The following is a 56,260-nucleotide window of genomic DNA, read 5'->3' as shown; positions in this document are numbered from 1 at the left end:
ACGTAGCGAGCGCACTACCAGCAAGCGTCGGGGTTCACAAAGCCGTGAACCCCGTACTCCCTTTTAATTTACCATTCGCAGGCGGTCCGCTCCGGCGCCGCTCAGCCCACGCCTGCACTCCGAATTTCAAATGAAAGGATCCCCGCTTCATGTCCAATGCTTTGTTCCGCACACTCGCCTTGTCCAGCCTGTTAGTCCTCGCCAGCTGCACTACTGCAACGCCAACCGTATCTACGCCTGTCACCTCCAAGGCCATCGAAGCCTTCGTCGACATCTGCCTGAAGACCGCCCCCTCATTCGCCGGCTCTGCTGAAGCGGCCAAGCGGTTCGGCATTGACGACCTCCAGGACATGGGCTTCACGCGCATCGGCTTCACCGCGGACAAAAACCTCTCCGTGCAACTTTCCGAAAAGGAATGCGTCGTTACCACCCCGAAGCAACTCGACGACAGCCTGACCCGCCAACTACTGAGTGCCGCGCAGACTTACTCGCAAACGCCGGTAGCAGATCGTGTGCCATCGAAGGTGCGTATCCAGGACAACAACTTTATTCTTCACCATGATCGAAACGGCGGTGAAGCGTATGTGCTATTGCGGAACAAGTAATTAGCACCCTTACCCCGCGTACGAAAAAAGCCCGCAAAGTGGGCTTTTTTGTGTCCCTCCTTAGGCAAATTTCAACGACCGCTTTTGGCCCAGACTGTGTAAAAACGCTGAGCCAAAATCGAAGTGCCCGCGTCTACGTGAAATCTGAAGTTTATCGGTGGGGCAGCGATGTGGATTTCGCGTAGAAACGCATTTTTTAGCCCGACTTTTGGCCTTTGGTGCGCTTGAAAAAGTTTTTACACAGTCTGGGTCAGAAGCAGTCATTCCATGCGCTGTTATTGTTCTTCTGCAAGGTTAACTAACCTGCCGCTAAATTCTCCGTGATCCAGCCCCTCGATTTTTACGCCGTCGATTTCCAGCCTTACCAAGTCCTGGGATTCAACTCTTTCAAAAAAGCTGATGTCTGAATCATCGCCGCTAGCAGAAACCCTGTATGAGCCAAGGCTCAACCTTTTAACGGTAATGCCCCCCGTAGGCGCTATACGTGAGCTCAGGCCGTTTTTCTGAAGCTAACGTTCAAGCGTACCGGCGAAGTTTGCTGTGGAGAGCAGGGTTAACAATGTGGCTATCACGATGGGTTGCATATCTATTTGACCCATAGCGGGTTTGCGATTGCTGTAACGCGGTATAAACCATTCTCTTTAGTAATCTGAAACATCTCAAACAGACGTCGCTTACTGCTATAGTCCTGTAATGAAATGCTTATCCAATTCTCACCATCGAATCGCCATGAAATTTTTGTCCTCAAGTATCGATTAATCGCCTCCACATACTTAATATATTCCGACTTGGTATTAATCCAGTTAATATTGATCCACTCTGAGCTTTTTGCCGTAACCTTACTCTGAACATTTTTATTTAGCGCTGTTAGCGGATCACTTGCCGAGTCATTTACCACTCTATCTCGGACTCCCGGATTTACTGCTGTAAGGCCGGACTTGCTACTTTGAGTGTAGGTTCGCGGGGTCGTACCGCCTGTAACAGATGGATCGTTTTTACTAACTTTCCCCTTCCAATACCCAATTTCTTGGTCGAACTTTACGACTACATCACGGTAGCCGGCTAAAACGCAGGTTTTAAGCTTGTCGGTGAGCTGAAATTCTCGGTGCTTATCCGACACGCCAACAGCCAACCGCAATGCTGCGAGATTTTGTCCTTCCGTACTTGTATCTACCATGTCTACTTTGGCATTCGTGGTGCCTGCTGAAAAGCAGCCATCCACCGCGATTTTTTTTAGCGTATATCCGTTGCAGAGAGCCAGCAAAGCGATAGCCCCACCCAACATTTTCATGTCGATATCGGTAGATCCGTCCTGCCCGCAGTGAATGCCTATATAAACCCCGAGTGTTTTCGGATTTAACCCATCTAATTCCGGAGACTTTAAAAACTGGTCTAATTCAAACTCCATCCCGCACAAGATAGACAGCTCCCTCGCCAGCTCCTCCGCAGATTTGTTACCCTCGATATATATAATATGGTTTTGAAATTCCCCGTTATTCTCGCCATACTTTTTTGCCATGTATTCTAAGTTGGCGTTCATTTCCCCTGCCTTGTTTTCCAAAGTAAATGTGAACGCCAAGTTCTTTGTGTATCCTTTCATAGTTCTTCCTTGATTAATGTGAGAGTGAATATCCCTTCACAGTAGAACAAGCCAACCGAAGTGCAAGATCATTGCAAAGCGTAAGCAGCCATAACAGTTGGTGAGTGCTCACGCCTGATTATCTAGATGTGCCCTCTGAACGATTAGCGCTCCACGAGCTATGTGTGGTTATCAGTTAGGCTGCAATTGATCATGCGCGGCTTCACATGCCAAACCGGCTATTCGGGCCTGGTCGTAGGCTTTAGCGAGTTCTCCCGCTCGACGGTCTGCGCGCTGGAACAGTTCGGAGAGCATTGCGGCGCGGACGGCTGACGCGCCTCTCTCGGCAGCTCCGGTATCACAGGACACGTTGCCGACAGTGGCGGCCAGTTTTGTTGCGGCGCTGCGCACGCCGTCAGAAGCAACATCAGCAATAGCGCCATTAGCGGCCGCAGCCGCGCTTTTTGCTTGCGCATCTTTTCCCAGCTGGTTGGAGTTATGTTGCCAGTGCTGTTCCGTGGCCCTGGCCTTGGCGGTCTCGGCCGCCAAGCCTTTGGCCTGGAACTCGACCTGATCGGCATTGGCCGCTTTCCACTTGTTGTTCGTGACCGTTACGCCGTGGGTGTAGGGACCAAATAGGGCAGCGAGCACCACCCCGACAGCGAGCAAATAAGGGAGTGCCTTTAGGCCTAACCCACTCACCAGCGCGCCCATGCTTCCTCCCAGTTCGGTAAGTCGATGGTTTGCCCGGCCAGATGATGGGTGCAGTCGCCCAGGTTTGCGCTGTACTACGTGCTACCAAAACGCGCCTGGCTAGCTCAGGAGCGTTATCGGTGCAGATCTTGGAAAATGCTCGGTCTATCGCGACCAGCAGAGGTGGGCTGACTCGCCAACAACTAGAAAGCGTTTTTACACAGTCTGGGCCGACAGCTCCCGTTCGTGAGATACAGGCTGCTTGGCACCAGCCCTATGGATGCGGCCAGCGATCAGCCGCATCATTCGGTTACCTGCACTCAGTCACTTCCTTGACCTTCACTATCACCTCGCTGGCCTTACAGCTCAGCTGCGGCGCGATCTCCGCGGTGTCGCCCATAAAGCAATCGGTGGAGGCACCCAGGAAGGTTTTGATCACACCTTGAGCGTGCTGTTGGGAGCCTGGGCAGCTGGCCGTATAACTTACGTCCAGGCACTCGACCACCACGGGTTTTATGCTGGGTTTGAGGCCGACCACATAGTACTTTCCGTCTCCGCCGGGGCAGGTACGGGCCGTGAGTTTGGTTTTGTCGCGTAGCTCTGCCAGGTACAGTTTTTTACGCTGTGCGAGTTGCCGTTCCTCTGTCTCTTTTTCACTCTTTTTCTTCGCTGCTTCTGCGCTGGCAGCTCGTTTGCGCTCGATTTCATCCATGCTGCGCTTGACGTTTTTTTCGTGTTCGAGGCGCTCGGCGGTGGCTTGCTGGGTTGCTTGCTCTGCAGCGCTGACACTGTCCTCTTGCGCCACTACGGTGGGTTCAGCCGTTGCCGTGCGCGCTGGCTTGTTGCTTGCGGATTTGCCCGTGCTGGCGGATTTTTTGGCGGCCTGGGCAGCTTCTTGCGCAGCCTGAGCCTGGCGTTTACTGCGGTCGCTGGACGGGTCGGCATCCTGCGCGCTGATAAAGCTGGCGTAGTCGGCGTTGCGTTGTTGTTTGGCCTGTTCAATTTCGTATGTGCTGCCACGGGAAGCCGCGTCCACGCGGGCGGCGTCGTGAGAAACGCGGTTGGCCAGATTGCCCAGATCACTGGCGAGCATGGCCTGGGCATTGGCACGCCCCTCGGCCATCTCGGCGTTTAATTCCGACTGAATACCGTTGATACGGTCACGGGCGACGGCCAGGGTCCCGGGGCATTCTGCAAGCTGCTCGGCGTAGCGCATAAAGTCGGCTTCGCGGGCCTGGACAGGGGCAGTATGTTCATCGGTTTCGCCGACCAGCCCGACGAAGTCTGGTTTGCCCGGCTCTTTAAGCAGGCCTTTACCGTAGAAGGCTGACGAGATGCAGCTGAGGTTGTCGGGGTTCATCATGCCGCGGTCGCGGTCAAACAGGTAATAGCGGAACACCACACCTTCGAAGGTGGCACCATTGCTCCAGCGCATGGTGCCGGTCCCTTCAAAGTAACTGCCGATCAGTTGGCTCTCTTTAAACAGCACTTGCTCCCCAGGAACATAGCTGTAGAGCGTGGGTTCATTTCCGAACTCGCCTTTGAACACCCGGCCGTCTTTAAATACCACCCGGCCTTTGCCCTTGAAGCCGCCGTCATAGCCCCCTTTGTAGGCGAACGCCCCGGGCGGCGTATAAGTGGCATTGTTGTTCCATTCGGTGGTGTAACTGACGGTGTCCTTTATCAACTGACCATTGCTGAACTCCCCGCTGAGTTGGCCGTTGCGCAGCTGCGGGGGATCGAGGGTGTCGGTGTAGCCCTGATGGGCGCGGGAGTACTCATAGAAAATGGTGCCGCGGCCCTGGAATTTTTCGCCGCTATAGCCGCCCTCATAACGACCGCCATCTGGATAGTAAAACGTGCCCGTGCTGGTTGCCGGGTCTTTGCTCACCCAACCCGTTGGTGCCGCAATGCTGGCGCACGAAGCGAGGAGGAGGGGCGTTACTGCAACAGCTAGGCGGGGAGACCAGATGGGCATGGGCATACATCCCTGTACGAGCGCTATCGAGAGAAAGGCATAGTGCCAGTAAGCACAGCTCCACGCTAACCCTCACGCCCGTTACAATGCCGCCAGCGCCGCTTCCTCAAGTTGGCCACGCCCGGAGTCCGCTTCTCGATGTTCACCCTTGTTCAGCTGGATACACCGCCGCCCGAGTCCCTGAAAAGTCAGGTGCTGCAGATGGTGGTGGACTATTTCAGCGATATCAGTCCGGTGCCGCTGACGCCGAGCAATCCGCTGTTTCAGTTGTATCAGTACGTGATCGGCTTTGAGGTGCATCTGTATCTGCAAGGGATGGAGGCCGGGCTGCAAAGCAGTGCGCGGTTGATTCTCGCCCTGGATGATGAAGACCCTTCACAGGTGCTGGGTTTCGCGCTGTATCTACCGAGCCAGGATGATGAGCAGGCCGGCACCTTGGCTTATCTCGCCGTGCAGTCCAGTCACCGTCGCCGCGGTATCGCCAGGGCGCTGGTGCAGCAGATGCTGGCGCGTCGTCCGCATGCCGAGCTGGCCTGTGCGGCGAGCCAGGTGCCGACCTTCGAGGCCCTGGGCTTTCAGGTGCTGACGGCGCAGGGGCCGCATGTGGTGCTGGGCACCCGGGCTCAGCGTTCGGGCGGCATGGTGGCGGTGCAGGATCTGGCGCCAATCTACCAGTCCAAGGAAGTGCGGCAGATTCACGCCTACCTGGTGCAGCAACACGGCAAGAAGGCCATGGGCGAGGCCGAAAGCAAGCGCGACCGCCTGCTCGATCAGATGGGCCTTCAGGCTCAGACGCTGGTGAAAGAGCGGTTCCCGACGATTCACTAAGCCTTTTTGCGGCTGCGCTGAAAACCTGCGGCGTTACTCGGCGGAGTCCGCCACGGCCATAAACGCCGCAATCAGTCGCGACTCCGCGCGCCGTTCCAGGCAGCCGATCATGTGCCGGTTGGTCAGCCCATCGCCCACCAGCGGCACGGCCACCACCCGTGGGTCGTGGCTCAGTTCCACTGACGAGACAATGCCTATCCCCAGATCCGCCGCCACCGCTTCGGTAACGGCTTCGCGGCTATCCAGTTCCAGCAACACCCGTGGCTGCACGCCGGCCAGTTCGCAGGCCTGGTTGAAGGTGCGGCGGGTGATGGAACTGGGCTCGCGCAGCACCATGATCTGCTGATCCAACTGCTTGAGGTCGATGCGCCTGCCGGCCAACGGATGCCCAGCCGGCACCAGCGCGCAGATCTGCGATGGCGTCATCGCTTGCAGGTGCAAGCCCTTGCGCGGTTCCACCTCGGTCATCACCGCCACATCGGCATGTTCGGAGAGCAGCGCGGCGAGGGTTTCCTGGGCATTGCCCAAACGCAGATTGACCACCACGCCGGGGTATTTGGCGCGCAGGCTGGCGATCATCGGCATCACCCGGTGCGGGCCATCGGCGGCCACTTCGAGGCGCCCGGTGAGCAGTTGGCGGTTGGCTTCCAGCAGCACCTGGGCTTCTTCCACCAGGCCGAACATGGCGCGGGTGATGGCGGCCAGGCGAATACCTTCTTCGGTCAGTTCCACGCGCCGCGCGGTGCGTCGCAACAGGGTGATCTGGTAGTGCTCTTCGAGCATTTTCACGTGCCCGGTCACGGCTGGCTGGCTGATAAACAGGCGGGCGGCGGCGCGGGTAAAGCTGCCTTCGCGGGCCACGGCATCGAAGGCGCGGAGCTGGAATAGGTTCATGTATATCGGCCTGACTTATACCTGAGATAACAACAAACAATTTGATTGATGCATGCCCGAATTGCAACCTGTGCCTCGCTCCTTCAGCCACCGTTGCGAGACCTTTTTCATGAGCCCAGCTGCGCCGATTCTGCTGACCCCAGGCCCCTTGACCACCTCCCTCCGTACCCGTCAGGCGATGCTGATGGACTGGGGTTCCTGGGACCGCGACTTCAACCAAATGACCGCCAGCGTGCGCGAGCAATTGCTGGCGATCATTGCTGGCGAAGCCAGCCACCACTGTGTGCCGTTGCAGGGCAGCGGCACCTTCGCCGTGGAGGCCGCCATCGGCACCCTGGTGCCGCGTAACGGCAAGGTGCTGGTGTTGATCAACGGTGCCTACGGCCAGCGCCTGGCGAAAATCTGCAGCGTGCTGGGCCGCGCCTACAGCACCTTCGAAACCGCTGAAGACCAGCCGACCACCGCCGAGGATGTCGAGCGCCTGCTCAGCGCAGACCCGGCCGTCACCCATGTGGCATTGATTCATTGCGAAACCAGCACCGGCATCCTCAACCCGCTGAGCGCCATTGCCCAGGTGGTGGCCAGGCACGGTAAGCGCCTGATCATCGACGCCATGAGTTCGTTCGGTGCCTTGCCCATCGATGCCCGCGAAGTGCCCTTCGATGCATTGATCGCCGCCTCCGGCAAATGCCTGGAGGGCGTGCCCGGTATGGGTTTTGTGTTTGCCAGCAAGCAGGCCCTGGCGCAAGCCGAGGGCAACAGCCCGTCGCTGGCCATGGACCTGTATGACCAGTACCAGTACATGGCCAAGACCGGGCAATGGCGCTTTACCCCGCCTACCCATGTGGTCGCCGCCCTGCACGAGGCCTTGCTGCAATACGCCGAGGAGGGCGGTTTGCCGGCCCGTCAGCAGCGCTATCAGGACAACTGCCAGGCGCTGCTCGGCGGTATGCAAGCGCTGGGGTTGCGCAGTTTTATTCCGGCTGAGATCCAGGCACCGATCATCGTCACCTTCCACGCGCCGGATAGCCCGCGCTACGAATTCAAAGCCTTCTACGAGCGGGTCAAGGCCAAGGGTTTCATTCTGTACCCGGGCAAGTTGACCCAGGTCGAAACCTTCCGCGTCGGCTGCATTGGCTGCGTTGACAGCCCGGGCATGCAAGCCGCGGTAGATGCCATCGGTCAGGCGCTGCGCGAGATGCAGGCGCTGTAAATTCTTCCCCTATCTGGACGCTTCCCATGAACTACAACACCCCCCACAAAACCCAGGCCGTGATCCTTGACTGGGCCGGCACCGTGGTCGATTTCGGCTCGTTTGCGCCAACGCAGATTTTTGTTGAAGCCTTTGCCGAATTCGATGTGCAGGTTTCCATCGAAGAAGCCCGTGGCCCGATGGGCATGGGCAAGTGGGACCATATCCGCACCCTGTGCGATATCCCGGCCATCAGCGAACGCTACAAAAAAGCCTTTGGCCGGGTACCCAGCGACGATGACGTGACTGCCATCTACGAGCGCTTTATGCCGCTGCAGATCGAGAAAATCGCCGTGCATTCGGCGCTGATTCCCGGCGCGCTGGACACCATTACCGGGCTGCGCAAACAGGGGCTGAAAATCGGCTCCTGCTCGGGGTATCCGGCCGTGGTCATGGCCAAGGTGGTGGAGCTGGCCAAGCAGAACGGCTATATCGCCGACCATGTGGTGGCCACCGATCAAGTGCCCAATGGCCGGCCTTATCCGGCGCAGGCGCTGGCCAACGTGATCGCCCTGGGGATCAGCGATGTGGCCAGTTGCGTAAAGGTCGACGACACCGTGCCGGGTATTCTCGAAGGCCGCAGTGCGGGGATGTGGACCGTGGCGTTGGTGTGTTCGGGCAATGCCTTGGGGCTGACCTATGAGCAGTATCAGGCGCTCGCCCCTGAAACGCTGGCGGCGGAGCGCAAGCGCATTCAGGCGTTGTTTGCCGGCTCGCGGCCGCACTACCTGATCGACACCATCAACGACCTGCCGCAAGTGATCGCCGATATCGACCACCGCCTGGCAGCGGGGGAGATGCCGCAGGGCAGTTAAGCCGTTTGCAGGCCCGCCCCATCGCGGCTAAAGCCGCGATGCTGTTGATCTTGATGTTTTCAGGCGCGGCCAATCGAGGCTAAAGCCTCTTCCACAGTGCGACGATTATTCCCTGTGGGAGGGGCTTTAGCCGCGATGCTGTTGATCTTGGGCGATATCGAAGAACGACGAAATCAACCGACTGCTACGCCGCTCCGCTAGGCAATACAGGTAGGTTTCGGTATGCACCGGGTCGCCCTCGATCCGAATCGCCCGCAGCCGTGGGTCGGCGATAAATTCGGCTTCGGATACCGCGCCAATCCCTATGCCTCGCACCACCGCTTCGCGCAGCGCTTCCCGACTGCCAATCTCCATGGCCTTGCGCGGTGTTACGCCGGCCTCGGCCAGTGCCCGCTCCAGGGCCAGGCGGGTGGTGGAGCCGGTTTCCCGCTGCAGTAACGGCTGATCTTCCAGCTCTTGCAAGCGCACGCTTTCGCGCCCGGCGAAGGGGTGGTTGTGGTTGGTAAACAGGATGATGGCGTGGCGGGCGTAGTGCACAGCGCAAAGGCTGGGGTCGTCATGCAGGCCAGCTAGCACGGCGATATCGGTGGCGTATTGCTCCAGGTCGGCGAGCACCTGCGCCGAGTTGCCTACCCGAATCGACACATCGATGCGCGGGTAGCGCTGGCGGTAGTGGTCGACCATCTCGATCACATGAAACGGACCCACCGCGCCAAGTTTGAGCTGGCCGCTGTCCAGGCGTCCGGAATCGTGCAGCAGGTTGTTGGCTTCCAGTTCCAACAGCGCCATGCGCTGGGCAATCGGCAGCAGTTGCTGGCCCACATCGGACAGCTCGATGCGTCGGCCTTTGCGGTGAAACAGCTCGACGTTGTACTGACGCTCAAGGTTTTGCACCTGGGTGGTCAGGGTCGGTTGGCTCAAGCCCAGGGCGCGGGCCCCGGCACTGAAGCTGCCATGGCGAGCCACCGCTAGAAAGGCGCGAATTCTGGCCGTCGACATCCATAGACCTCATCAATAGTTACTCGATAAAACCCATATTGAATTGATCGTATGACTGTCACGTGACGTTTCTAAATTGTGCCTACTCCAACCACAACTGCTGGAAACGCCATGACTTCTATCGCCTCGCTGTTCCGTATCGCCGGTTTCGCGTTGTTGCCATTGCTGTGCCTGGGCAATGCTCAGGCCGCCGATAAACTGCGCATCGGTCTGATCCCTTCCGAAGATTCCCAGGCCATGATCGAGAGCAGCAAACAAGTGCTCGACGGCCTGCAGAAACAACTGGGCATGCCGGTCGAGCCGTTTGTGGCCACCGACTACAACGGCATTATCGAAGCCCTGCGCGCCGGCAAGCTGGATGTCGCCTACCTCGGGCCGTTCTCTTATGTACTGGCCGCCTCGGTCGCCGATGTCGAAGCCTTCGCCGTCGCGGTCACCCAGAAGACCCACCAGAGCTCGTACAAAAGCCTGATCCTGGCGCGTAAGGACAGCGGCATCAAAGACCTCGCCGACCTGCAGGGCCACACCTTCGCCTTCGTCGATCCAAGCTCGGCTTCCGGTCACTTGTTCCCCAAAGCCGGTCTGGAAAAAGCCGGTTACGACCCACAGAAACTGTTTTCGCGGGTGATCTTCTCCGGCTCCCATGACGCCAGCATTCTGGCCGTTGCCAATGGCAAGGTCGACGCCGCCGCGGTGGCCGACCGCATTCTGGCTGGTGCCGTGGCCAAGGACATCGTCAAGCAGGACGACTTCCAGGTGATCTGGACGTCGCAGCCGATCCCCGAGTCGCCGATGGTCTGGCGCAAGGCGCTGGACCCTGAGCTGAAGAAGAAAATCGCCGCTGCTCTGGCCGGTATGAAAGACCTGCCATGGGGCGACCAGGGCCAGCTCGACGGCTTCCAGAAAACCGATGACGCCGCCTACAACGTAGTGCGCGAAACCGCCAAGGTGCTGAACCTTGATCTGAAGGGCATGAAATGATCAGCGTCCGTCAGCTGACCAAACAGTACGGCAGCAATGCCGTGCTGCGCGGCATCGACCTGGACATCGCGGCAGGTGAATTTGTGGTGATTCTCGGCCAGTCCGGTGCCGGTAAATCCACCCTGCTGCGTTGCATGAACCGCCTGGTGCAGGCCGATGCCGGCACGCTGACGGTAGCCGGTATGGACGCCATCGCCTGCCGCGACACCCGCGCCCTGCGTCAGCAGGTGGCGATGATCTTCCAGCACCACAACGTGGTGCCGCGCCTGTCGGTGCTGAAGAACGTGCTGACCGGTCGCCTCGGCGCGGTCAGCACCCTGGCCTCGGTGCTGCAGCTGTTTCGCCGTGAAGATATCGACCTGGCCATGGACTGTTTGCGCCGCGTCGAGCTGGCGCACAAAGCCCAGCAGCGCACCGACTCGTTGTCCGGCGGGCAGATGCAGCGCGTAGGCATCGCCCGTGCGCTGGCCCAGCGGCCGCAAGTGATTCTGGCCGACGAACCGGTGGCCAGCCTCGACCCGAAAACCTCGCGCCTGGTGCTGCAATACCTGCGCGATGCCACCCGCGAGCTGGGCATCACCGTGGTCTGCAACCTGCACCAGGTGGACTACGCCCGCGAGTTCGGCGACCGCATTGTCGGCCTGGCCCATGGCCGTATGGTTTACGACGGCGGCCCGGACGGGCTCAGCGAAGACGTGCTGCAACGCATCTATCCGGGCCAGGAGCCTGAGGCACAGGGCGAGCAGGCCACTGCCGGCTTGCAGGTGCGTTATGCCAACTAACAGGAGTGACGCCATGCAGGCGCGTAAATACCTCTGGACCGTCGACACCCCGCAAGGCGCACGCGGTTGGCTGGGCAGTGCCGCGCTGCTGCTGGCGGTGATCATGGTGCTGCACTGGAGCGCTGCCGGCGCGCAGTTGAGCCTGGGTGAACTGGCCGCCGGCCTGCCGCAGATCGGCGACTTTCTCAGCCGCACCATGCCGCCGGATCTGAGCATTCTGCCGCGCCTGTGGCAGCCGGCGTTGGAGACCCTGCAGATCGCCCTGTGGGGCACCTTGCTCGGGGTGATTCTGGCGGTGCCGCTGTCGTTCCTGGCCGCGCGCAACCTGAGCCGCAACCCGCTGCTCTACCACGGTACCCGGCAGTTTCTGAATATCACCCGCAGCATCAATGAACTGATTCTGGCGCTGATCTTTGTTTCCGCCGTTGGCCTGGGCCCATTTCCTGGCGTGCTGGCTTTGGCGATCCATGGCTTGGGTATGCTCGGCAAGTTTTTCGCCGAAAGCATCGAAGAGATCGACCAGGGCCCCATCGAGGCGCTGCAAGCCACCGGTGCGCGGCCGCTGCAAGTGATTGTCTTCGGCGTGCTGCCGCAAGTGATCACCGCCTGGATTGCCGTGGTGCTGTACCGCTTCGAGGTGAACCTGCGTTCGGCCACGGTGCTCGGCATGGTCGGTGCCGGTGGCTTGGGCTTTGAGCTGGTGAGCAGCCTCAAGCTGTTCAAGTACCCCGAGACCGCTACCTGCATCATCGTCATCACCGTGATGGTGGTCGCCGCCGACACTATCTCCAGCCGCCTGCGCAATGCCATTCAACGCGGCAGCAGCCACTAAGCGTTTACCTACTTTTTCGCCCGGCGCAGGCCGGGCCGGGCGGTGCTCGCCCGTGTGTCAGGAGTTGCCATGATTTCCCGCTTTTATAACCCGGTGGATACCCGTTTTGGTTGGGGCAGCCTTGACCAGCTGAGCAGCCTGACCGAGCAACAACGGGTAGCCCTGGTGATCTTTCCCGAAGCCCGCGCCCTGGGTTTGCTGGAGCGTATTCAGGCCCTGCTCGGCGAACGTCTGGTGCATGTGATCGAAGACGTGCAGCCCAACCCCGACGTGGCGCATCTGCGCGATACCTACGAGCGTTTCTGGCAGCAGGCCGGCGACTGCGACACGGTGATCGCGGTCGGCGGCGGCAGTGCCATCGACACCGCCAAGGCGCTGATCGTCGGCACCGAGCGCGGCAGCTTTGACGACCTGCTGGCCTTGCTGGCTACCGGCAAACCCTTTGTCCCGGCGCGCTGCAAACGCCTGATCGCCGCGCCGACCACCGCCGGCACCGGCAGTGAGGTCACGCCCTGGGCGACCATCTGGGACACCGGACACCAGAAAAAATACTCGCTGCACCTGGACTGCACCTGGCCCAGCGTGGCGCTGATCGACCCCGAATTGATGGTCTCGGTGCCCAAGGGCGTGACCCTGTCCACCGGCTTGGACGCGTTGTCCCACGCGCTTGAAGCGATCTGGAACCACAACGCCAATCCGATTTCCGACACCTTCGCCGTGTCGGCCATCGAAGACATCCTGGAGTGCCTGCCCAAGCTGCAACACCACCTCGACAGCCGCGAACTGCGTAGCCGCATGGCGCTGGCGGCGTTAAAGGCCGGTATGGCGTTTTCCAACACCAAAACCGCGCTGGCCCACTCCATCTCCTACGAAATGACCCTGCGCCACGGCTTGCCCCACGGCATTGCCTGCTCTTTCACCTTGCCCATGGTGCTGGGCCTGGCCTGGGGCCAGGACGCCGAACGCGACCGCACCTTGCAGCGCATTTTCGGCAGCGACCTGAGCCAGGCCCAGGCATGGCTGCGCAGCTTCCTGCACAGCCTGTCGGTAAAGACCGAATTCGCCGACTACGGCGTCAGTGCCGAGCAAGCGCAAACCCTGCTCGAAGACGCCATCAAAGGCGCGCGCGGGCAGAACTTTATCGGCTCGGCCGCCGTGTTGCGCTAACCCCCTTTTGCGTTCCCGTTACAGGAGTTTTGCCATGCACTACCAATCGCCTCGTCAGCTTAAAGCCGCCATCCTCGACTGGGCCGGCACCGTGGTCGACTTCGGCTCGTTTGCGCCGACGCAGATCTTTGTCGAAGCCTTTGCCGAGTTCGATGTGCAGGTGTCCCTGGAAGAAGCCCGCGGCCCCATGGGCATGGGCAAGTGGGACCATATCCGCACCCTGTGCGATATCCCGGCGATCAGCGAGCGCTTCAAAAAAGCCTTTGGCCGGCTGCCCAGCGACGCTGACGTCACCGCCATCTACAAGCGCTTTATGCCCTTGCAGATCGAAAAAATCGCCGTGCATTCGGCGTTGATTCCCGGCGCTCTGGAGGCCATCGGTGCCTTGCGCGAACAGGGGCTGAAAATCGGTTCGTGCTCCGGCTACCCGGCTGTGGTGATGGCCAAGGTGGTGGAACTGGCCAAGCACAATGGCTACGTCGCCGACCATGTGGTGGCCACCGATGAAGTACCCAATGGCCGCCCCCATCCGGCGCAGGCCCTGGCCAACGTGATTGCCCTGGGCATCGATGATGTGGCCGCTTGCGTAAAAGTGGACGACACCTGGCCGGGGATTCTCGAAGGGCGCAGTGCGGGCATGTGGACCGTGGCGCTGACCTGCTCGGGCAATGCCTTGGGGCTGACGTACGAGCAGTACCAGGCACTGACGCCGGCGCAGCTGACGACAGAGCGCCAGCGGATTGGTGAGCTGTTTGCCCCCAGCCGCCCGCATTACCTGATCGACACCATTGCCGAGTTGCCGGGCGTGGTGGCAGACATCAACCGCCGGTTGGCGGCGGGGGAAGTGCCGCAGGGAAGCTAAGCCGTTTTACGGCCCGACCAGCCCAGGCTAAAGCGGGGTGCCGGCCGGCCTTCCCACAGGAGGACTGCTTAACTTGTGGGCTCGCCTCGATGCTTTTCCGTCAGTCGCAGCGGTGCTGGCGATCAGGGCGATGTTTACCGTCATTGGGCTAGCTCGTTTTCAGGTTTTTCCTGGAGGCCGGGCTGGGTGCTGCGCACCACCGGCCAGAACAGTTCTTCCTGCCAACTCACCGGGTTGAGGTCTTCGATGCCATAAGCATCGGGACGGCGACGGGTGATCTTGGCGGTGCCAAACAGCACGTCCCAGAAGAACAGCAGGTTGCCGAAGTTGCCTTTGTAGTGGGTCACACCATCGGTGGCATTCAGGCCATGGTGGGCGGAATGGGTGGAGGGCGTGGAGATGGTCCGCTCCAGTAGCCACATCAGCGGCCGCAGCGCTTTGATCCGGTACAGCTTGGCATCCCAGAGCACGCTGCTGTGGGCACCGAAAATCACCAGCATCTTGACGATCAGATAGGGGTAGTAGATCTGCGCCAGGCCCATGTAAATGAGGATGCCGGCGAACCACAGGCCCGGCATCAGCAGGTAATAGAAGCTGTTGTTGCGGTAGACGATGCGGATGCTCATGTACGGCGCCGAGTGGTGCGCGCGGTGCAGGGCATAGAGGAACGGCACCTTGTGGGTGAGGCGGTGCCACCAGTATTGGGTCATGTCATCGAACAGCAGGAACAGGCCCAGGCCGGCCCACCACGGCAGGTTCACCAGGCTGTCTTTGAACTGCGGGGCGGTGTGGTCGAGCAGGGCGTGGGTGAGGAACATCACCAGTGGAAAGGTCACCCCCAGCAACAGGCTGGAACCGATGATTTCAATCATCACATCGCGGCGGCCGCCGGCGGGTTGGCGGAAACAGGCGCAGGCAAGCTCCAGCAGAATAAAGCCGAAGAAAATCGCAGCGACGATGGCGACAGGGTTATTGGCGATCATTGTTATATCCATGGCAATCTCTCGTCAGGCCGATAAGGCCAGCCCTGCTATGAGAAACCATGACTGCCACCAACGACATGCGCGAACCGGACAGAAACCTGGGAGAACTGGCCAATCCACGCAGCCAGGCAAGCCAGTTGTTTCACCGCGGGCCCCTGGGCCATGTGCTGCAGCGCTATATCAGCAGCCACGCCCGGCAGGGCAACGCCGACTACAGCGCGCTGGCACTGGAGCAACTCTGGGACCAGGCGGCCGAGCATGACCCGGCCATCGGCCTGCACCTGTTCGCCACCTTTACCCCGCAGGACTGGCATGTGATCGCCCTGATCGGCCAGTACTGCGAGAACGTGCAGAGCGCCATGGAAAACTGGGCGCGCTATGCCGGGCTGGCGTCGGATATGGATGCCGTGCGCCTGATCGCCGATGAGCAGGGCGTTGGCGTCGAGTTGAATATCGATGCCCCGGCCAACCTGGTGCGCTACCTCACCGAACACTACTTCGTCATGGCCCTGACCGTATGCAGCCAGGGCTCGGGGCAGACCGTCATCCCGGCCCGGGTGCAGCTGGCCTATCCGCGCCCGGGTTACCACAGCCAATACGCCGAGCGGTTTGGCGGTAATGTCAGCTTCGATTGCGAACGCACCCGCCTGTACTTCGACAGCGCCAGTCTGCAGGTGCCCATGCGCAACCGCCACGCCGGCATGCTGGCCCTGCTGAAACAGGAGCTGGACCGCTGCATCGCCCGCCAGCAACGCCTGGCCGGGTGGTCGGCGAAAGTGGCGCAAAGCATTCGCCATAGCCTGGCCAGCGGCCAGACACCGACCCTCGATAGCCAGGCCGACCTGCTGCACCAAAGCCCGCGCACCCTGCGTCGGCGTCTGGACGACGAAGGCCTGAGCTTTCGCCAACTGCTCGATCTGGTGCGCGCCGATATCGAGCAGTACCTGGAACTGCAAGGCGAAAGCCGCGCCGATATCGCCGCGCAATTGGGCTACAGCGACCTTACGGCGTATCTGCATGCGCGTAAGCGTTGGCGGCCGTAGCAGGGCTGGAAATATCGAGCCTGAAGCCTCCTCCACAAACAGGCGCCTCAGCCGCGATAGTTCTCCATCAGGCGCAGCAACGCCTCGATATCGTCATCCGCGGTGCGCCACGACGACACGCTGATGCGCAGCGCCGGTCGGCCTTGCCAGATCGTTCCGCCAAACCAGGCTTGTCCGCTTGCCTGTAGCGCCTCGCGTACGGCCAGGGTGTGGGCGTCGTTATCGCCGCGAAACAGCACCTGATTGAGCACCACCCGGTTCAGCACGTCATAGCCCGCGGTGCGCAAGCCTTCGGCCACGCGCTGCGCCTGCCGGCAATGGCGCTCCACCTGCTGAGCTACACCTTGTTTGCCCAGGCTGCGCAATGCCGCCCAGACCGGAATACCACGGGGCCGGCGGGAAAATTCCAGGGTCAGGTTTTTCTGCGCATCGGCGCTGGCACTGGAGTAGGCAGCGTCGCTATTCATCGCTGCAGCCAGGGCATCGGCGTCGCGGCAGATGGCCATGGCGCAGTCGTAGGGAGTGTTCAGCCATTTGTGTGCATCGGTGGTCCAGCTATCGGCCTGTTCGATGCCGGCGGTCAGCGATGCCAAGGCCGAAGCGCGGGCCCACAAGCCGAATGCGCCATCCACATGCACCCAGGCACCGGCTGCGCGGGCCTTGGGGATCAGTTCGGCAAACGGATCGAATTCGCCGGTATTCACCTCGCCGGCTTGCAGACAGAGGATGCTGTGATCGTCCAGGGGCGGCAGCTGTGCAGGGTCCACCTGGCCCTGGGCATTGACCGGCGCATAGATGATTTTGCCCGTGCCGAAGCCCAGCACGCGCAGGGCTTTTTTCACCGTGATATGCGCCAGTTCGGAGACCACCACCTTGATCTCGGGTGCGCCGATCAGGCCGTCGCGGTCGAAGTCCCAAGCTTGCCGGGCCAGCAGCGCACGGCGGGCGGCAGCCAGACAACTAAGGGTGCAGGCAGTGGCGCTGGTGCCAAACCCGACGGCGCTGTCGCGCGGCAGATCCAGCGCCTCCAGCACCCAGCGCGCGGCGGTGGCTTCCACGGTGGCGGCCACCGGCGAGTTATCGAAGCTGGAAGCGCATTGGTCCCAGGCCAGCATCAGGCGCTCGGCAGCCGCTGCAACGGGCAAGGAGGCACCAATAACAAAACCGAAATAGCGCGGCCCGTTGGACACCACGGTGGCCGCCGAGCCACGTTCGTCCAGCAGCTGCAGAGTTTGCTCGGCCGCCAAGCCCTGCGCTGGCAGTGGTTCAGCAAACGCCGCCAGCCCAGCCAGCGCCTCGGCATCGGGAAACACCCGGCGCGTGGCCACACCCGCGGTGTAATGGCGGGCGCGGGCGTCGGCCGCGGCAAGCAGTTCGAGTTCGTTCATACAGGCTCCAGAGGCGCGCGCGGCGGGTCCGCGGCATGGCGAAATTATTAGCCGCAAACCATCAGGGCTTAGCCGTACAGCCGGGCACAACAACAGCACAGCAGTGCCGCCGGAAAACACACTGTTTGCAGCACAGTTCGCCGGACATAGGCGCTGGGGCTCAATTGCGCGTGCCGCCAGATTCTGGATTCCCGCCTGTGCGGGAATCACCGCGTTGGAACTGCAAACCTCCGTCCTCCCAGCGCAGGCTGGGACCCGGAATGGCTCAGGAAACGGCGTCCAATAGCCGAGCTGCGGTGCATTCCCACCTGGCCAAATCCGGCAGCGGTTTGCCCACCACCTTCGCCGCCTCATCCCAGCGCCGCAACCGCAGCGCATCGGCAAACAACGGGTCACGCTCAAACGCGACCGCCTGCTCGGCGTTCATCGGCCCGCCTTGCCATACCAAGGTCTGCCGACTGGCCGGGCTCAGGGCTTCGAAGTAGCCCGGTTCGCGGGCGCACAGGTAGCGTTTGGCGTCGACATGGCTGGCCACCAGGTCACACAGGCGCTGGGGAAAACCCAGGCTGCGCAGCCAGTGCGCGCCGACCTGTTCATGGCCTTGGCGGCCGTTTTCGGCCATGCGGGTGTGCGTTTGCAGCGGTTGGCAGAAGTGCCCGACGTCGTGCAGAAAAGCCGCCAGTACCAGTTCGTCATCGGCACCTTCCTGTTCGGCCAACTTGGCGGCCTGGGCCATATGTTCGAGTTGGCTGATGGCCTCGCCGATGTAGTCCGCCTCGGCCTGTTGCTGGCACAGGGCGAACAGCTCACGGACGCTGGTTGCGCGGTTTATGCCGTTGGCCATGGACCTTCTCCCAGTAGGGCGGCGACGGTGCGTTCGCCCAGGCCCAGGCCGACGCTCATGCCCAGCCCGGTGTGCATCAGCACCGCGGTCACGCCATCGGCGGCGCGGGTGACGCTGAACGGGCCTGGGCCGCGGGCACCGTATACGCCTTGCCAGCGTTCGATCACCTCGACCGGCATGCCCAGGGTGTGTTCAGCCAGCTCGAGCAGGATGCGGTCGGTGCTTTCGGCGTTGAAGGGCGAGGCATCGCTGCCGTAGTCGTGGGAGTCGCCAATGATCAACTCGCCATAGGGCGTGGGGCTGATCAGCAGGTGAATGCCCAGGGCTTCCAGTTCCGGCTGTTCGCGGCGCACCTGCCGGCGAATGGCGTCGGCTTCCGGCAGGTCGGCAAAGGCACCGTAGTGGGTGCAGCTCAGGCCAGTGAGCAGTGAGTGTTGCAGGGCCAGCGGCTGGCTTGGCCGGGCGCGCAGCATTTGCAGGCGGCACACCTGCGGTTGCAGGCGGCTGATCGGCTCGGCCAGCAGGGTCTGGTAGTCATGGCCGGAGCACACCAGGATATGCCGTGCGCTAAAACGCCCGGCGCTGGTCTGGGCGCTGCCCGATTGCACATCGCGCACCAGGGTGCAGAAGTGAAACTCCACGGCATGCTCGCGCACCAGGTAGTCGATGATCTGCGGCAGCGCTTCACGGGAATACAGCTGTTGATCGTCCAGGCCATGCAAGGCCGCCCGGTGGTGGCTGAAGCGCCCGCCGTACAGGGCGTTCAGCGCATCGCCGCGCAGCAGTTCGGTGCGGTAGCCGAGCTCTTCGCCACGGCCGTTGACGAAGGCCTCCAGCAACGCTTCTTCGGCCTCGGTGCGGGCGAACAACAGCGAGCCCTGCTGGTGCAGGCTGAGGCCAGCGCGCTGGCCCAGATCGGCCCACAGCCCACGGGCCTGACGCGCCAGATTGAGCATCACCCCCGGCGCCTGACCGCCAACCAGCGCCTGGCCGAAATTGCGGATAGATGCCCCCAGCGGGGTGTGGCTGCGTTCGAATACCTTGACCTTGAGGCCGCGTTTGGCGCCAGCCCAGGCGTGGGCGAGGCCGAGAATACCGGCACCGACGATCAGCAGGTCGCAATCGTGCTCAGACATAAAAAACTCCGCAAACGGGTAAGGAGAAAAAAAGCCCGGCCAGGGCAAGGTGGCCGGGCGGTAACGCGGTGCTTATTGCGGCAGGGGTTCGGATTTGCCGTCGTAGCGCTTACGCCACTCGGCAAGAATCTGCTCGCGGTTTTCCGAGGCCCAGTTGAAGTCGTTTTTGATCAGACGCTGTTCGTAGTCAGCCGGCAGTTCCTGGAAGCGCTCGGCAATGCCGGGCTGGGCCAGGACGGCGAAGTTGACTTTGTACAGGTCCATGGCTTCTCGGCTGGCGGAGAAGTCGGCGAGCTTCTTGGCAGCGTCCAGGTGCGCGGTGCCTTTGATGATGCCGGTGGCTTCGATTTCCCAGCCCAGGCCTTCCTTGGGCAACACGATATCCAGCGGTGCGCCTTTGCGTTTCAGCTGTACGGCCGGGTATTCGAAGGAGATGCCGATCGGAAATTCACCGGCGGCAGCGAGCTTGCACGGCTTGGAGCCGGAATGGGTGTACTGGCCGATATTGGCGTGCAGTTTGTCCATAAAGGCCCAGCCCTGCGCCTGGCCGAAGGTTTGCAGCCAGGCGCTGACGTCCAGGTAGCCGGTGCCGGAGGAAGCCGGGTTAGGCATGACGATCTTGTCTTTGTACACCGGGTTGGTCAGGTCTTCCCATTTGGTCGGCTTGGGCAGACCGAGCTTCTCGGCTTCCACGGTGTTGAAGCAGATGGTCGCGGCCCATACGTCCATGCCCACCCAGGATGGCGGGGTGCTGGCGTCGCGGTAGTGGGCACCGATCTTGTCGAGGTTGGCCGGTGCGTAGGCTTCGAGCATGCCTTGCTGTTTCAGGATCGCCAGGCTGGAACCGGCCAGGCCCCAGACCACGTCAGCCTGCGGGCGCTCTTTTTCGGCCAGCAGTTTGGCGGTGACGATGCCAGTGGAGTCGCGCACCCATTTGATTTCGATATCCGGGTTCTGTTTCTCGAAGGCTTCTTTGTAGGCCTTGAGCTGTTCCACTTCGAGGGCGGTGTACACGGTCAGCTCGGTGTTGGCTTGCGCTTGCAAGGCACAGGCAGCGAGCAGGCCGGCGGCCAGGGCGGTACGTTTGAACATGGCATGACTCCTAGGTTGGCGTTGGTTGTTTTGGGCAGCGTGAATCAGTGCCCGGGCGCTGGCTGACGCCAGGCCTGGGAGCGGCGCAACAGGCCACGGGAAAGCCCGGCCAGCAGCAGGGAAACGCCGGCCGAGGTGAGCAGAATCAGGGTCGACATGGCGGCCGCGCCGCCGACGTTGCCGGCGTCATCCATGTTCAATACGGCCACGGCGGCGAGCACGCTGTCGGGGCTGTAGAGAAAGATCGCCGCCGACACCGTGGTCATCGCCGATACGAACAGGTAGCGAATGATGTCCAGCAGCGCCGGCAGGCAGATCGGCAAGGTCACCCGCAGAAAGTGGCGCAGCAGCGGCACCTTCAGCGACAGCGCGGCGGCCTCGAACTCGCCATCGAGCTGGCGCAGGGCGGCCGCGGCGGTCATCTGCGCGGTGGTGAAGAAGTGCGCGATGGTGCATAGCACCAGCAGGGTCAGGGTGCCGTACAGGCCGTTCAACGGGTTGTGCGGCTGGTTGAAGAAAAACACATAGCCCAGACCGAAGACCAAACCCGGCACCGCCATGGGCACAAAGCTGAGCAGGCGCAGGGCCTGAGTCAGAGCGGTCTGGCGGGTTTTTTCGATCAGGTAGGCGCCAGTGAAAATCACCAGGCTGCCAAACACGGCGCTGCAGCCGGCCAGTACCAGGCTATTGCGGTAGGCCAGCCAGCCGCCGGGCAATTCGGAGAAGGCGTAGTGGTCCAGCGCCAGCGACAGGTTGTAGGGCCAAAACTTCACCAGCGAGGAGAAGATCGCCATGCCGAACACACCGAGCAGGGCCAGGCAGATCAGCAGGGTGATGGCCAGAAAGGCGCGGTCCCGGCCTGGCGATGGTTTCGGGTGATAGACCTGCGCGCGGCCGCCCATGGCATCGCGCTGGCGGCGGCGCAGCCACAGGTCCACGGCAAAACTGAGCAGCGCCGGCAGCAACAGCACCATGCCGATCAGCGCGCCACGGCCGAACTGTTGCTGGCCAACCACCGCCTTGTAGGCCTCCAACGCCAGCACCTGGTAGTCGCCACCCACCACCACCGGCACACCGAAGTCGGTGATGCACAGGGTGAACACCAGGCACAGCGCGGCGAACACGCCCTGGCGGCTGCCCGACCAGGTGATGCTGCGAAACGCTCGCCACGGCGAAGCACCCATGCTCGAGGCGGCATCGAACAAGCGCGCATCGGCCAGGGCCAGGGCTGACAGCAGCACCATCAGCGCATGGGGAAAGGTGTAGATGGCCTGGCCGATGACGATGCCCCAGAAGCCATAGATATTGTCGGCAATCAGCCCGCGCAATACGCCCTGGTTACCGAACAGATAGATCAGGGCAATGCCTGGCAGCATCGACGGTGCCAACAGCGGCAGCAGAGAAATACCGCGCCACAGCGGTTTGGCCGGCATGCAGGTACGTTGCAGGGCATAGGCGAAGGCATAGGCCAGCGGCACCACGATCAACGCCACAGTCAGCGACACTTTCAAACTGTTGCCCAGCAGCCAGCGGAAGTTGGCACTGCCAAACAGCGCTGCCGCAGCGCTGAGCCCGCCGCCCTGGCTGGCATCACCGGCAAAGCCACGCCAGAGCATGGCCAGCAGGGGCAGCAGAACGGTGAGCAGCAACAGCAGCAGAAGTAACCATTGGCCGCCTTGGATAAATAAGCGGTCGGCGATAAAGCTATCGCGGTTAAAACCGCTCCTACGTGAGCGCGCACGATCCCGTAGGCGCGGTTTTAACCGCGATTGGTCTTCAGCCAAAACGGCAGGCTTGACCTCCACCCCCGCCATCACACAAACACCTGCAAACTGCGCGGCGGCAACGCCACCCAGATATCGGCACCGTTCAGGCGTGGCATGGCTTCCGGCTCCAGCTCGGCCAGCAGCGAATGGCCGGGCAGGGCGTCGAGTTCAAAGCGCAGGCGGCAACGGTTGCCGAGAAAGGTCATTTCGCGCATCTGCGCAGAGAACAGATTTTCTTCATGGACCGGCGGGTTGATCACCACCGACTCCGGCCGGCAGAACAGCCGGCCCCGGGCCTCGCCAGGTAGCCGATTGGCCAGGCGCAGGCTGATATCGCCGACCCGGGCATGGCCATCCAGGCTGCGCTCGAACGGCAGCCAGTTGCCCTGGCCGACGAACTCGGCCACAAACGGCGTGGCCGGCTTGCGGTAGATCTCTTGCGGGCTGGCGTATTGCTCGACGCGGCCCTGATTGATCACCGCAATCCGGTCGGCCATCAGCATGGCCTCGTCCTGATTGTGGGTAACCATCAGGGTGGTGATGCCCAGGCGTTTTTGCAGCTCGCGCAGTTCGCCACACAGGTGTTCGCGCACCCGCGCATCGAGGGCCGACATTGGTTCATCGAGCAGCAACAGCGAGGGTGCCGGTGCCAGGGCGCGGGCCAGGGCCACGCGCTGTTGCTGGCCGCCGGACAGCTGCCCCGGGTATTTCTTTTCGCTACCCAGAAGGCCGACCAGTTCCAGCATCTCGGCGACCCGCGCCTTGATGGTGGCGCGGCTGTTGCCATTCAGGCCGTAGCCGATGTTCTGCTCAACGGTAAGGTTGGGAAACAGCGCGTAGGACTGAAACAGAATGCCGTAGTCACGGGCCTGTGGCGGCAGTTCGGAGACATCCCGCGAGCCGATCACGATGCTGCCGCTGTCCTGCCGCTCCAGGCCGGCGATGCAGCGCAGCAGGGTGGTCTTGCCGCAGCCCGAGGGGCCGAGCAGGCACACCAATTCACCCGCAGCGATATCCAGCGACACCCCGTCCAGGGCTTTAAAGGCGCTGAAACCCTTATGGATGTTGCGCACCTGCATATTGACGGAGTGGGGGATAGTCATCAGAAAACCTCGAAGCACGATTGGGCTAGACCAGACCCATGCTAGGGAGGTGATGCGAAGGCTTTGTGGCAGTAGGGCAAAAGTTACCGATAGTGGTATTGGCGTTTTTTACAGTGCGGCGCTTGCCAGTGGTGCGCAATTAACCCTTGACCTTCAGGTTGGCTTTAATCGTTAACTCACGCCCAGGCTTGGTCCGGCAGCCTGTCGCGATTAGGCTGTACCCCTTACTGAAACCGATGGAAGTTGCTCATGAGTCAATTGACCGAACTGCTGAAATGGCGCTACGCCACGAAAAAGTACGACCCCTCGAAAACCGTGCCCGCCGAAAAGCTGGAACGCATTATTGAAGCGGTGCGGCTGACGGCCACCTCAAGCGGCCTGCAACCGTTTGAACTGCTGGTGGTGACCAACCCGGAAATTCGCGAAAAGATCAAAGCCGTCAGCTGGAACCAGGCGCAGGTCACTGACGCCTCGCACCTGCTGGTGTTCGCTGCCTGGGACGACATCACCGAAGCCAGGGTCAACATGATGTTCGACCTCACCAATCAGGTGCGCGGTACCGTCAACGAAGGCTGGGAAAACTACCGCAAGCAGCTGTTGGGGATCGTTGCCCAGCGTGGCAAAGAGGGCAATTACCAGGCCGCTGCGCGGCAGGCCTATATCGGCCTGGGCTCGGCGCTGATCGCGGCGGCATTCGAAGAAGTGGACGCCACACCCATGGAAGGTTTCGACCCCGCCGCAGTGGATGAGATTCTCGGCCTTGGTGCCAAGCACCTGCGCAGCGTGGTGATTTTGCCGCTGGGGCATCGTGCGGCGGAGGGCGACTGGTTGGTAAACCTGGAGAAAGTGCGTCGGTCGCGGGAAAACTTCGTCACCGAGATCAACTAAGCACGCCATCACGGGCATCCACCCCTGCGAACGGCGGTGGCTGTCCAACCGGCCGGGTAGCTCAGCGCGCACCCTGTGGCGCTGAGCTACCTCGGTGCGAACGTCCCCTCAGTACTGCATGCCGGCGTTGAACATCACCATCGAGTCGTTGTTGCCCGCCTGGTTGTTGTAGTCCTCGACGCGCAGCAGGCTGCCTTTGAAGTTGATTGCCCAGGCGGGCAATTCGTAGCGCATAAACAGCTCGTACTCCATATGCCGCGCTTCCGCGCTCAGGTTGAGGTTGACGCGGTTCATGGCCACGCTGTTGTCGGCGTTCAAGCCGGTGGGCAGTTCGGTTTTCAGGTTGCCGCTTTTTACCCGTAGCGGTTGGTACACCAGGGCACCCACCTGCAGCTGCGGGTCGGGCTGGCCGAGCACGCCGAGGGTAAAACTGTCGCTGCGCAGCGCCGCCGCTTGCGCCCAGCCATTGCCTTGCAAGGTGGTGCGGCCGGTGTTGTAGCGGCCATAGAGGTTCCACTGTTGGCCGACTGGCACATTGACGTTAAGGCCGCTGAACACGGTGCGTGATTGGCCATTGCCTAACCAGCTGTCACTTTCGGCACCGAGCAGGCGTTGCTGTTCTTGCAGCGCGCCCAGTTGCACACTGGCGCTCAGGCCTGCGGCGCTGGTGTAACCCCATTCGCTTTGTACGCTGTGTTGCTGCTCGTGGCTCGGGCGGTCGCTGAAGCGTTCCGCGGCCTTGGCCGTCTGCACCTGTACAGCGCTGTGCCAGTTCTGCCCCATGTTCCAACGCAGGCCGGCACCGCTGGCTTGCTCTTGCAGGCTCAGGTACGGGTTGCTGAATGCCTCGGTGACGCTGGTGTTGCGCAGCGCCGGTTGGGCGTCGAGCAAGCCCTGGCTCCAGGACGGATCGGTGTTGACGCTGGCACTCAACGCCAGGTTGTTGCCCAGCGGCTGCCAGGCTTGGACCTGCCCCAGGCCGGCCAGACCGCTGCCTTCACCGCCCTCGCTGTACGTCATGCGCAGACCGCCGGCGGTGTGCAGCTGCTGTTGGGTATTTTCCAGGTTCTGCCGCTGCAGGTAGGCGACGGTGTCGATACGGCTGCGCTCGGCCACCTGGCCGTTGCCCAGGGCGTCGCCTTTTACCAGGAATGGCGCATCGAGGCTGTCTTTGAGTACCAGGTTGACCGTGGACAAGGCACTGCGTACCGCATTGCCCAGCGGCGAGCTTTCCGCCATGGCCGCTCGACTGATCGGAATGGCCATGCCGCTCTGGGTGTTGATCATCAGCGCGCCAATAGGCCGGGTGGCGGTGTCCAGGTCCAGCAAGCCCTGACCGTAGACGTTTTGATCGGCGTAGATACCGGTCTTATTGGCAGACACCAGAACACGGTTGACGATCTGTTCGGAAGTGAGGGTAGGGAACACATCCATCAGCACGGCCAGAGCACCTGAGACCGTAGGCGCGGCCAGCGACGAGCCGGTGGTAAAGCTGATGCCACCCGGGGTGGGAACCTGGAAACCAAAGCCGGGTGCCGCGATGCACCACGCCTTGGCCGCGCCGCAGGGGTTGCCTTGCAGCGACGAGGCGGTGGCGTTGCCTTCGTTGGCCCAGTCGTAGTTCAGGTCGACGGCAATCACGGCCAGCCAGTTGCCTTTAAGGCCCGGCACCAGCAGCGGCATGCTGGCAAAGGAAGACGGCTCGGGCTGGGTTTTATCGTTGCCGGCGGCCCACACGTAAATGATGCCGGCATCCACACCACGCTGGTACATCGCGCCCCAGGTGTCGGCAATCTGCTGGTTGGTACCCCCCACCACATAACTGTGGTTGGAAATGCGCGCGCCGTACTGAATTTCCCGGTCCACTACCTGGGAATCGCCCTGGCCCCAATGGGTAAGTAGCTTCGCGTCGTAAGCAACGCCGTGGTAATTCACGCCGTTTTTCTCGCCCAGCGCGGTACGGGCCACTGCGGTGCCATGGCCATCCGTTTCGCCGGCTGCATAGTCAGGTTCACCGCCGAGCACACTGCCGACCGCCATCTGGTTCACCAGTTCGGGGTGAAGGGTGTTGATCTGATCGACATCCTGTACCGAGATCACCACGCCCTCGCCGGTGCCGCCCCGTGCATAGGCGTAGTCGGCGTGAATGGCGTTGAGGGTCTGGGTGGTTTTGAACTCGGTGGTGCGGTAGGTCGCGCGAGCGCTGGGGTCCAGGCCGGGATCGGGCTTTGGCTCGGGCGTGACAACAGGGGGGGCAACCGGCGGCACTACCGGACCCGCTGGAGGAACTACAGGTGCCACCGGTGGAACAACCGGTGCTACGGGCGGAACAACCGGGGGCGGGGCTGGCACCACTGGCGTTGGATCGTCCGCCGGTGGCGCAGGGTTTGCTGGCGGGTGGTGGCCACTGCCGCCCTTGTTAGTCGCGGCGATAGCCGCCACGGCACCTACCGCTACCGCTGCCGAAATCCCGACCTTGCCGGCGTCGGTTTCAAACCACGCCGCCAACTCTTCCTTGGAGGCTTTCGATACTTTTTCCAGTAGCTTGCGACGCTCAGGCGAGGCCCCCGTGCCCAGGTACTTCAGCAGATCGGCACGGTACTCGGGAAAGACTTCCAGGGTGGGCTCTACTTGCAATTCCAAGGCGCTGTCCGAGAGGTCGTAGAGCCGCGCAAACTCGTGCTGGATCTCGGGAATAAGTTCGCCAGGCGGTGGTGGGGCAGCCCAGCCTTGCGCCACCAGGCAGCAACTCAAGCCCATGCCCAAACCCAATCGCCCTATGTTCGCTTTACTGCCGTCATCACCAAACATGCCCGATCCCTGCCGTTTTAATTATCTGGCCGAGGCGATAGCAAGTGGCGCTCCAGTTAGGCGCGGAAGTCGAGTGGGCGGGCACTTTTGTGAGCAGCCCAACAATAATTTATGAACGTAATTCGCATAACCCGGGACGCGTTTTTTTGGCGTCAATATAATCGCTTGATGATGAGAGAGAGTAGGTGCTGAAATTTGTCACTTGTTACTGTTGAGGGGGTTTTTATAATTGTCTGACAATAATCATGAGTTGTATTTGGTAATTAAAAATAACCTTAAATTTCATGGCAGTGCGGAAGTTACAGAAAAAGCCTAGTGAGTTAAGGAGGCTGTCGATCAGCAGTTTTATTTTGTAATTCAACTAATACGATTTTACGATTTAGTGCTTCGCATAAGTGCCTGATGGATAAGCAGCGCTAATACGAATGGTCGCTGTGTAAGTCACCCCTGCGAAGCCGACAAAGCGCCGCGCGCCAATTTCCAGAATGCGGCCGGCAAGCGCGCATGGCGACGCTCTTTGAGGCAATACAAATACTCGGCAATCAGCGGCGCGCCCTCCAGCTCGACCACCTTGAGCTGGGGATTATCCGGCACTTCCTGGCGGGCGATGATGCTGATGCCGATATTGCGCAGCACCGCTTCGCGGATCGACTCACGGCTGCCGATCTCCAGCAGCGAGGCCGGTGCCACGCCGGCTTCGCGCAGCAGTTTTTCGGTGAGCACGCGGGTGGTGGAGCCGGTTTCGCGCATCAGTAGGCAGTGCCCGGCCAACGCACTCAAGGGCACCCGGTTATGCACCGCCAGGGGATGGCTGCGGTGCACGGCCAGCACTAATGGGTCCTGGCCCAGCACCAGGCGGGTCAGGCGTGCGTCCTCGACCAACTGCGACGAGGCGGCAAGGTCGACGCGGTAGTCTTCCAGCGCTTCGAGCACTTCCTGGGAGTTGCCGATGGTGAGCGTGACTTCGCACTGGGCAAACTGCTGGCGAAAGCCGCGCACCAGATCGAGCACGTAATAAGGTGCCGTGGCACCGATGCGCAGCGCGCCCTGGACCTGGCTGCTATTGCGCAAAAAGAACTCGATATCGGCTTCCTGCTGCAACAGGTTTTGCACCATCGGCAGCAGGCGTACGCCTTCATCGCTGAGGGTCAGGCGGCGGCCGCCGCGGTAGAACAATTCCACGCCGTACTGGCTTTCCAGATGACGAATCTGGGTGGTCACCGTGGGCTGGCTGAGGCCGAGTTTCTTCGCCGCCTGGGTAATGCTGCCCAGGCGGGCCACCATATGAAAGGACTTGAGTTCGGCACACAGCATGAAGAAACCACCGCAGGGCGGAAGCGCCCGAGGTGGCAACAGTATTAAAAAAAGATGACGTAAATATGACCACCAAAGAGCGCCGCAACGCCGCTTGCCCTACCAGGCCGAGCCCAGCGTAAGCGGCTGGCGCAGGGGCTCCTGGCACTCTTGGCTGCAGCCGCACATTTCGGTATGTACCTCGCAGTGCACCAGGTGAAACGGCACCACCATCGGCAGACCTTCGAGCAACTCCCGCGCCTGAGTCACCGAGCGCAAACGCAAGGTTTCGCCGTCATTCATCTTCACCGGGTGCAGGAGATCCGCCACCTGGGCCTGGAGCAAATAGATGCCGCCCTCCAGCGACCATAACTCCAACCCCTGCAAGTCACCGGCCTTGGCGAGCTCGAAAATATCCTGAATATTCATCGTCCCTTCTCCTTGTTCCCCGTGCGTTGCCTAGCGTGCAGTGCGGTCGCCATCTTCTGCGCCCGGGTTGGTTGTCGCCAGTAAGCGAGTGAAGGCCTCGATGCTCAGCGGCGGGTAGTAGTAATAACCCTGCACCTCGTCGATGCCTTCGGCCTGTACCAGCTGCAGTTGCGCGGCAGTTTCGACCCCCTCGGCAGTGGTTTGCAGCGACAGCGCGCGGCACAGCCCGGCAATCGAGGATAAAAGGGCGCGCCCGCGGGGCGACTGTTCGAGGTCGGAGATAAAGCTGCGGTCGATTTTGACCCGATCCAGCGGCAGCTCCTTCAGGTAGCTCAACGACGAGTACCCGGTACCGAAATCATCCAGGGCGATGCGAAAGCCGGCGTCGCGCAGCGCTTGCAGGCGCTGGCGAGCGAAGGCGGAGTCTTCCAGCAGAATCGACTCGGTCACCTCCAGCTCCAGGGCCTCGGCAGGCGCTGCGCACTGGCCCATGCTGTGGCGCAGCACGGGTAGCAATTGCTCGTCGCGCAGTTGCCGGGCCGACAGATTGATCGCCAGGGTCAAAGACCAGCCGCGCGCTTGCCAGTCGTTGAGCAACAGCGCCGCCTCGCGCACCAGCCAATGGCCGATGGGCACGATCAGGCCCAGTTCTTCTGCCAGCGGGATAAAGGTGTCCGGCGGCACCCGCCCGTATTCTTGGGTGTCCCAGCGCAGCAAGGCCTCGGCGCCGACAATGCGTTGGTCGCTCAAACGGATTTTCGGCTGCAACGCCAGGCTCAGTTCGTTGCGCGCCTGCGCCCGGCGTAACAGATTGGCCAGCTTGATCCGGTGCACCAGTTGCTCGTTCAACTCCGGGCGGTACAAGGCGTATTGGTTGCGTCCTTCGCGCTTGGCCACATACATGGCGGCGTCGGCATGGCGCAGCAGGTCGCCGGCTTCGTTGCCGTGATCAGGGGCCAGCGCGATGCCGATGCTCGGCGTGGCCGTAAGGATGTGCCCAGCCAGGTACATCGGGTCGTTCAGTGCCTTGATCAATTTGTCGGCCACCAGCAGCACTTCGGCCTGATTACGCAACTCCAGCAGCACCACAAACTCGTCGCCGCCCCAGCGCGCCACCAGGTCACCGTGCCTCAGGGCTTGCTGCAAGCGCTTGGCCACCTGTTGCAACAGGGCATCGCCGATATCGTGGCCAAAGGCATCGTTGACCTGTTTGAAGTCATCCAGATCGACAAACAGCAGGGCCAGGTGGCTGTCGCCGTGTTGGTACTCCAGGGCGCGCTGCAGGTGCTCCTGAAATTGCAGGCGGTTGGGCAGTTGGGTAAGCACATCGAGGCGTGCCAGATGCTGCAAGTGATCGGCGGCACGACGCCGCTCGCTGATATCGCGCAACGACAGCACCAGGTGACCGACCTGCTGATCGCGGCTGCTCACCAGGGTGCTGGTCAGCTCCACTGGCGTGCGCTGGCCGGTCGGGCGCAGGCAGGTGAGTTCACCTTGCCAATGATCGGTGCTGGACATTGCTATCCACGGACAGCGGTTGTCCCCATCGAGCAGTAGTTGATCGAGCTTGAGGTCGGGCAACTGCGCGGCGCTGATGCCCATCAGCTCAAGAAACGCCGCGTTGGCCTGCAGCACACGCTTGTCGCTGGCCAACACGGCGTTGGCATCGCGGTTATTGGCGAAGGCAGCGGCCAGCAGGCGCAAGTGTTCCTCCGCCTCACGCTGGCGACCGATGTCCTTGCAGGTGCCGGTGATGCGCTGCGCCAGACCATCGCTGCCGCGCTCCACCGCGCGGCCCTGCATACGCAGCCAATGCCAGGGTTGCTCGGGCGTGTTGCGCAGGCGAAATTCCAGATCGTAATAGTCACAAGTGCCGCGCAGGTGTTCGTTCCAGGCTTGCAGAGCGGCGGGTTGGTCCTCCGGGTGCAGGCGTTGCACCCAGTCATCCAGGCTCAGGTTCTCGCCCAGCGGTTCCCCCGGCTGGCTGGAGAAATAGTGCAGGCGCATCAGATTGTCCTGAGCCTGCCACTCCCAGATCAGCTCGCCGCTGCCCCACAGTGCCAATTGCAGGCGACGCTGGTCCTCCGAAGCGGCCAGGGCGTGTTTCAGCTCGACGGTGCTCAGGTACAGCTCGCGGGATTTCTCGGTGAGCAATTGCTCGGCGGTCTTGCGCGCCTGGCGCTCGCGATCCAGGCGCCGCTGCCACAGTTCGTCGCTCACTGGCGGGTCATATCAAAGCGGGTGGCGCTGCCGGCACTGCCGGGCAGGTCCTCGCGGTGGATGCGCACCGATTCGCCATAGTGCTGAATACAGCCGCGAATCAGGCCTTCAGCAAGGTCGGCCAAACCGCGGCTGGAACGGTAGATCAGCACCAGGTGCTGGGCCGTGTGCTCGGCGGTTTCGAAGCTGGGCAACTGCGCCTGCGGATAGAGCTTGTGCACTTCCTGATGCACATGGCCATCGACACTGGCCAGCAGGCTGAAGGCGTCGTCGCAGTGCTCCAGCATCTGGGGATACAGCTCGACGAAGCGCTGAAACAGATGTTCGCCATACACCTGCACCAGCGCCGACACGCTACTGCCGGTAAGCCGCGACAGGGTCGTCACCAGCGCCTGCATTTCTTCATGGGGGTAATAGCCAACCGCAGTATAAGCGCCGTTATTGGCAAGGGGCGTTTCGGTAAGCATCTGATCCGCCAGCTCCGGCGAATAGCGTTGCTCGACCATTTCCAGGAACTCGGTAAAGACCATGCCCAGCATCATGCGTCCCTTTAGCTAATCAGGCTTTACAGGGTATAGATGGCGGTGCCAGGGGCGGCAAGTGCTGGAGCGTATTGAGTAGAAGAAGGGAAAAATGCGCTGGCTTGGTTTTTACCTGCGCAGGCGTTAAGGACGTACTTTTGCTCTTGGCTGTCGGTCAAGTGACGGCAGTGCAGTCGATCCAGGTCTGCTGGTGTGCTGGCTTGGTCCGGAGCGTGTAACAGACGCGCTAGTCGCTTCGCATGATCGGCTCGAATGCCGCGGGTTGAGCCGGTCTGATGAAACAGACACAAACCCTTGGGCTGGAAACTCACGATCATGTGCGCGCTATGTGATGCAACGCATCACATAGCGCAAGCCGTGCTTGCGTGGTGGTGGCATCCGATTCCATCGTGTTCTCCCTGTGCAAACGTGCCCGCAGCCGTGATGACAGCGGCGCTCACCTTTAAAAGGAGATAAATATCGACGTCTGGAGGACGCTGCCTAAGCCAGCAGCGGAAAACCGCTAGCTACGTAGCAGAGCCAACAACGCACTCGGTGCCAACCCGGTCCAGCGTTTAAACGAGCGGCGAAAGTTGGTGGCGTCGTGGAAGCGTAAATGGCTGGCCACTTCGTCGTTGCTGTAGCCCTTGAGCTGATACAGGTACAGCGCCACCAGCATGCGGATCTGGTCGTGTTGTTCCTGGTAGCTGGTGCCGTGTTTGTGCAGTTTGCGTTTGAGGGTGGCCGGGCTCATGGCGAAGGCCGCGGCGGCGTGTTCCAGGTTGGGGGCCTGGCGGACGTGGCGAAACAGCCAGCGTTGCAGGGTGTCCAGCAGGCTGGCTTGCGCACCGAGGTCGTGCAGTTGCTGGCGGGCCTGTTGGCAGGCGACCTGGGCGGTGCTTTGCACGGTTTGCGGCCAGGGCCGGGTGAGGTATGCACGCGGCAGGCGCAGCAGGTTGTAGGGGCGGTTGAAGTGCAGGTCTTCGCCGAGGTTGACCCAGTACTGTTCGATGTAGCGCGGCGGTGCCTGGCGGAAGTGACATTGCCAGGGCAGGTGTTCGCCGCCCAGGCGTCGGCTCATGGCCACCACCGCAGTCATATTGGCTTCCAGCAGAAAGCCCTGCTGGCTGCCGCTGCCACTGCTGTCCAGCCAGTACAGGTAGGCGTGCTGGTCATCCAGCAGCAGCCGTGGGCTGAGCAGCGGCGAGAGCAGGGCGCGCAGTTCACTCAGCAGCTCCAGGGCCTGTTGCAGGTTGTTGGCCAGGGCCAGGGCCTGGCTGGCGGCACCGTGGTGGCCGGGCAGCAGGCGTTGGCCGAACAGAAAGCTGGAGTCATCGGCACCGAGCAGACGCTGGGCGTTGTCGATCAGGGTGAGGAACTGCGCGGGGCTGATCAGGGTGTCGGCCTTGGGAACGTCTTCCACAAACAGGCCGGTGCCGCGCAGCAGGCGATGGCTGTCGATGCCGCGCGACAGGCACAGCTCGATCAGCGTGGCGGGTTGCTGGTGCGCGGCGATGATGCGGCTGTCGCACTCGTACCAGGGGCAGGGCAGGGTCATGGCCGCCTCAGGCGCTCAGGGCCAGCGGGCGTTTGGCTTTGGCCAGTGCCAGGTTGAGGCGTTGCAGCAGGCTTTCCGGGCTTTCCTGCAAGGCCATCACCGTGGCGACCGTGGCGCTCAGCTGAATGCGTTCGCCATGCTGGCGCGACTTGTGTGCCAGGTGGCGCAGGGACTCCGTCAGCTCACGGGCCAATTGCGCCGCGAGGGTTTCGCCGGTGTTGGGCAGCAGCACCACAAAGCGGTCGCCGGCCAGGCGGCAGAGCAGGTCTTGCTGGCGCAGATTGAGCAGCAGCAATTGGGTCATGGCCTGCAGCACGCGGTCGCCTTCGTCATGGCCATAGCGCTGATTGATGCCGTCGAAGTTGTTGATATCCACCACCACCAACGACAGCGGCTGCTGCTCGCGGGCGCTGTATTGCAGGCTGAGTTCCAGCTGTTTGCGCAGGTAATCGGCACCGCCCAGTGGGGTGAGCTTGTCGAACAGCCGGTGCTCGCGAAACAGCCGCTCGCGTTTTTCCATTTGCTGGGAAATGGCCAACTGCTCGTGGTGCCAGTGGTACATGCCGTAGGTAAGAAACAACAGGCCCACCGGCATCGGTGCCGATTCCAGCCAGTGGTCCCAGGTGACGGTATCGGGCAGACGGATAAATTCGTCGAGCAGGTCGATCCACCAGGAAAAGAACACACAGCTCAAGCCGATGGCCAGCAGGTTGGTCACCCGCCCGGCCGGCCGGCTTTTCAGAATCAGGCCCAGCCATACCAGCGCCAGCACGGCCGAGCCGCCTTCGCCTACCAGGTCCAGCCACACCCACTCGGCCACGGCCTTGAGGTCGCCAGCGGCCAGGTGCAGCAACAGGCCGAGGTTGGCGGCGAGGAACAGGGCGGTGAGTTTCAGGCGGTGGTGGTGCAACAGGTTGGACATGGAGATTCCTGAGCAAAGGGAGATCGCGTAGGAGCGGCTTTAGCGGCGATGCTTTTTGATCGTCAAAGGCATCGCGGCTGAAGCCGCTCCTACAGGAAATCAGGGGCGACACACTAATGACGCCCAGCTAACCAGCGCTTTATGACGCTGAGGTTGCAGCGGGGGAGGTCAATTGGGCTCAGGCAATCGTGCGATTTTTTTGCCTGGCCGCCAGCGGATGCCGTCAAGCGTGGGTTGGCGGTTTCAAACGCCAGGTCATTTCAGCCCATTCACCCTGTATAACACGGCCAAACCCGCGGTTTTACTGGGTTTGCTCGGGGCGCTGTCACAGAAGCGTCATGCCCGCTGCCTAGCGTGGCGCTCCACTTGCCGGGTTCCAGCCTGGCGTTTGCGACCACATGGGGAGTTACCGATGACGTTGAAATTCCGCCCGGCCCGACGTGCCGGCCACGCCCTCAGCGCCCTGACCCTGGCCATCGCCGCCAGTGCCGTGTTGGCGGCCGAGCCTGCACCTGAAGTCGTCGCCGAGGGCGATACCGAGCACGTCAATGTGGTCGGTCAGGCGGTGAGCATGGACAAGGCGATCAAACAGCAGCGCACGGCCGACACCGTGAAAAGTGTGGTGAGTGCCGACGGCGTTGCCCAGCTGCCGGATGAGAACGTGGCCGAAGCCGCGCAGCGCTTGCCGGGCGTAAGCGTGGAGCGCGACCAGGGCGAGGGCCGCTTTGTCAGCGTGCGTGGCCTGGGGCCGGACCTCAACAGCGTGAGCATCAACGGCACGCTGATTCCCTCGCCCAACAGCGATACCCGTGCCGTCGCCCTCGACGTACTGCCCTCGGAACTGGTGCAGTCGCTCAGCGTGATCAAAACCCTCACCCCGGATATGGACGCCAACTCCCTCGGCGGCACCATCGAAGTACAGAGTCTGTCGGCGTTCGACCACAAAGGCCTGTTCTACACCGGCAGCGTCGAGGGCAGCCACGATGACAACACCGGGCAGAACAGCCCGAAAGTCTCAGGTGCGGTGAGTGATCGTTTCAGCATCGGCGATGGCACCAACAACTTCGGCGTCGCCGCTGCGCTGAGCTGGGGCCAGCGCGATTTCGGTTCCGACAACGTGGAAACCGGCGGCGACTGGGACTTTGCAGACGGGGCCAAGCTGGAACAATTCGAGCAGCGCGATTACGACATCACCCGCGAGCGCACCGGCGCCGGTTTGAACTTCGATTACCAGGCCGACGACTACAACAGCTACTTCCTGCGCACCCTCTTCAGCCGCTACAAAGACAACGAAACCCGCAATGCGGCTGGCGTCGAATTTGCCGACGCCCAGGCCGCCGGCGAAAGCGGCGACAGCGAAGGCTGGCGCGAGCTGAAGAGCCGCGAAGAAACCCAGGAAATCCAGAGCTATGTGCTGGGCAGCGAACACCTGCGCGGTAACTGGACCATCAACGCCCAGGCCGGCTGGAGTGAGTCCAGCGAAGACAGCCCCGGCCATATCGCCTCGGCCACCTTCGAGGGCAATGATGATTTCAGCGATAGCGGTTTCAGCAGCACCAGCAAGCCGCGCCTGAATATCGGCAGCGAGTTCTACAACCCGGCCAATTTCACCCTGGACAGCGTGGAGTGGGAAAAGCAGAACACCACCGACACCGAGAAAAACATCAAGCTCGACTTCGCCCGCGACTACGAATGGGCCGGCAATGCCGCACGGGTTAAGTTCGGCGGCAAGCTCAGCCGCCGCGACAAAGACAACGACCTCGACAGCTGGGTGTACGAAGACTTCGATAACTACGGCATCAGCGATGACGAGCTGTCCCTGACCCAGTACACCAAAGGCAGCGTGCACTACAGCCTGGACAACTTCGGCCCCGGCATCAGCGCCAGCTCGATCAAGAACCTGCTCGGCCGCCTGGACCGCAGCGCGTTCTACGACGAGGAACAGTCGCGGGTAAATGACTTCACCATGAGTGAAGACATCAACGCCGCGTACCTGATGCACACCGTGGATGTGGATGCCTGGCGCATCATCGCCGGCCTGCGTTACGAAGGCACCGAGTTCAAAGCCAAGGGCACCGGTATTCAGGATGGCGACTATGTGGCCAGCAACGCCGACAACAAATACGACCACTGGCTGCCGGGCCTGCATGTGCGTTACCAGCTCGACAAACAGACCCAGGTACGTTTCGCCTGGACCAACACCGTGGTGCGGCCGAGCTTCGAGCAGCTGGCACCGGGTTTTGTGATTGATGGTGACGAGGCCGAATTCGGTAACCCGGATCTCGATGCGCTGGAGTCGAGCAACTTCGACTTAGGCATTGAGCACTACCTGAACAAAGACGGCGTGGTCTCGGCCTTTGTGTTTTACAAAGACATCGACAACTTCGTCTACAACGCCGACCTCGCCGGCAGCGGCCGCTGGGCCGACTTCGACGAAGCCAACACCTTTGCCAACGGCGACAGCGCCGATCTGTACGGCATCGAACTGGCCTGGCAGCAGAAATTCAGCAGCCTGCCGGCACCCTGGAATGGCCTGCTGATGGGCGCCAACGCCACCTTCAGCCGCTCCGATGCGCATATCGAAGGGCAGGGGCAGAAGCGCGATATCGACCTGCCGTTTCAGTCCGATAGAGTCGGCAACCTGATGCTTGGTTGGGAAAACGACAAGCTCAGCCTGCGTCTGTCGGCCAACTACAAATCCGACTACCTCTACGAAGTGGCGGCCATCGACGACAAGGCCCACGACCTGCATGTGGACGACCAGACCTTTGTCGATTTCACCGCGCGCTACGTCCTGACCAAGAACCTGCAGCTGTCGTTCGAGGCGCAGAACCTCACCGACGAGTCGTACTACGTGTACACCGGCAGCGGTTCTTACAACGGTCAGTACGAAGAGTACGGCCCGACCTACAAGCTCGGCCTGACCTTCACCCACTTCTGATCACGCCCACGCGCTCCGCGTGGGGCGCGTGGCCTGTGCGTTTTCTGTACAAGGACACCGATTTGATGAGCCCGTTGTTTACCCGATCCGTGCTGGTGGCCGGCCTGTTGCTGGCCGGCTGCGATGTGTTGCCGCGCTCTAGCCAAGCTGGAGCTGGCCAAGCCAAGCCCGCGTTGACGCTATCGCCGTGGAGCGCTTCGGCAAATGTGAAGGCCGAGGATGTGCGTTTTCTCCCCGCCGATGTGGCGCAAGGCACTGATCTGCGCCTGGCCGCCAGCGAACGCAACGGCCTGCTGCTGTTAAGCGGCGATGGTGCCGAACTGGCCCGCTTGCCGGGCAATTACAGTGGCCTGGACAGCCGCGCCCTGGGCCGCCAGGTGCTGGTGGCCAGCATGGACGGTGCCACCCAGCAAGCGGCCCTGGTGCTGTTGGACCCGGGTACCCGGCAGTGGGCCAAACCGCTGTTGCTGCCGGCACGCGATTACGCCGTATCCGGCCTGTGCCTGTACCGTGATGAAGCGGCCAACCTGCATCTGTTTTTGCTCGGTGAAGACGGTAAGGGCGAGCAATGGCTGGTGGGCAGCGGCGCGCAACTGAATAAACAACCGCTGCGCCTGCGAGGCCTGCCGACACCTCCGGGTGCCGAGTATTGCCATGCCGATGACGCGGCCAATCGCCTGTATGTGAATGAAGAGGGCGTCGGCCTCTGGGCGTTTTCTGCGGCACCGGAAGCCGATGTCGCCCGGGTGCCGGTGGACCTGCGCGCGCCATTCGGTGGTCTGGCCGGTAACCCACAGGCCATGGTCGGTGTGCCGGGTGGGCTGGTGGCGCTGGATAGCGATAACGCCACGCTCAATCTGTACCAGCAGGAGGGCGAGCACTGGCAGCACGTCGGCAGCTTGGCGCTGGACGCTCTGCAGGAACCCGAACGGCTGGACGCCCGGGTCACTGCCAATGGCCTGGAATTGCTGATCGAAGACGGTGAGCAGAAACGCATCTATCAGGGCCAGTTGAACTGGAAGCCAACTGCCCAGGCACTGCCGCCGCGTCTGCCCAATGTACCGGCGCTGCGCCAGACCGAGCCGGTCGGCCGCCAGGGGGATGCCGCCGATGACCCGGCGATCTGGCTGCACCCGACTCAGCCGCAGCTGTCCCGCGTGCTGGGTACCAACAAGAAGCAGGGCCTGCTGGCCTATGACCTCGACGGCCGTCTGCTGCAAGAGCTGCCGGTGGGGCGTTTGAACAATGTCGATGTACGCGCCGGTTTCACCCTGGCCGGCAAGCCGATTGACCTGGCGGTGGCCAGCAACCGCGACAACAACAGCATCAGCCTGTTTGCCATCGACCGCGCCACGGGCGAGCTGCGCGAGGCCGGTGAAGTGCGCACGCCGCTGGCGGAAATCTACGGCATCTGCCTGTTTCAGCCGGCCTCTGGCGAGCTGTATGCCTTTGCCAACGGCAAGGACGGCACCTTTTTGCAGTATCGCCTCAGCGATGTGCAGGGGCAGATCCAGGGCCAGCAGGTGCGCCGCTTCAAGGTTGAAAGCCAGCCCGAAGGTTGCGTCGCCGATGACCGTCAGCAACGCCTGTTTATTGGTGAGGAAGACGTCGGCGTGTGGACGGTGGATGCCCGTCCGGATGCTTCCGGCGAACTGACCAGCGTGCTCAAGGTGGGCGAGGTGCTCAAGGCCGATGTCGAGGGCATGGGCCTGTACCACGGTGCCCACGGCGATTACCTGGTGGTGTCCAGCCAGGGCAATGACAGCTATGTGCTGCTCGATGCGCAACCGCCGTTTGCCGTGCACGGCGCGTTCCGCGTTGGCCTCAATGGTGCCCTGGGCATCGACGGTGCTTCGGAAACCGATGGCCTGGAAGTGACCGGTGCCAACCTCGGCGGCCCCTGGAGCCAGGGCCTGCTGGTGGTGCAGGACGGCCGCAAGCGCATGCCCGAGAGCACGCAGAACTTCAAGCTGGTGCCCTGGCGCGATGTGGCCAAGGCGCTGGGCTTGCCTTGAGCGGCTGTCATCAGTTGGTAACAGCCAGGTAATCGAATAGCCGTACAACAAGCCCCGTGCAGACGGGGCCATGAATTAGGAGCTGCAACCATGCACAGCACACTCGAACAGATGAGCGTCTGGAGCCTGATCAATGATGCCTCGCTGCTGGTAAAGGGCGTGATGCTGATTCTGCTGTTGGCCTCCTTGGTCAGCTGGTACCTGATTGTGCAGCGCAGCCTGCTGCTGGGGCGGATCGAACGCCTGCTGAAGCAATTCCAGCTGCGTTTTCGCAACAGCAACGACCTGGCCCAGCTGTACCGCGAAAGCACTGAAGCACTGGACGACGAGGCTTGCCTGCAGCGGATTTTCCACGCGGGTTTCAGCGAATACAGCCACCTGCGCCGCGAGCCGGAAATTACCCCTGAGGCGGTGGTGGATGGTGTCGAGCGTCGCCTGCTGGTAAGCATCAGCGAAGAACAGGAACGCCTGGAAAAGGGTCTGGCCTTTCTCGCCACTGTCGGTTCGGTAAGCCCCTATATCGGCCTGTTCGGCACCGTGTGGGGGATCATGAATTCCTTTATCGGTTTGTCGCAGGTGCAGCAGGCCACCCTTGGCACCGTGGCACCGGGTATTGCCGAGGCGTTGATTGCCACCGCCATCGGCCTGTTTGCGGCGATTCCCGCGGTGATTGCCTACAACCGTTTTGCCGCGCGGGTGGAAACCCTCAGTACGCGCTTCTACAGCTTTGGCAACGAGCTGCAAGGCCGCCTGCACCGCGCCCTGCAAGCCACCACGCGCCTTGCGCAAGCGGCCTGAGGACGACGCCATGCGCAAGCCAGTGAGAAAGCACGGGCCCAAGGCCGAAATGAACGTGGTGCCCTATATCGACGTGATGCTGGTGCTGCTGGTGATCTTTATGGTCACCGCGCCGATGCTCACCCAAGGGGTGAAAATCGAGCTGCCCAAGGTGGCTGCCCAAGCCCTGGCCAGCAACAGTCAGCAGCAGATCCTCACCCTCTCGGTAAAGGCCGATGGCGGTTACTACTGGAACCTCGGTGCCGAGTTCGATAGCCAGCAGCAGGAAGACAGCGCGGTGGGCCTGGAGGAGATGACCGCGAAGGTCGGCGCCATCATCGCCGCCCGTGGCGACACCCAGGTGTATATCCGCGCCGATCACAACACCGATTACGCCACGGTGGTGGCCGGGATGGCGGCGTTGCAGAAGGGCGGCGTGCGCAATCTCGGCCTGATCACCGAGGCACCGCAATGAGGGCTGCGCTGATGCCTGCTTCCCAGCCCATGGCTGCTTTTTCCTGGCCAGATCGCGCCGGGTCGCGGCATGCCCTGGCGGTGAGTATCGCCGTGGGCTTGCATGCCTTGGCGCTGGCCATGCTGGTCAGCCATTGGCACACCAGCCCGCCGCCGGAGCCGCAGATTCAAACCCTGACCACCCAACTGATCACTTTGGCGCCACCACAAGCGCCTGCGCCGGAGCCCGTCGTGGCTGCGTCGGTGCCGCCTCAGGAGCTTGCGCCGCCGGAACCGCTGGCGGGCAAACCCCTTGAGCGCAAACCTGTCGAGGCCAAACCCAAGCCGACAATCGACCACGCCGCCCTGGCCCGTAAACGCGTGCAGGAGCAGCAACAGGCCGAGCAGCAACGCCAGGCCGATCAGCAGCGTCAGATCGAACAGCAGCGCCAGCAACAGGCGGTCGCTGCAGCGCAGGCCAAGGCACGCGCCGCCGCCGAAGCCCTGGCCGCCGAAAGCCGGCCTTATCTGCCGGTGAGCAAAGAGGCCCCGGAATACCCGGACAAGGCGCTGGAAAAAGGTATCGAAGGCGATTGCACGGTGACCTACACCGTTACGCCCCAGGGTCGGGTGGATAACCCGCAAGTGCTGGGCCAGTGCCATCCGCTGCTGGTGCGGCCGTCGTTGGCGGCGGCGCGCACCTTTCGTTATCAGCCACGGATTGTCGATGGCCAGGCAGTCAGCGTGGCCAATGTAAAAAACACCTTTCATTATCGAATCGAGTAGGTCCGCCGCGCGGACCGCTCCTTTATTTCGCGAGCCTGAGCATGAGCCACGATCACCAGCAGTTTCATCAGCGTCTGGAAAGCCACGACGATATCGCCATCAACCCCAGCAGTAACCCGAGCCTGGCCGAGCTGCTCAACCCGAGCCGGCGCAATGTGCTGAAGGGCGGGCTGAGCGTGGCGATTCTGGGCTTTTTCGGCGGCATCAGCGCCTGTAGCAAACTCGGCGCAAGCCCCCTGCTGAACTTCAAGGGCGTGCCGGTGCAGCTCGACCCCAACTTCGACCGCGTGCTGGTGGCCGAAGGGTATCGGGCGGTGCCATTTTTCTCCTGGGGCGACCCGGTGGAAGCCGGCGCACCGGCCTGGAACCCCGACGCCAGTGATGACTGGCAAGCGCAGCTGAAGCAGGCCGGCGACAACCACGATGGCATGGATTTTTTCGCCTTCGCAGGTGAAACCGAGCGCGGCCTGTTGGTGATGAACCACGAATACATCAACCCCCATCTGCACCCCTCCAGCACCATCGACCAGAGCCAGCCACGGCCGCTGGCCGAAGTGCGCAAAGAGCAGGCGGCCCATGGCGTGTCGGTGATCGAGGTGAAAAAAGGCAGCGACGGGCAATGGCAGCGGGTGTTCGATTCGCCCTATAACCGGCGCATCAGCATGCTCACCCCGATGCGCCTGGCCGGGCCTCTGGCCGGTCATGCCCTGATGCAGACCGCCAGCGACCCGCGCGGCCTGGAAGTGCTCGGCACCTTGAATAACTGCGCCACCGGGGTCACACCCTGGGGCACCTTTCTGACCTGCGAAGAGAACTGGCCGAACTATTTCATCAACCGCGATCAGGCCGATTTCGCCCAACGGGTTTCCCACAAGCGGTACGGCTTGGCCAGCAGCGGCACCAGTAAAAACTACGCCTGGGAAAGCGCCGACCCGCGTTTCGATGCCACCCCGGATGCCAGCCAGCCCCACGGCGGCCATGTAAATGAACCGAACCGGTTTGGCTGGGTGGTGGAGATCGATCCCTTCGACCCCCAGGCGCAGCCGATCAAACGCACTGCCTTTGGCCGCTTCAGCCGTGAGTGTGCGGCGCTGAGCCTGGGCGAGGACGGCAAGATGGCGTTCTATTCCGGCGACGATGCCAAGGGCGAATACATTTATAAATTTGTCCCGGCCGGCAAGCACGACGCCGCCAATCCCAAGGCCAGCCGCGACCTGCTCGACAGCGGCACCCTGTATGCCGCCAAGCTCAATGCCGACGGCAAGGGCCAGTGGCTGGCGCTGGTGCATGGCGAAAACGGCCTGACCGCGGAACACGGTTTTGCCAGCCAGGCCGAGGTGCTGGTCAATGCCCGCGCGGCTGCCGACAAGGCCGGTGCCACGCCGATGGACCGTCCCGAATGGGCGGCCGTGCACCCACGCACCCGCGAGGTGTACGTCACCCTGACCAACAACGATGGGCGCGGCAGCAAACAGGCGCTGGACAAGGCCAACCCGCGGGAAAAGAACCTGCACGGGCATATCCTGCGATTCAACGAGCAGGGTGCCAATCCGACCGCGCTGGCCTTTAGCTGGGAGCTGTTTCTGCTCGCCGGCGAGGCCCAAGGCACCAAGGGCAAGGATGGCCAACCGGTGGCGGCGAACCTCACCGGCACCATCAATGGCGACATCCTCTCCTCACCGGATGGCCTGGCTTTCGATAGTGCCGGGCGGCTATGGATTCAGACCGACTACGATGACGTCGACCCGGCCATGCAGAACATGGGCTGCAACCAGCTGCTCTGCGCCGATCCGTCCAGCCGCGAAGTGCGGCGCTTTCTGGTCGGGCCGCGCGGGTGCGAAATCACCGGCCTGGCCTGGAGCCCGGATGGCAAGACAATGTGGGCCAATATCCAGCATCCCGGCATCAGCTTCCCGGCCAGCGACGGCAAAACCCGGCCACGCTCCAGCACCCTGATGATCACCCGCCTGGACGGTGGCGTGATCGGGGCCTGAAGCGTTCAAGAGAAAAATCCTCAAGAGAAAAACAGGGTGGTCTTGGCCTGCTGCGTGACATTGCCGGAGAGTTGCTCGCCGGCAAACCGCACGATCACGTAGTTGGCACCGCTGGGGAAGACTGGATTGGCGGACGCCACGGAATACAGGCCCAGGCGCTCCTCACGGATCACCGTGGGCTGGCTCAGCTCAATGGAACCCTGGGCAAAGCACAGGATGAAATCGGCGGGCCCGTCATGCAGGATGCGGCGCGGCATGGCGATACAGCCCTACGCGGGGGCGACGGCGGGTTGTCGTTTCTTGGCGTCGTCGCGCATGATCGCCACGCTCTTCGGCGCGGCAATACCGATGCGCACCTGGTTGCCATTGACCTCGACCACGGTCACCGAGATATCAGGACCAATCTGCAGAGTTTCGCCAACGCGGCGGGTGAGTATCAGCATGAGCCTTCTCCGGTGGGTCACGATGCTGGAGCGCCGTGGCACGGCGCTCCCATTGAGGGCTATGACCTAGGAAATTGCGCAGAGGTTTCAAGAATTTTTCCTAGCCTTTGGTTTAGTACAGCATCGGCACTGGGGCTGTCTGGCTTTTGCCTGTCTGCGTTATGCTCGCCGCCCCGTCCTGCAGGGAGCTTCGTGATGTTCTTTTTCCCCCTGGCTCGTTCAGCCTTCTGTGTTCTAGCGGTGGCGCTGGCTGGCGTCTGCCAACCGGCTATTGCCTGTTCCGTGGCCACCCCGCCGCCAGACTGGGCCAATGGCTCGGCGCGTTGGGACGGCGAGTGTGCCGGCGAGCAGGCCGATGGTTTGGGTGTGCTCAAAGAGCAGCAAGGCACCGTGGTGAACCGTTTGTTCTTTGGCCGCGCCGAGCAGGGCGAGCTGGCCATCGGAGTGATCGAGGTGCCGAAGCAGGGTTTTATGCCGGGGCAGTTCGAGGCAGGGCGAGTGCGCAGCAGTGATGACCGGCAATCCGTACTCGATGCCTTCGAAGCCGCCGCGCAGGCGGCAGATGCAGCGGCGCAGCGTTTCGAGCAGGCCGGCAATGCCGCCTCGGCAGCGTTCTATCGCAGCAAGGCGCAGGCCCTGCGCGAACAGATGGATTGATCTCAAGCCGGCGGCACGGCCTCGGAGGGGCTTGGGGCGTAGCGCACAATTACCTGTTCGAGGTTGTAGAACAGCCGTTGCGGGCCCAGGGTCTGGCCCAGGGGCGAGGGGATCAACATCGCCGAAACGCTGGGATTCAGCCCCGCCAGCCAGACGCTGATGCCTTTTTCCTGCTGGCGGCGTTCGAAGTCGGTGAGCATCCGCAGCGCGGTGTATTCCACATCGAACACCCGGCTCAGATCCAGCACCACCACCTTGGGGTTGGCGGCGGCTATCAACGGCACAATCTTCTGCCCGACCCGCTCGGCGTTGGCGAAGAACAGGCGGCCCTCTGGCCGCAGCATCAGCAAGCCGGGAAACGCCTCGTCATTGGGGTGAGCGTCCGCCTGGGGGCGAAAGACATTGGTATGGGGTTTACGTCGCAGGACATGCACCGGCGGGTCGGAAACCTGGTAGGCCAGGGCCAGTAGCGACACCACGATGGCCACCAGAATGCCCTGCAAGGTGCCCAGCAGCATAACCCCCAGAAACGCCACCAGGGCCCAGATGAACTCGGTTTTGCGCACCTTGAGAATGTCGCGGAATTCGCTCGGTTGAATCAGCCCCATGGAATAGACAATCACCACGGCGGCCAGGGTGGCCTCGGGCATCAGGCCGATCACCGGGCCCAATAACAACAGGGCAGCCAGGGCCAGCAGCGCGGTGATCAATCCCGCCAGTTGCGAGTGGGCACCGGCCAGGCGGTTGACGGCGGTTTGCGTGGTGCCGCCGCCGGCCGGCATGGCCCCGAAAAAAGCCCCGCCGAGATTGGCCAGGCCGGTGGCCAGCAACTCGCGGTTGGGCTGCAGGCTGGGCTCATCACTTTGGGCAAATGCCCTGGCGGCGGCGATGGTTTCGGTAAAGCTCATCAGCGCGATACCCATGGCCGCCGGCCATAGCTGCAGCACCAGCGGCCAGTCTGGCCAGGTCAGTTGGGGCAGCCCGGAAGGAATCGCGCCGACCGTGGCAATGCCAAAGCGCTCGAAACCCAGAAGGCCGATGCAGCCAATGCCCAATGCCACCACCACCAAGGGCGCTGGCAGGCGAGGGGTGAAACGCCTCAAGGCCACCAGCACCGCGATCATCACCAGGGCCAACGCCACGGTTGCCAGTGACGCCTGGGGGATGCCGGCAACGGTGGCCTGCAGGTTATGCAGAAAGCTGCCTTTGTGAATATGGATGCCCAACAGTTTGGGCAATTGGTCCAGCACGATGACCACGCCAATACCGGCTTTAAAGCCCACCAGCACCGGCTCGGAAATAAAGTTGGCGACAAAGCCCAGGCGCAGCAAGCCTGCCAGCACCAGAATCAGCCCAACCAGCACCATCAGGGTGGCGGCTGCCGTGGCCAGGTTGACCGGCGTGCCCTGCATCTGGCTGAGGGCGGTGGCGGTGAGTATCGCCAGGGTGGTGGTGGTACTCACGCTCAATGGCCGCGAACTGCCGAACCAGGCATAGATCAGCATCGGCACAAACACCGTATACAGCCCCACCTGCACCGGCAGGCCAGCAATGGTGGCGTACGCCAGCGCTTTGGGAATGACCACCGCACCGGCGGTCAGACCAGCAACCAGGTCCAGGGCCAGCCAGCGGCGCTGATAGTGGCGTATCCAGTCGGGTAACAACGCGAGCATGTCGCCTTCCTCTGTGCGCAGGGCACCGGTATTGCCAAACCTTGGCCTGCTGAAACATGCAGGCAGAGCACCGGCAGGGCGAAGAGAAAACACTGCTGTTGCAGGTTTTCTCTTCGCTCGGCTTACCAGTTCAAGGTCAATGGAACGGGAAGATGTAGTTCATCCAGGAGGCCATGCGCAGCAAAATCTTGCGCATGATGGCGACATGGTGAAAGTGCTCGCTGTAGATCGCCGCCTGACCATAGGCACCACCTGGCATCAGGGCGCGATAGGGCTCGAATTTCGGGTCGGTGATCTCGATTACCACCGGCACACGCCCGGCCGGCGGTGAGCCGGTGTAGCTGATCAGGGTGCCGGAAGGCTGCACCTGTCCTTCACCAATCACCGGCAGCACGTTGCTCACCTTGCCCTGGAACACCTCGCCGGGAATACCATCGAAGGCCACTTCGGCTTCATCGCCAAGCTGCAAGCGCAGTTGGCTGTTCTGCCGCATCCAGGCGGTGAAGTATTGGGTTTCAGCGGGGATAAACACCATGGAGGGGCGCAGCGGCAAGCGCGTGGCCATCATCCCGGGGCGCAGTGACACATGTACCACCATGCCATCGCCGGGGGCACGCACGGTGGTGTTGTCCAGCTCGAACTGGGCGATGTTCAGTTGCGCCTGCAGGTCGTCCACCCGAGCGGTGGCGATGTCTTCATCACGGCGATTACCGACGTTGCGTTTCACCAGCTCGCTGGCGCGGAACAGATCCGCGCGGGCCGAGACCAGTTGCGCCTTGATCGATTTCACCTTGTTGCTGAAGGGCGTGGGGTCGATGCGAAACAGCACATCACCTTTTTTCAGCGGCGTGTTGCCCTTTACCGGCACCTCGACCACCAGGCCGCTGACCGCCGGCACCACCGGCGTTGATACGAAGTAGGCGCGCGCCACTTCGGAGTAGGGGTGGTTGTAGTTCATGGTGAAGATCAGCGCGCCGATCAGCACGATGCCGCCCAGCACGGCGGTGGGCACTGTCCATTTGTTCAACGGAATGCGGAAGAGCTTGAACACCGCCACACAGAACGCGGCGTAGGTGAGGATCAGTAACAGGTCCATGTTCAGAGCTCCTTGTCGTTATCGGCAAGCGGCGGCAGCGGCGTCTCGGCCGATGCCGGGGCGACAGCCGCCGTACCGGTTTCGAGAACGGTCAGGCGTTGCTGCAGATCGAGCACCTGTTGTTCCAGACGCAGCACATGGTCGCGTGGCGCCTGGTTATCGCTGAAACCCCAGCCGCGATCCTCGCGGTACAACGTCGCCCAGATCCACAGGAAGGGCCACAGCACATGCAGGGTGAACAGGCTGACCCAGCCGGTGGCGTGAATGGCGTCCTGATGGGGATGGTTGCGGTGTTTGGCGATTTCGTAGGGGATGTCGTGCAGGGCGATGATGCCGTAGAACAGCACGATGCCTACGAAGATCAAGATCCCCAAGGCGAAGTAGTCAAGCATGGAACGGGCTCCTCATATGAATGATCGGGGCGCTCAGGGAAGCGCATAAACCTTGTGCAATTCTTGCAGAGTCTTGTCCGGCGGGCCGAAGTAACGGCTGTAGGCCTGGTCGATTTCGCCGCTGCGATACAGCGCGCTAAGGGCGCTGTCCACCAACAGATGGAAGTCATCGCTGTTGCGTGCCAGGGCCATGGCCGTGGGGCTGTAGTCGAAAATCCGGTTGAGTACCTGCAACTCGCTGCCCTGAGGGTCTTTGCTCAGGTAGTGCTTGAGCAGCATACGCTCGGAAAAGAAGGCATCGGCCTTGCCTTGGGCCACCTGGCGTACGCCGTCGGCGTCGTTTTGCACGGTGATCAGGTTGACCACCACGCCCAGGCGGTTCACCTGCTGATGAATCCAGGCTTCGGTGACGCCGCCGGCGGTGGTGGCGAAGGTGTTTCGGGCGATGCCGCGATTGATGGTGGCGCGCCACGTCGGCCCCTGGTGGGCGGTCTCGCCATTGAGTACCCGCACCAGATCGTCGGCAGCGTTCTGGCGCACCACCACGGCCAGGCCGGCGGTATACACCGGAATCGAGAAACCGACGCTCTTGCGCCGTTCCAGGGTTTGCGGGGTCGGTGTACACAGCAGGTCGATAGCGCCGCTGCTGACGGCGCTAACGCTTTCGGCGCGGGTCACCGGTTTGAACTGCACCTGCACACCGCTCAGGCCCGGCTCGTGGTGCAGATAGTCGGCGACCTGGTTGCACAGTTCGATGGCATAACCTTCAGGCTTGCCGCCGCTGCCATCACTGCTGAACGGCGCGAAATCGGGCAGGTAGCCCAACGTCAGGGTCTGGCTGCTGCGGATGCGCTCCAGGGTATCGGCGCTGGCCAGGGCGGGCAGGGTGCTTAACAGGCCGATCAGGACCAGGCGCAAATGGGCGTTCATCATTACGCCTCCGGTGCCGGGGTGACCGCGAGGCGCGCGGCCAGACGTTTGGCCATCGAGCCATACAGCAGGTAACCGATCAGCAGCACGATGGCACCGCCGAACATGGCGTCCTTGCCACAGGCATACAGGGCATAAAACGAATAGGCCATGGCCACCAGCAGAATCATCACATTGCGCTGGTACAGCGGCGGGCTGACCTTGGCGCGGTACATGATCACCAGCAGGCCGGACAGCGCGGTGACAAAGGGAATCAGGTTGGTCACCGCCGCCAGGTTCACCAGCTTGCCGAACTGCGCGCTGGCGTCGGGAGAAATGGTGGAGATCGCCATCAGGGTTTGCAGGGCACCGCAGGCCAGCATGCCGAGGATCGGCGCATTCGCCGCGCTGACCTTGGAGAACAGCGCCGGAAACATATCCTCGTCGGCGGTGACCTTGGCGGTTTGCGCCAGGGTGAACTGCCAGCCCAGCAGCGAGCCGATACAGGCCACCACCGCCAGCGCCATGATGGTGTTGCCCACGATGGGATTGAACATATGGGCATACACCAGGGCAAAGGGTGCCGAGGAATTGGCCAGTTCGGCATTCGGCACGATGCCCTGGATCACCGTGGTCGACAGCACGTACACCACCGCCGCGCCGAGGGTGCCGAGCAGGCAGGCCAGGGGCACGTTGCGCTTGGGGTCTTCCACGGCATCGGAGTTCTGCGCGGCCGATTCCATGCCGAGAAAGGCCCAGAGAGTCAGGGGAATGCTGTTGGAAATGGCCTCCGAAATCGGCAGGCCCCTGGGGTTCCAGGCATCGATCAGCACGCTGGGCTGGAACCAGAACCAGCCGATCACGCTAAGGCCCGCCACCGGAATGATCACCCCCCAGACGCTGATCGCGCCGATCCGCCCGGTCACCCGTGGGCCGCCGAAGTTGGCCACGATGGTCAGCCAGATCAACCCCACAGTACCGACGAACAGCGGCAGTGAACCGCTGCCGAACCAGGGCACGAAGGCAGTCAGATAACCCACTGCGGAAATGGCCACGGCAATATTGGCGATGGCCAGCGAGAGAAAATACAGAAACGAACAAAGAAAGAAGGCCGAGCGGCCATGGGCTTCGGCGGTGTAGGCCGACATGCCGCCCGCGCGCGTGCAGTAGATACCGCATTGGGCAAAACAGTAGGCAATCGCCATCGAGCCCACCGCCGTGATGATCCACGACAGCAACGACACGGCCCCCAACTGCGCCATATTAGTGGGCAGCATAATGATGCCCGAACCCATCATATTTACCGCCACCAAGGTGGTTAAGCCCATCAGGCTCATTTTCTTGCTCGACCCGGACATCAACTATTCCTTAGTACGCGGTTCTGGGGCAGCGGTAAGGCTCTATTCGGCCGGCCGCTGCTCTGTTCATTACGAACAGCGTAGATCAGCAAAATGCTGACGCCGGGAAAAATTCGCTGACAGTACGCCGGGCTGGATCAGTCCTGGGCGACGCGATTTCGCCCCTGTTTTTTCGCTTGGTAAAGCGCCGCGTCGGCATGCTGCAGCAATGCCTGCGGGGTGCTGTCGGCGCTGGGTAGCAGACTGACCACGCCAACGCTGACGCTGACATGGCCCAAGGGTGAGAAGTCATGGGGCAGGGCCAGCTCGGCCACCGCCTGCAGCACCTTGCGCGCCATGGCCTGAGCGCCGGCGGCATCGGTCATCGGCGCGAGGAACACAAACTCTTCACCGCCATAGCGGGCCACCAGATCGCTGGCGCGGCACACGCTGGCCGCCAGGGTCTGCGCGACCTGGCGTAAACAGGCGTCGCCGGCCGGGTGGCCATAGTGGTCGTTGTAGAGCTTGAACCAATCCACATCGAGAATTGCCAGGGCCAGGGGCGAGCCGATGCGTTTCGCCCGGGCCCATTCCTGCTCCAGCACCTCGTCGAAGTGGCGGCGGTTGGCGATGCCGGTGAGGGCGTCGGTGAGGCTCAGGGCTTCCAGTTGGCTATTGAGCACCTGCAGCTCTGCGGTGCGCTGCGCCACCCGGTGTTCCAGCTCGCGCTCGGAGTTTTGCAGGCTGTGCACCAGGCGCTGCTGGGCTTGCAGCAGCTGTTCGCGGACCCGCGCCTTTTCCCGACGCATCAGGTTGTAGCGGTCGGCGAGGGCGAAGGCCAGCAAGAGCATTTCCAGCGCCGAACCGAGCTGAATGCCATCCACGGTAAACAGGTTGGTCGGCACCAGGCCCATGGCGCGCAGCGACGTCATGGCACCGCCGAGCATCAACAGGGCGAACGCAGCGAGAAAGAAATACGCGCTGCGTTGGCGTTTGCACGCGGCGCTGATGCCAACGCCAACCACCACCAGAGCGGTGGCCAGATTGAGCAGAATTGCCGCGCGGGACAACAGCGGCAGGGCCATGGCATAGGCCAGCGGCGTAAGCAGATACAGCGCCACCATCGCCACCAGCAGGCGGTCGATACGCGGCAGCAGCTGCTGGGTGCCGAGCATGCGCCGCATAAATTGCAGCATGGCGGCCAGGGCCAGCGAGGTGCCGGAGTAATACACCAGGTTCGAATTCAGCGGCACGCTGCCCAGCAATAGATCCGGGGCCAGGCCGTTCTTGATCGCCAGGGTGGCGAAGGTGCAGCTGGCGAAGCTCACATACAGCAGGTAGATGCGCTCGCGCAGCGACACCCAGAGCATCAGGTTGAACAGAATCATCGCCGTGGCGATACCGAAGTACCAGGCCTGGCCCACATAGTCGTCACGCTCATGGGCATGAAAGGCCTGGGGTGCCCATAGCTGCAACGGAATCAACAGGCCGACGGTGGATTCCATACGCAGGTAGATCACCTGCTCGCTAGATGGCGGCACGCCAATGGGGAAGACGAAATTGCGGTTGGGATAAACCTTGCTGCTGGCCGGAACATCGCAACCGGTGACCAGCTTCTGGTAATTGCCCTGGGCATCGGGCAGGTACACCTGGATATGCGAGATCCGCGGGTTTTCCACCACCAGCAGGCGTTGCACGGCGCTGCTGCTGGTATTGCGCAGTGGCAGGCGCAACCAGTAGGCCGAACGGGTAAAGCCCAGGCCCAAGGCACTGCTGGCGGGCAGATCGGTCTGGAAGCGGCTGGCGTTTTCGGCGCGCTGTACATCGGCCAGGGTCAGGCTGTGTTCAGGGTCTTCGAGCAGGGCGATATAGGGCGTCAGCGTTACCGGCTGGTCGCTAAGGGCAGCCGCATCGAGGGCTTCGCCGGCCCAGGAGGGCAGGGCCTGCAGGCTGAGGGCCAGGAGCAGAAAACTCAGGAGTTGCCGTATCAAGCGGGAAACTGGCATTCGACGCAAATCACAGGCCGTGAAGCTGCGGGAGTCTACAAGAGCTGTTGTGATCACGGCAAAACGGCGTCTTGTGTTTGCCGGTCGGCCTGGCTACTCTCGCACAAACACGAACAAACCCGCATAGCCAGGCATAACCATGCACAACCATCATGTGGTCACCGATCTGCCCCAGGTCCGCCGGCAGAAGATTCTGCTTATGCTCGAGCGCGACGGCCGTGTGCTCGCCAGTGAGCTGAGTGCGCATTTCGAGGTGTCGGAAGACACCATCCGCCGCGACCTCGCCGAGCTGGCCGGTGCCGGCCTGGTGCAGCGCGTGCACGGCGGCGCGCTGCCACGGCCCAAGGATTCCGGCAAAGACTACTTCGCCCGTCTTAACGAAACCGACGAGATGAAACGCCACCTCGCGCAACTGGCTGCGCAGCAGGTGCAGAACGGTCAGGTGGTGATCTTCGACTCCGGCACCACGCCGCTGCATATCGCCCGTTCACTGCCCCTGGATATCCGCCTGACCGCCGTCACCGCCTCGCCCATGACCGCCGTGGCCTTGGCTGAATACGCCGGCGTCAGCGTGATTCTGGCCGGCGGCCAGCTCAACCCGGCGACCATGGCCAGCAACGGTCGCGAGGCGCTGGAACTGATTCGCAGCGTCAAGGCCGACCTGTTGTTCACCGGCGTCTGCGCCCTGCACCCGGAGATCGGCCTGACCTCGCCGCGCTTCGAAGAAGTGGAGTTGAAACAGGCCTTGCTCGACAGCGCGTCCCAGGTGATTGCGGTGACCACTGCCGACAAGCTGGGCGCTGTCGAACCCTTTGTCATCGCCCCCTGCAACCGCGTGCATATGCTGTTCACCGAGGCCCGGGTGCCCTCCGGCGACATCGAAGACTACCGCCGCCTGGGGCTCAAAGTGGTAGTGGCGGACGCCTAAGCGTCGACCTTGACCGTCAGCGCATCGCCGGTCAGATAGAACTGCCCGCCCGCCACATAATGCAGACTGCGCCAGCTGGGCTCGGCGTTCTCGAACTGCCAGTGGCCATCGGCGAAGGCGCGGGTATCGGCCCAGGCACCGACCACCTCGGCAATAAACAGATCGTACGTCTGCTGGTTATGCGGCTCGGGAATCAGCCGACAGGCCAGCCAGGCCGAACAACCAGCCACAAACGGCAAGTCATACCCCGCAAACTCAAGCAGCTCGACGCCCGCCTGGGCGAGCTTGTCTGGCTGCTCAGCCAGGCTGCGAGTGCCGACCGTATAGGTGAGTTGCGCCTGGGCGGCGGTCGGCACCTGAATCACAAACTCGCCACTGCCCTCCAGCAGCGCGCGGGTGCGGGTCATCTTGTCCACCACCACGGTCAGCTTGGGCGGCATAAAATCCAGAGCGCAGGCCCAGGCAGCAGCCATCACATTGCTTTCGCCGTTATGCCGCGCCGACACCAACACGGTCGGGCCGTGGTTAAGCAAACGGTAGGCCTTGGCCAGTTCGACGGGGGCAATGGTGGTCATAAGAAACGCTCGATAGCTGGGCGGAGGGGCGATGGTAGCTGCTGGCTGGGGGGGCGTAACAGCGGCACGCGGCCCACCGGGTTTGGAAAGTCGTGATACTGCGCAGGACTCGAGTGTAGGGCCGGTGTTTTTGGCTGGAAGTTGTATGTCGTGAAGGGCTGAAATCGGCCAGAAGCGGACGGTTAGACTAGGAAAAAAACTTTGACCTTTTTCGCGCTCAAATTTTCGCCAGCCGTTGCATTTCGCTACCGCCAAACCTGAAGATAAGCGCTTGTCGTAAGCCCGTTGCTCGGGCCATTCCCCCGCTTCGAAGGAAGCATCGTTTTGACCAGGAGCTGTATTGTGATGGATCACATACTGGCCGGGCCTTCTTGCCCAGGCCTTGCCCTCTTTGCAGCGCGCCCCGGTCTTTTTTTCACAACGTACCCTCAACCCCGCCAGCACTAGGAATCCCCATGTCCGAGTCATCGCTCAATATCGTCTTGAAGTCCGATAACGACCAGCTCGCGCTGTTGCTTAAAGGGTTGAACGGCACGTTTACCGCCGAGTTTTTACGCGGGTTGGAAGCAACGTTCGCCGGCGACCGGGGCCATCCACAACCCGCCGTTTTTACCGACCTCAACGTGCAACAGGTGAAGGTCGGCAAAGGATTGTACGGGCTGCATATCCAGGGGGACGAAGCAGAAGCCCTGTTGGACTGGCTAGGCGGCTTGCCGGGATTGGCGTTCTGGGGGTTGGCAACCAGTGAAAATATGATCGCCGTGTACGCTTCCAGCGATGGCGGTAGCTACTGGAGCACCTATGTGGCCTGGGAAGGCGGCTCAGACCCGGAAGAAGATGCTCGTGAAGCCAAGCTCCAATGGTGGGTAGGCATGACCAAACCGGTGCTGCGCCATTTCGACGAAGACGCCGACAGTGCGCTTGCACTGCTCAAAGCCCATCAGAAAACCAAGGCCGAGGCCGACCACTGGGGCTACTTCTTCGCCAACCACATCACCAGCGAAGGCATGCTTCTGAAAGTCCGGATCAAAGAAAAACTCGTGCGCACCGCCTGGCTGCGAGAGCTGCAGCGCTACGTAAAAGCGGAAGAAAAAGACTTCCAGCGCCTTGCCACCTTTTTCACCAACGAGCGCCTTAAATGGCAAGGCGGTGACGAGACGGCACAGTTCCCCGATTGGTCGGAACAACAGAAAGCACCGCTGGAGCTGGCGAAAGGTTTAATGTTCGCCGAGGAGGCCGGAAACTGCCTATACGTTGGCTTCCATATGGATGGCATCGCGCCATATATCTACGGCGACTGTAACTCCTCGCCACGAGGCAACTACGTCATCAATATGGTGCAGTATTTCACCGCACTTTATTCGTTAGTCGGTGGCCGAGTGTTTTATAAAAACGAAACCCACTACTTTGCTAGCAGTGTTATTGAGCATGATGGTTATCTGTACATCATGTAATTCAATGTGTGGGGCGCTATATCGTGAAGAAATCATCACCGCTAGGGATTTAGCGCCTGAAAAGATCTCACCACATTTAGTTTTTGATCTCCGTAGGTGCAGCATCGCCCCGGAATTTCAGGCCGAAGACTGCCCATTACGACCGTCCGCTTCTGGCCGAGGCTGTGTAAAAACGTTTTCAAGCGCACCAAAGGCCAAAAGTCGGGCTAAAAATGCGTTTCTACGCGAAATCCACATCGCTGCCCCACCGATAAACTTCAGATTTCACGTAGACGCGGGCACTTCGATTTTGGCTCAGCGTTTTTACACACTCTGGGCCGTTTGCAGCCGTTTGAACGTTCATCGCGAAGGAGGCCCATGAAACGGTTACGGGAATTCACTTGGAGACGTATGTGACTAATCAAAATAAAAAAATCCTGCAGGTGTCTACCATTGACCAAGAAAATCTTAGTTTAGCGATTAATGATTACGAGAATAATAATATGGGGGCGGCTATCACGCAGTTCCTAAAGCTGGCGGAACATGATTCCGAAGAGGCTTTCCTCTACTTGTCATTAATTTATCGTGACGGAGACGGAACCAGAAAAAATAAATTTCAGTCCGCTCGATATAGAAAAATGTACATTCAGAGTATTGAAGCCAAGGCTGCCACTGGGCTTTCTGCACACCAGCTTAAGCTTGCTTACATATTACAATTTGGCGACGGTGTGAAAATTGATAGTTCTCGTGCATTCTCACTATTTTTAGAACTAGCGAAGAAAGGGGAAGCGGAGGCGCAGTTTCATCTTTCGCGAATTTACGCGCATGGACATTGTGGACAGAAAAAAGATTCTATATTGGAATTACAGTGGCTTGATGAAGCGACAAAGTCGGAGTGGCCATTGGCAATTTACTACTCGGCGCTGCTATTAGTGCAAAACCCCATCGTTTTGGAGTCGACTTCTAAAATTATAGAGATGATGAACAGGTCATCTGAGCTCGGATGTTGGCAAGCTAAAGATTATCTCCTGTCTGTGCGAGAAAATTAGAGCGAAATGGGGACAGATCTGTCCCCATTTCTCATATACCCTCACGAAAAGCCGCTTCATCAGACATCAGGGACGATCGATGGAATCTACGCTGGAAATGTTCTTTAGCTATCTGGGCATGGCTGCTTGCATTGGCGCAGCCGGGCACCTGTTTTTCACTGGCAACAAGACCGTAGCGGCACTGCTGGTAGCGGGTTTTATCCTCCATCTGCAAGCCGCTCTGTACGTGACGTTTATTGACCAGCCTTTTGGAGAAGGTGGCTGCTGGTTGGAAAAGACCTTTTACCAATGCCTGCCCCTTGGGCAAAAACTCTCTATTCATGCCGCCCAGTTAGGGCACTACCTGATTGCCGCTGGGGTGTTTCTGCTTGCCCGCGCGGCGAGGCGCAACGCGTGATCCTTTGCACGGGCGACATGAAGAGAAATCGGAGACAGACTGAACCACCCCCGATATTTCGGACACCCATGAAAGGGGGCAATCCCCGAGGAGGTGTTTGGTGGAACAACGTAATCGGTTTACAGCAGAGTTCAA

The 56,260-nt window shown here is 61.6% G+C and carries 50 protein-coding genes and 1 pseudogene; 22 read left to right on the top strand and 29 right to left on the bottom strand.

The window, feature by feature from the left end:
- Positions 1-149: 149 nt before the first annotated feature.
- Positions 150-605 carry a hypothetical protein gene (locus tag ACVW0Y_RS22175; protein ID WP_457441287.1) on the top strand — a complete coding sequence of 152 codons (456 nt, stop codon included), beginning with the start codon at positions 150-152 and terminating at the stop codon, positions 603-605.
- A gap of 586 nt (positions 606-1,191) precedes the next feature.
- Here the strand turns inward: ACVW0Y_RS22175 and ACVW0Y_RS22170 are convergent.
- The 3 genes from ACVW0Y_RS22170 to ACVW0Y_RS22160 form a co-directional block, all read right to left on the bottom strand.
- A complete protein-coding gene (locus ACVW0Y_RS22170; RefSeq protein ID WP_457441285.1) occupies positions 1,192-2,205 on the bottom strand; it encodes a hypothetical protein in 1,014 nt (337 codons plus the stop codon).
- 171 nt (positions 2,206-2,376) lie between these two features.
- The gene (locus tag ACVW0Y_RS22165) at positions 2,377-2,898 is read right to left on the bottom strand and encodes a DUF2514 family protein (RefSeq protein ID WP_457441283.1); all 522 of its coding nucleotides are present in this window, start codon (positions 2,896-2,898) and stop codon (positions 2,377-2,379) included.
- A gap of 289 nt (positions 2,899-3,187) precedes the next feature.
- Positions 3,188-4,855, bottom strand: a complete 1,668-nt coding sequence (locus ACVW0Y_RS22160) for a hypothetical protein (protein WP_457441281.1) — start codon at positions 4,853-4,855, stop codon at positions 3,188-3,190.
- A 138-nt stretch (positions 4,856-4,993) separates the two neighbouring features.
- Between ACVW0Y_RS22160 and ACVW0Y_RS22155 the strand changes: the two genes are divergently transcribed.
- On the top strand, positions 4,994-5,683 hold the full coding sequence (locus ACVW0Y_RS22155; protein ID WP_457441279.1) for a GNAT family N-acetyltransferase: 690 nt from the start codon (positions 4,994-4,996) through the stop codon (positions 5,681-5,683).
- A gap of 33 nt (positions 5,684-5,716) precedes the next feature.
- On the opposite strand, the gene ACVW0Y_RS22150 is transcribed toward ACVW0Y_RS22155, so the two are convergent.
- Positions 5,717-6,577, bottom strand: a complete 861-nt coding sequence (locus ACVW0Y_RS22150) for a LysR substrate-binding domain-containing protein (RefSeq protein WP_457441277.1) — start codon at positions 6,575-6,577, stop codon at positions 5,717-5,719.
- Positions 6,578-6,686: 109 nt separating this feature from the next.
- On the opposite strand from ACVW0Y_RS22150, the gene ACVW0Y_RS22145 reads away from it, so the two are divergent.
- Positions 6,687-7,790 (top strand): 2-aminoethylphosphonate--pyruvate transaminase, encoded by a 1,104-nt coding sequence (locus ACVW0Y_RS22145; RefSeq protein ID WP_457441275.1) that lies wholly within the window; start codon positions 6,687-6,689, stop codon positions 7,788-7,790.
- Positions 7,791-7,816: 26 nt separating this feature from the next.
- Complete coding sequence (phnX, locus tag ACVW0Y_RS22140) at positions 7,817-8,644, top strand: phosphonoacetaldehyde hydrolase (RefSeq protein ID WP_457441273.1); 828 nt, start codon at positions 7,817-7,819, stop codon at positions 8,642-8,644.
- A gap of 126 nt (positions 8,645-8,770) precedes the next feature.
- On the opposite strand, the gene ACVW0Y_RS22135 is transcribed toward phnX (ACVW0Y_RS22140), so the two are convergent.
- Complete coding sequence (locus tag ACVW0Y_RS22135; protein WP_457441271.1) at positions 8,771-9,643, bottom strand: LysR substrate-binding domain-containing protein; 873 nt, start codon at positions 9,641-9,643, stop codon at positions 8,771-8,773.
- Between the two features lie 111 nt (positions 9,644-9,754).
- Here ACVW0Y_RS22135 and phnD point away from each other — a divergent pair, with 111 nt between their 5' ends.
- The 5 genes from phnD to phnX (ACVW0Y_RS22110) all read left to right on the top strand — a co-directional run bounded on the left by phnD (position 9,755) and on the right by phnX (ACVW0Y_RS22110) (position 14,267).
- Positions 9,755-10,624, top strand: coding sequence for a phosphonate ABC transporter substrate-binding protein (gene phnD, locus ACVW0Y_RS22130; protein ID WP_457441269.1), 870 nt, complete (start codon positions 9,755-9,757; stop codon positions 10,622-10,624).
- Positions 10,621-11,406: a phosphonate ABC transporter ATP-binding protein gene (gene phnC, locus ACVW0Y_RS22125; protein WP_457441267.1), complete on the top strand. Its 786-nt coding sequence runs from the start codon at positions 10,621-10,623 to the stop codon at positions 11,404-11,406. The genes phnD and phnC overlap by 4 nt, the downstream gene beginning before the upstream one ends.
- 13 nt (positions 11,407-11,419) lie before the next feature.
- Positions 11,420-12,238, top strand: coding sequence for a phosphonate ABC transporter, permease protein PhnE (gene phnE, locus ACVW0Y_RS22120; protein ID WP_457441265.1), 819 nt, complete (start codon positions 11,420-11,422; stop codon positions 12,236-12,238).
- A 69-nt stretch (positions 12,239-12,307) separates the two neighbouring features.
- Complete coding sequence (gene psrA / locus ACVW0Y_RS22115; protein ID WP_457441263.1) at positions 12,308-13,405, top strand: iron-containing alcohol dehydrogenase PsrA; 1,098 nt, start codon at positions 12,308-12,310, stop codon at positions 13,403-13,405.
- 34 nt (positions 13,406-13,439) lie between these two features.
- On the top strand, positions 13,440-14,267 hold the full coding sequence (gene phnX, locus ACVW0Y_RS22110; RefSeq protein WP_457441261.1) for a phosphonoacetaldehyde hydrolase: 828 nt from the start codon (positions 13,440-13,442) through the stop codon (positions 14,265-14,267).
- 140 nt (positions 14,268-14,407) lie between these two features.
- Here phnX (ACVW0Y_RS22110) and ACVW0Y_RS22105 read toward each other — a convergent pair whose 3' ends face one another.
- Entirely contained in the window at positions 14,408-15,262 is an 855-nt protein-coding gene (locus ACVW0Y_RS22105) for a sterol desaturase family protein (RefSeq protein WP_457441260.1), read from the bottom strand.
- Between the two features lie 65 nt (positions 15,263-15,327).
- Between ACVW0Y_RS22105 and ACVW0Y_RS22100 the strand changes: the two genes are divergently transcribed.
- Positions 15,328-16,293 (top strand): AraC family transcriptional regulator ligand-binding domain-containing protein, encoded by a 966-nt coding sequence (locus ACVW0Y_RS22100; protein WP_457441298.1) that lies wholly within the window; start codon positions 15,328-15,330, stop codon positions 16,291-16,293.
- Between the two features lie 47 nt (positions 16,294-16,340).
- Here ACVW0Y_RS22100 and ACVW0Y_RS22095 read toward each other — a convergent pair whose 3' ends face one another.
- The 6 genes from ACVW0Y_RS22095 to ACVW0Y_RS22070 all read right to left on the bottom strand — a co-directional run bounded on the left by ACVW0Y_RS22095 (position 16,341) and on the right by ACVW0Y_RS22070 (position 23,622).
- The gene (locus ACVW0Y_RS22095; RefSeq protein WP_457441258.1) at positions 16,341-17,681 is read right to left on the bottom strand and encodes a pyridoxal phosphate-dependent decarboxylase family protein; all 1,341 of its coding nucleotides are present in this window, start codon (positions 17,679-17,681) and stop codon (positions 16,341-16,343) included.
- A 265-nt stretch (positions 17,682-17,946) separates the two neighbouring features.
- Positions 17,947-18,525: a phosphonate degradation HD-domain oxygenase gene (locus tag ACVW0Y_RS22090; protein WP_457441255.1), complete on the bottom strand. Its 579-nt coding sequence runs from the start codon at positions 18,523-18,525 to the stop codon at positions 17,947-17,949.
- The gene (locus ACVW0Y_RS22085; protein WP_457441253.1) at positions 18,510-19,661 is read right to left on the bottom strand and encodes a TIGR03364 family FAD-dependent oxidoreductase; all 1,152 of its coding nucleotides are present in this window, start codon (positions 19,659-19,661) and stop codon (positions 18,510-18,512) included. Before ACVW0Y_RS22085 ends, ACVW0Y_RS22090 begins: the two co-directional genes overlap by 16 nt.
- A 72-nt stretch (positions 19,662-19,733) precedes the next feature.
- A complete protein-coding gene (locus ACVW0Y_RS22080; RefSeq protein WP_457441251.1) occupies positions 19,734-20,753 on the bottom strand; it encodes a putative 2-aminoethylphosphonate ABC transporter substrate-binding protein in 1,020 nt (339 codons plus the stop codon).
- A 44-nt stretch (positions 20,754-20,797) separates the two neighbouring features.
- Positions 20,798-22,567 (bottom strand): putative 2-aminoethylphosphonate ABC transporter permease subunit, encoded by a 1,770-nt coding sequence (locus tag ACVW0Y_RS22075; protein WP_457441249.1) that lies wholly within the window; start codon positions 22,565-22,567, stop codon positions 20,798-20,800.
- On the bottom strand, positions 22,567-23,622 hold the full coding sequence (locus ACVW0Y_RS22070; protein WP_457441247.1) for a putative 2-aminoethylphosphonate ABC transporter ATP-binding protein: 1,056 nt from the start codon (positions 23,620-23,622) through the stop codon (positions 22,567-22,569). The genes ACVW0Y_RS22075 and ACVW0Y_RS22070 overlap by 1 nt, the downstream gene beginning before the upstream one ends.
- A gap of 249 nt (positions 23,623-23,871) precedes the next feature.
- On the opposite strand from ACVW0Y_RS22070, the gene ACVW0Y_RS22065 reads away from it, so the two are divergent.
- Positions 23,872-24,510, top strand: a complete 639-nt coding sequence (locus ACVW0Y_RS22065; protein WP_457441246.1) for an NAD(P)H-dependent oxidoreductase — start codon at positions 23,872-23,874, stop codon at positions 24,508-24,510.
- Between the two features lie 108 nt (positions 24,511-24,618).
- Here the strand turns inward: ACVW0Y_RS22065 and ACVW0Y_RS22060 are convergent, their stop codons facing one another.
- The 8 genes and pseudogenes from ACVW0Y_RS22060 to ACVW0Y_RS22025 form a co-directional block, all read right to left on the bottom strand.
- Positions 24,619-27,321, bottom strand: coding sequence for a S8 family peptidase (locus ACVW0Y_RS22060; protein WP_457441244.1), 2,703 nt, complete (start codon positions 27,319-27,321; stop codon positions 24,619-24,621).
- 441 nt (positions 27,322-27,762) lie between these two features.
- Positions 27,763-28,635 (bottom strand): LysR family transcriptional regulator, encoded by an 873-nt coding sequence (locus tag ACVW0Y_RS22055; RefSeq protein WP_457441242.1) that lies wholly within the window; start codon positions 28,633-28,635, stop codon positions 27,763-27,765.
- Between the two features lie 99 nt (positions 28,636-28,734).
- Positions 28,735-29,043 (bottom strand): DUF6482 family protein, encoded by a 309-nt coding sequence (locus ACVW0Y_RS22050; protein ID WP_457441241.1) that lies wholly within the window; start codon positions 29,041-29,043, stop codon positions 28,735-28,737.
- 30 nt (positions 29,044-29,073) lie between these two features.
- A complete protein-coding gene (locus ACVW0Y_RS22045; RefSeq protein ID WP_457441240.1) occupies positions 29,074-31,263 on the bottom strand; it encodes a putative bifunctional diguanylate cyclase/phosphodiesterase in 2,190 nt (729 codons plus the stop codon).
- Positions 31,260-31,802 (bottom strand): heme NO-binding domain-containing protein, encoded by a 543-nt coding sequence (locus ACVW0Y_RS22040; RefSeq protein WP_457441239.1) that lies wholly within the window; start codon positions 31,800-31,802, stop codon positions 31,260-31,262. The genes ACVW0Y_RS22045 and ACVW0Y_RS22040 overlap by 4 nt, the downstream gene beginning before the upstream one ends.
- A 170-nt stretch (positions 31,803-31,972) precedes the next feature.
- Positions 31,973-32,122: pseudogene (locus ACVW0Y_RS22035) on the bottom strand (type II toxin-antitoxin system RelE/ParE family toxin); the annotation flags it as partial.
- Positions 32,123-32,307: 185 nt separating this feature from the next.
- Positions 32,308-33,342: an AraC family transcriptional regulator ligand-binding domain-containing protein gene (locus ACVW0Y_RS22030; RefSeq protein WP_457441238.1), complete on the bottom strand. Its 1,035-nt coding sequence runs from the start codon at positions 33,340-33,342 to the stop codon at positions 32,308-32,310.
- A gap of 7 nt (positions 33,343-33,349) precedes the next feature.
- A complete protein-coding gene (locus ACVW0Y_RS22025) occupies positions 33,350-34,264 on the bottom strand; it encodes a GGDEF domain-containing protein (protein WP_457441237.1) in 915 nt (304 codons plus the stop codon).
- A gap of 412 nt (positions 34,265-34,676) precedes the next feature.
- On the opposite strand from ACVW0Y_RS22025, the gene ACVW0Y_RS22020 reads away from it, so the two are divergent.
- The 6 genes from ACVW0Y_RS22020 to ACVW0Y_RS21995 all read left to right on the top strand — a co-directional run bounded on the left by ACVW0Y_RS22020 (position 34,677) and on the right by ACVW0Y_RS21995 (position 43,230).
- Positions 34,677-37,205 (top strand): TonB-dependent receptor, encoded by a 2,529-nt coding sequence (locus ACVW0Y_RS22020; RefSeq protein WP_457441236.1) that lies wholly within the window; start codon positions 34,677-34,679, stop codon positions 37,203-37,205.
- Positions 37,206-37,270: 65 nt separating this feature from the next.
- Positions 37,271-39,220: a phytase gene (locus tag ACVW0Y_RS22015; protein ID WP_457441235.1), complete on the top strand. Its 1,950-nt coding sequence runs from the start codon at positions 37,271-37,273 to the stop codon at positions 39,218-39,220.
- Positions 39,221-39,310: 90 nt separating this feature from the next.
- Entirely contained in the window at positions 39,311-40,018 is a 708-nt protein-coding gene (gene tolQ, locus ACVW0Y_RS22010) for a protein TolQ (RefSeq protein WP_457441234.1), read from the top strand.
- A 10-nt stretch (positions 40,019-40,028) separates the two neighbouring features.
- Positions 40,029-40,472 carry a protein TolR gene (gene tolR, locus ACVW0Y_RS22005; protein ID WP_457441233.1) on the top strand — a complete coding sequence of 148 codons (444 nt, stop codon included), beginning with the start codon at positions 40,029-40,031 and terminating at the stop codon, positions 40,470-40,472.
- A gap of 11 nt (positions 40,473-40,483) precedes the next feature.
- Entirely contained in the window at positions 40,484-41,236 is a 753-nt protein-coding gene (locus ACVW0Y_RS22000) for a TonB family protein (RefSeq protein WP_457441232.1), read from the top strand.
- Positions 41,237-41,277: 41 nt separating this feature from the next.
- Positions 41,278-43,230, top strand: a complete 1,953-nt coding sequence (locus ACVW0Y_RS21995; RefSeq protein ID WP_457441231.1) for a PhoX family protein — start codon at positions 41,278-41,280, stop codon at positions 43,228-43,230.
- 20 nt (positions 43,231-43,250) lie between these two features.
- Here the strand turns inward: ACVW0Y_RS21995 and ACVW0Y_RS21990 are convergent, their stop codons facing one another.
- Together ACVW0Y_RS21990 and csrA are read right to left on the bottom strand one after the other, a co-directional pair.
- Entirely contained in the window at positions 43,251-43,487 is a 237-nt protein-coding gene (locus tag ACVW0Y_RS21990; protein WP_457441230.1) for a hypothetical protein, read from the bottom strand.
- Between the two features lie 12 nt (positions 43,488-43,499).
- Positions 43,500-43,673, bottom strand: a complete 174-nt coding sequence (csrA, locus tag ACVW0Y_RS21985) for a carbon storage regulator CsrA (protein WP_457441229.1) — start codon at positions 43,671-43,673, stop codon at positions 43,500-43,502.
- A gap of 195 nt (positions 43,674-43,868) precedes the next feature.
- On the opposite strand from csrA, the gene ACVW0Y_RS21980 reads away from it, so the two are divergent.
- Entirely contained in the window at positions 43,869-44,330 is a 462-nt protein-coding gene (locus tag ACVW0Y_RS21980; protein WP_457441228.1) for a hypothetical protein, read from the top strand.
- 2 nt (positions 44,331-44,332) lie between these two features.
- On the opposite strand, the gene ACVW0Y_RS21975 is transcribed toward ACVW0Y_RS21980, so the two are convergent.
- From ACVW0Y_RS21975 to ACVW0Y_RS21950, 6 genes are all read right to left on the bottom strand, one after another.
- Entirely contained in the window at positions 44,333-46,003 is a 1,671-nt protein-coding gene (locus tag ACVW0Y_RS21975; protein ID WP_457441227.1) for a SulP family inorganic anion transporter, read from the bottom strand.
- Between the two features lie 136 nt (positions 46,004-46,139).
- On the bottom strand, positions 46,140-47,099 hold the full coding sequence (locus tag ACVW0Y_RS21970) for an HlyD family secretion protein (protein ID WP_457441226.1): 960 nt from the start codon (positions 47,097-47,099) through the stop codon (positions 46,140-46,142).
- A gap of 2 nt (positions 47,100-47,101) precedes the next feature.
- Positions 47,102-47,491, bottom strand: coding sequence for a DUF3302 domain-containing protein (locus ACVW0Y_RS21965; protein WP_457441225.1), 390 nt, complete (start codon positions 47,489-47,491; stop codon positions 47,102-47,104).
- 33 nt (positions 47,492-47,524) lie between these two features.
- Complete coding sequence (locus tag ACVW0Y_RS21960; RefSeq protein WP_457441224.1) at positions 47,525-48,421, bottom strand: amino acid ABC transporter substrate-binding protein; 897 nt, start codon at positions 48,419-48,421, stop codon at positions 47,525-47,527.
- A gap of 2 nt (positions 48,422-48,423) precedes the next feature.
- Positions 48,424-49,758, bottom strand: a complete 1,335-nt coding sequence (gene potE / locus ACVW0Y_RS21955) for a putrescine-ornithine antiporter (protein ID WP_457441223.1) — start codon at positions 49,756-49,758, stop codon at positions 48,424-48,426.
- A 137-nt stretch (positions 49,759-49,895) separates the two neighbouring features.
- The gene (locus ACVW0Y_RS21950; protein WP_457441222.1) at positions 49,896-51,743 is read right to left on the bottom strand and encodes a sensor domain-containing diguanylate cyclase; all 1,848 of its coding nucleotides are present in this window, start codon (positions 51,741-51,743) and stop codon (positions 49,896-49,898) included.
- 139 nt (positions 51,744-51,882) lie between these two features.
- Between ACVW0Y_RS21950 and ACVW0Y_RS21945 the strand changes: the two genes are divergently transcribed.
- Complete coding sequence (locus ACVW0Y_RS21945; RefSeq protein ID WP_457441221.1) at positions 51,883-52,671, top strand: DeoR/GlpR family DNA-binding transcription regulator; 789 nt, start codon at positions 51,883-51,885, stop codon at positions 52,669-52,671.
- On the opposite strand, the gene ACVW0Y_RS21940 is transcribed toward ACVW0Y_RS21945, so the two are convergent.
- Positions 52,668-53,246: a flavin reductase family protein gene (locus tag ACVW0Y_RS21940; RefSeq protein WP_457441220.1), complete on the bottom strand. Its 579-nt coding sequence runs from the start codon at positions 53,244-53,246 to the stop codon at positions 52,668-52,670. The genes ACVW0Y_RS21945 and ACVW0Y_RS21940 overlap by 4 nt on opposite strands.
- A gap of 455 nt (positions 53,247-53,701) precedes the next feature.
- Here ACVW0Y_RS21940 and ACVW0Y_RS21935 point away from each other — a divergent pair, with 455 nt between their 5' ends.
- The 3 genes from ACVW0Y_RS21935 (at position 53,702) to ACVW0Y_RS21925 (ending at position 56,125) form a co-directional block, all read left to right on the top strand.
- The gene (locus tag ACVW0Y_RS21935; RefSeq protein ID WP_457441219.1) at positions 53,702-54,700 is read left to right on the top strand and encodes a hypothetical protein; all 999 of its coding nucleotides are present in this window, start codon (positions 53,702-53,704) and stop codon (positions 54,698-54,700) included.
- Positions 54,701-55,092: 392 nt separating this feature from the next.
- Positions 55,093-55,728 (top strand): tetratricopeptide repeat protein, encoded by a 636-nt coding sequence (locus ACVW0Y_RS21930; protein ID WP_457441218.1) that lies wholly within the window; start codon positions 55,093-55,095, stop codon positions 55,726-55,728.
- A 79-nt stretch (positions 55,729-55,807) separates the two neighbouring features.
- Positions 55,808-56,125: a hypothetical protein gene (locus tag ACVW0Y_RS21925; protein ID WP_457441217.1), complete on the top strand. Its 318-nt coding sequence runs from the start codon at positions 55,808-55,810 to the stop codon at positions 56,123-56,125.
- Positions 56,126-56,260 lie beyond the last annotated feature (135 nt).

This window comes from Pseudomonas sp. TE3786 (assembly GCF_054057335.1).
This window is presented reverse-complemented; position numbering and strand designations above follow the sequence as displayed.

What these genes read in the sequence shown, in the direction of transcription:
- ACVW0Y_RS22175 (WP_457441287.1), top strand. Translation starts at nt 150, where the DNA reads ATGTCCAATGCTTTGTTCCGCACACTCGCCTTGTCCAGCCTGTTAGTC.
- ACVW0Y_RS22170 (WP_457441285.1), bottom strand. Translation starts at nt 2,205, where the DNA reads ATGAAAGGATACACAAAGAACTTGGCGTTCACATTTACTTTGGAAAAC.
- ACVW0Y_RS22165 (WP_457441283.1), bottom strand. Translation starts at nt 2,898, where the DNA reads ATGGGCGCGCTGGTGAGTGGGTTAGGCCTAAAGGCACTCCCTTATTTG.
- ACVW0Y_RS22160 (WP_457441281.1), bottom strand. Translation starts at nt 4,855, where the DNA reads ATGCCCATCTGGTCTCCCCGCCTAGCTGTTGCAGTAACGCCCCTCCTC.
- ACVW0Y_RS22155 (WP_457441279.1), top strand. Translation starts at nt 4,994, where the DNA reads ATGTTCACCCTTGTTCAGCTGGATACACCGCCGCCCGAGTCCCTGAAA.
- ACVW0Y_RS22150 (WP_457441277.1), bottom strand. Translation starts at nt 6,577, where the DNA reads ATGAACCTATTCCAGCTCCGCGCCTTCGATGCCGTGGCCCGCGAAGGC.
- ACVW0Y_RS22145 (WP_457441275.1), top strand. Translation starts at nt 6,687, where the DNA reads ATGAGCCCAGCTGCGCCGATTCTGCTGACCCCAGGCCCCTTGACCACC.
- phnX (WP_457441273.1), top strand. Translation starts at nt 7,817, where the DNA reads ATGAACTACAACACCCCCCACAAAACCCAGGCCGTGATCCTTGACTGG.
- ACVW0Y_RS22135 (WP_457441271.1), bottom strand. Translation starts at nt 9,643, where the DNA reads ATGTCGACGGCCAGAATTCGCGCCTTTCTAGCGGTGGCTCGCCATGGC.
- phnD (WP_457441269.1), top strand. Translation starts at nt 9,755, where the DNA reads ATGACTTCTATCGCCTCGCTGTTCCGTATCGCCGGTTTCGCGTTGTTG.
- phnC (WP_457441267.1), top strand. Translation starts at nt 10,621, where the DNA reads ATGATCAGCGTCCGTCAGCTGACCAAACAGTACGGCAGCAATGCCGTG.
- phnE (WP_457441265.1), top strand. Translation starts at nt 11,420, where the DNA reads ATGCAGGCGCGTAAATACCTCTGGACCGTCGACACCCCGCAAGGCGCA.
- psrA (WP_457441263.1), top strand. Translation starts at nt 12,308, where the DNA reads ATGATTTCCCGCTTTTATAACCCGGTGGATACCCGTTTTGGTTGGGGC.
- phnX (WP_457441261.1), top strand. Translation starts at nt 13,440, where the DNA reads ATGCACTACCAATCGCCTCGTCAGCTTAAAGCCGCCATCCTCGACTGG.
- ACVW0Y_RS22105 (WP_457441260.1), bottom strand. Translation starts at nt 15,262, where the DNA reads ATGGATATAACAATGATCGCCAATAACCCTGTCGCCATCGTCGCTGCG.
- ACVW0Y_RS22100 (WP_457441298.1), top strand. Translation starts at nt 15,328, where the DNA reads ATGCGCGAACCGGACAGAAACCTGGGAGAACTGGCCAATCCACGCAGC.
- ACVW0Y_RS22095 (WP_457441258.1), bottom strand. Translation starts at nt 17,681, where the DNA reads ATGAACGAACTCGAACTGCTTGCCGCGGCCGACGCCCGCGCCCGCCAT.
- ACVW0Y_RS22090 (WP_457441255.1), bottom strand. Translation starts at nt 18,525, where the DNA reads ATGGCCAACGGCATAAACCGCGCAACCAGCGTCCGTGAGCTGTTCGCC.
- ACVW0Y_RS22085 (WP_457441253.1), bottom strand. Translation starts at nt 19,661, where the DNA reads ATGTCTGAGCACGATTGCGACCTGCTGATCGTCGGTGCCGGTATTCTC.
- ACVW0Y_RS22080 (WP_457441251.1), bottom strand. Translation starts at nt 20,753, where the DNA reads ATGTTCAAACGTACCGCCCTGGCCGCCGGCCTGCTCGCTGCCTGTGCC.
- ACVW0Y_RS22075 (WP_457441249.1), bottom strand. Translation starts at nt 22,567, where the DNA reads ATGGCGGGGGTGGAGGTCAAGCCTGCCGTTTTGGCTGAAGACCAATCG.
- ACVW0Y_RS22070 (WP_457441247.1), bottom strand. Translation starts at nt 23,622, where the DNA reads ATGACTATCCCCCACTCCGTCAATATGCAGGTGCGCAACATCCATAAG.
- ACVW0Y_RS22065 (WP_457441246.1), top strand. Translation starts at nt 23,872, where the DNA reads ATGAGTCAATTGACCGAACTGCTGAAATGGCGCTACGCCACGAAAAAG.
- ACVW0Y_RS22060 (WP_457441244.1), bottom strand. Translation starts at nt 27,321, where the DNA reads ATGTTTGGTGATGACGGCAGTAAAGCGAACATAGGGCGATTGGGTTTG.
- ACVW0Y_RS22055 (WP_457441242.1), bottom strand. Translation starts at nt 28,635, where the DNA reads ATGCTGTGTGCCGAACTCAAGTCCTTTCATATGGTGGCCCGCCTGGGC.
- ACVW0Y_RS22050 (WP_457441241.1), bottom strand. Translation starts at nt 29,043, where the DNA reads ATGAATATTCAGGATATTTTCGAGCTCGCCAAGGCCGGTGACTTGCAG.
- ACVW0Y_RS22040 (WP_457441239.1), bottom strand. Translation starts at nt 31,802, where the DNA reads ATGCTGGGCATGGTCTTTACCGAGTTCCTGGAAATGGTCGAGCAACGC.
- ACVW0Y_RS22030 (WP_457441238.1), bottom strand. Translation starts at nt 33,342, where the DNA reads ATGACCCTGCCCTGCCCCTGGTACGAGTGCGACAGCCGCATCATCGCC.
- ACVW0Y_RS22025 (WP_457441237.1), bottom strand. Translation starts at nt 34,264, where the DNA reads ATGTCCAACCTGTTGCACCACCACCGCCTGAAACTCACCGCCCTGTTC.
- ACVW0Y_RS22020 (WP_457441236.1), top strand. Translation starts at nt 34,677, where the DNA reads ATGACGTTGAAATTCCGCCCGGCCCGACGTGCCGGCCACGCCCTCAGC.
- ACVW0Y_RS22015 (WP_457441235.1), top strand. Translation starts at nt 37,271, where the DNA reads ATGAGCCCGTTGTTTACCCGATCCGTGCTGGTGGCCGGCCTGTTGCTG.
- tolQ (WP_457441234.1), top strand. Translation starts at nt 39,311, where the DNA reads ATGCACAGCACACTCGAACAGATGAGCGTCTGGAGCCTGATCAATGAT.
- tolR (WP_457441233.1), top strand. Translation starts at nt 40,029, where the DNA reads ATGCGCAAGCCAGTGAGAAAGCACGGGCCCAAGGCCGAAATGAACGTG.
- ACVW0Y_RS22000 (WP_457441232.1), top strand. Translation starts at nt 40,484, where the DNA reads ATGCCTGCTTCCCAGCCCATGGCTGCTTTTTCCTGGCCAGATCGCGCC.
- ACVW0Y_RS21995 (WP_457441231.1), top strand. Translation starts at nt 41,278, where the DNA reads ATGAGCCACGATCACCAGCAGTTTCATCAGCGTCTGGAAAGCCACGAC.
- ACVW0Y_RS21990 (WP_457441230.1), bottom strand. Translation starts at nt 43,487, where the DNA reads ATGCCGCGCCGCATCCTGCATGACGGGCCCGCCGATTTCATCCTGTGC.
- csrA (WP_457441229.1), bottom strand. Translation starts at nt 43,673, where the DNA reads ATGCTGATACTCACCCGCCGCGTTGGCGAAACTCTGCAGATTGGTCCT.
- ACVW0Y_RS21980 (WP_457441228.1), top strand. Translation starts at nt 43,869, where the DNA reads ATGTTCTTTTTCCCCCTGGCTCGTTCAGCCTTCTGTGTTCTAGCGGTG.
- ACVW0Y_RS21975 (WP_457441227.1), bottom strand. Translation starts at nt 46,003, where the DNA reads ATGCTCGCGTTGTTACCCGACTGGATACGCCACTATCAGCGCCGCTGG.
- ACVW0Y_RS21970 (WP_457441226.1), bottom strand. Translation starts at nt 47,099, where the DNA reads ATGGACCTGTTACTGATCCTCACCTACGCCGCGTTCTGTGTGGCGGTG.
- ACVW0Y_RS21965 (WP_457441225.1), bottom strand. Translation starts at nt 47,491, where the DNA reads ATGCTTGACTACTTCGCCTTGGGGATCTTGATCTTCGTAGGCATCGTG.
- ACVW0Y_RS21960 (WP_457441224.1), bottom strand. Translation starts at nt 48,421, where the DNA reads ATGAACGCCCATTTGCGCCTGGTCCTGATCGGCCTGTTAAGCACCCTG.
- potE (WP_457441223.1), bottom strand. Translation starts at nt 49,758, where the DNA reads ATGTCCGGGTCGAGCAAGAAAATGAGCCTGATGGGCTTAACCACCTTG.
- ACVW0Y_RS21950 (WP_457441222.1), bottom strand. Translation starts at nt 51,743, where the DNA reads ATGCCAGTTTCCCGCTTGATACGGCAACTCCTGAGTTTTCTGCTCCTG.
- ACVW0Y_RS21945 (WP_457441221.1), top strand. Translation starts at nt 51,883, where the DNA reads ATGCACAACCATCATGTGGTCACCGATCTGCCCCAGGTCCGCCGGCAG.
- ACVW0Y_RS21940 (WP_457441220.1), bottom strand. Translation starts at nt 53,246, where the DNA reads ATGACCACCATTGCCCCCGTCGAACTGGCCAAGGCCTACCGTTTGCTT.
- ACVW0Y_RS21935 (WP_457441219.1), top strand. Translation starts at nt 53,702, where the DNA reads ATGTCCGAGTCATCGCTCAATATCGTCTTGAAGTCCGATAACGACCAG.
- ACVW0Y_RS21925 (WP_457441217.1), top strand. Translation starts at nt 55,808, where the DNA reads ATGGAATCTACGCTGGAAATGTTCTTTAGCTATCTGGGCATGGCTGCT.